The 55,634-nt window shown below is 71.2% G+C and carries 58 protein-coding genes (2 of these 58 only partly in view); 24 read left to right on the forward strand and 34 right to left on the reverse strand.

Features of this window, described 5'->3' with window-relative positions; genetic code table 11:
* The 3 genes from IO36_RS22465 to IO36_RS22475 all read right to left on the reverse strand — a co-directional run.
* Positions 1-949, reverse strand: partial view of a phosphotransferase gene (locus IO36_RS22465; RefSeq protein ID WP_245173416.1) — the 5' portion only. Its footprint begins 101 nt before the window's first position; only the first 949 of its 1,050 coding nucleotides appear in the window; the start codon lies at positions 947-949; its stop codon lies beyond the left edge, outside the window.
* Between the two features lie 207 nt (positions 950-1,156).
* A complete protein-coding gene (locus IO36_RS22470) occupies positions 1,157-1,945 on the reverse strand; it encodes an HAD family hydrolase (RefSeq protein WP_078943367.1) in 789 nt (262 codons plus the stop codon).
* Entirely contained in the window at positions 1,894-2,784 is an 891-nt protein-coding gene (locus tag IO36_RS22475; RefSeq protein ID WP_037622362.1) for a GntR family transcriptional regulator, read from the reverse strand. Before IO36_RS22475 ends, IO36_RS22470 begins: the two co-directional genes overlap by 52 nt.
* A 189-nt stretch (positions 2,785-2,973) precedes the next feature.
* On the opposite strand from IO36_RS22475, the gene IO36_RS22480 reads away from it, so the two are divergent.
* Positions 2,974-3,168: a hypothetical protein gene (locus tag IO36_RS22480; protein WP_037622364.1), complete on the forward strand. Its 195-nt coding sequence runs from the start codon at positions 2,974-2,976 to the stop codon at positions 3,166-3,168.
* Here the strand turns inward: IO36_RS22480 and IO36_RS22485 are convergent.
* A complete protein-coding gene (locus IO36_RS22485) occupies positions 3,158-4,087 on the reverse strand; it encodes a GntR family transcriptional regulator (protein ID WP_078943368.1) in 930 nt (309 codons plus the stop codon). The two genes, IO36_RS22480 and IO36_RS22485, sit on opposite strands and share 11 nt — an antisense overlap.
* Before the next feature lie 196 nt (positions 4,088-4,283).
* Here IO36_RS22485 and IO36_RS22490 point away from each other — a divergent pair, with 196 nt between their 5' ends.
* The gene (locus IO36_RS22490) at positions 4,284-4,469 is read left to right on the forward strand and encodes a hypothetical protein (RefSeq protein WP_037622368.1); all 186 of its coding nucleotides are present in this window, start codon (positions 4,284-4,286) and stop codon (positions 4,467-4,469) included.
* A 192-nt stretch (positions 4,470-4,661) separates the two neighbouring features.
* On the opposite strand, the gene IO36_RS22495 is transcribed toward IO36_RS22490, so the two are convergent.
* The 3 genes from IO36_RS22495 to IO36_RS22505 form a co-directional block, all read right to left on the reverse strand.
* A complete protein-coding gene (locus tag IO36_RS22495; RefSeq protein ID WP_051900821.1) occupies positions 4,662-5,957 on the reverse strand; it encodes a GNAT family N-acetyltransferase in 1,296 nt (431 codons plus the stop codon).
* Positions 5,958-6,344: 387 nt separating this feature from the next.
* Positions 6,345-7,373 carry an asparaginase gene (locus tag IO36_RS22500; protein WP_051900822.1) on the reverse strand — a complete coding sequence of 343 codons (1,029 nt, stop codon included), beginning with the start codon at positions 7,371-7,373 and terminating at the stop codon, positions 6,345-6,347.
* 131 nt (positions 7,374-7,504) lie between these two features.
* Positions 7,505-8,161: an RsiG family protein gene (locus tag IO36_RS22505; RefSeq protein WP_037622370.1), complete on the reverse strand. Its 657-nt coding sequence runs from the start codon at positions 8,159-8,161 to the stop codon at positions 7,505-7,507.
* Between the two features lie 194 nt (positions 8,162-8,355).
* Between IO36_RS22505 and dtd the strand changes: the two genes are divergently transcribed.
* Positions 8,356-8,781 (forward strand): D-aminoacyl-tRNA deacylase, encoded by a 426-nt coding sequence (gene dtd, locus IO36_RS22510; RefSeq protein ID WP_037622491.1) that lies wholly within the window; start codon positions 8,356-8,358, stop codon positions 8,779-8,781.
* A gap of 83 nt (positions 8,782-8,864) precedes the next feature.
* On the opposite strand, the gene IO36_RS22515 is transcribed toward dtd, so the two are convergent.
* From IO36_RS22515 to IO36_RS22545, 6 genes are all read right to left on the reverse strand, one after another.
* Positions 8,865-9,830, reverse strand: a complete 966-nt coding sequence (locus tag IO36_RS22515) for a CAF17-like 4Fe-4S cluster assembly/insertion protein YgfZ (protein ID WP_037622493.1) — start codon at positions 9,828-9,830, stop codon at positions 8,865-8,867.
* A 43-nt stretch (positions 9,831-9,873) separates the two neighbouring features.
* Positions 9,874-10,299: a Fur family transcriptional regulator gene (locus IO36_RS22520; protein WP_037622372.1), complete on the reverse strand. Its 426-nt coding sequence runs from the start codon at positions 10,297-10,299 to the stop codon at positions 9,874-9,876.
* 76 nt (positions 10,300-10,375) lie between these two features.
* Entirely contained in the window at positions 10,376-10,951 is a 576-nt protein-coding gene (locus tag IO36_RS22525) for a heme-binding beta-barrel domain-containing protein (RefSeq protein ID WP_037622373.1), read from the reverse strand.
* Between the two features lie 263 nt (positions 10,952-11,214).
* Positions 11,215-12,210 (reverse strand): hypothetical protein, encoded by a 996-nt coding sequence (locus IO36_RS22535; RefSeq protein WP_245173418.1) that lies wholly within the window; start codon positions 12,208-12,210, stop codon positions 11,215-11,217.
* A complete protein-coding gene (locus tag IO36_RS48965) occupies positions 12,207-13,340 on the reverse strand; it encodes a hypothetical protein (protein ID WP_280923744.1) in 1,134 nt (377 codons plus the stop codon). The genes IO36_RS22535 and IO36_RS48965 overlap by 4 nt, the downstream gene beginning before the upstream one ends.
* Entirely contained in the window at positions 13,337-14,104 is a 768-nt protein-coding gene (locus IO36_RS22545) for a hypothetical protein (RefSeq protein ID WP_078943369.1), read from the reverse strand. The genes IO36_RS48965 and IO36_RS22545 overlap by 4 nt, the downstream gene beginning before the upstream one ends.
* A 155-nt stretch (positions 14,105-14,259) precedes the next feature.
* Between IO36_RS22545 and IO36_RS22550 the strand changes: the two genes are divergently transcribed.
* Positions 14,260-14,622: a DsrE family protein gene (locus tag IO36_RS22550; protein ID WP_037622498.1), complete on the forward strand. Its 363-nt coding sequence runs from the start codon at positions 14,260-14,262 to the stop codon at positions 14,620-14,622.
* A gap of 27 nt (positions 14,623-14,649) precedes the next feature.
* On the opposite strand, the gene IO36_RS22555 is transcribed toward IO36_RS22550, so the two are convergent.
* The 9 genes from IO36_RS22555 to IO36_RS22590 form a co-directional block, all read right to left on the reverse strand.
* Positions 14,650-15,045 (reverse strand): VOC family protein, encoded by a 396-nt coding sequence (locus IO36_RS22555; protein ID WP_037622375.1) that lies wholly within the window; start codon positions 15,043-15,045, stop codon positions 14,650-14,652.
* Between the two features lie 16 nt (positions 15,046-15,061).
* Positions 15,062-15,325 carry a DUF3099 domain-containing protein gene (locus IO36_RS22560; protein WP_037622376.1) on the reverse strand — a complete coding sequence of 88 codons (264 nt, stop codon included), beginning with the start codon at positions 15,323-15,325 and terminating at the stop codon, positions 15,062-15,064.
* 165 nt (positions 15,326-15,490) lie between these two features.
* Positions 15,491-15,778: a DUF1416 domain-containing protein gene (locus tag IO36_RS22565; RefSeq protein WP_018527919.1), complete on the reverse strand. Its 288-nt coding sequence runs from the start codon at positions 15,776-15,778 to the stop codon at positions 15,491-15,493.
* Between the two features lie 29 nt (positions 15,779-15,807).
* Positions 15,808-16,653, reverse strand: a complete 846-nt coding sequence (locus IO36_RS22570) for a sulfurtransferase (RefSeq protein ID WP_037622377.1) — start codon at positions 16,651-16,653, stop codon at positions 15,808-15,810.
* A 151-nt stretch (positions 16,654-16,804) separates the two neighbouring features.
* Entirely contained in the window at positions 16,805-16,885 is an 81-nt protein-coding gene (locus IO36_RS49365; protein WP_350310325.1) for a putative leader peptide, read from the reverse strand.
* A 230-nt stretch (positions 16,886-17,115) separates the two neighbouring features.
* A complete protein-coding gene (locus IO36_RS22575) occupies positions 17,116-17,859 on the reverse strand; it encodes an LmeA family phospholipid-binding protein (RefSeq protein WP_037622379.1) in 744 nt (247 codons plus the stop codon).
* Positions 17,860-18,027: 168 nt separating this feature from the next.
* Positions 18,028-19,155: a hypothetical protein gene (locus IO36_RS22580; RefSeq protein WP_037622380.1), complete on the reverse strand. Its 1,128-nt coding sequence runs from the start codon at positions 19,153-19,155 to the stop codon at positions 18,028-18,030.
* A gap of 8 nt (positions 19,156-19,163) precedes the next feature.
* Positions 19,164-19,418: a MoaD/ThiS family protein gene (locus IO36_RS22585; protein ID WP_037622382.1), complete on the reverse strand. Its 255-nt coding sequence runs from the start codon at positions 19,416-19,418 to the stop codon at positions 19,164-19,166.
* Between the two features lie 76 nt (positions 19,419-19,494).
* Positions 19,495-20,379, reverse strand: a complete 885-nt coding sequence (locus IO36_RS22590) for an alpha/beta hydrolase (RefSeq protein WP_078943370.1) — start codon at positions 20,377-20,379, stop codon at positions 19,495-19,497.
* Positions 20,380-20,633: 254 nt separating this feature from the next.
* Here IO36_RS22590 and IO36_RS22595 point away from each other — a divergent pair, with 254 nt between their 5' ends.
* A complete protein-coding gene (locus IO36_RS22595) occupies positions 20,634-21,452 on the forward strand; it encodes a winged helix-turn-helix transcriptional regulator (RefSeq protein WP_037622383.1) in 819 nt (272 codons plus the stop codon).
* A 23-nt stretch (positions 21,453-21,475) separates the two neighbouring features.
* Positions 21,476-22,498, forward strand: coding sequence for a LacI family DNA-binding transcriptional regulator (locus tag IO36_RS22600; RefSeq protein WP_078943371.1), 1,023 nt, complete (start codon positions 21,476-21,478; stop codon positions 22,496-22,498).
* A gap of 167 nt (positions 22,499-22,665) precedes the next feature.
* Here the strand turns inward: IO36_RS22600 and IO36_RS22605 are convergent, their stop codons facing one another.
* Positions 22,666-24,426 (reverse strand): trypsin-like serine protease, encoded by a 1,761-nt coding sequence (locus IO36_RS22605; RefSeq protein WP_037622386.1) that lies wholly within the window; start codon positions 24,424-24,426, stop codon positions 22,666-22,668.
* A gap of 528 nt (positions 24,427-24,954) precedes the next feature.
* On the opposite strand from IO36_RS22605, the gene IO36_RS22610 reads away from it, so the two are divergent.
* The 4 genes from IO36_RS22610 (at position 24,955) to IO36_RS22625 (ending at position 28,685) form a co-directional block, all read left to right on the forward strand.
* A complete protein-coding gene (locus IO36_RS22610) occupies positions 24,955-26,211 on the forward strand; it encodes a S1C family serine protease (protein WP_037622388.1) in 1,257 nt (418 codons plus the stop codon).
* A gap of 15 nt (positions 26,212-26,226) precedes the next feature.
* Positions 26,227-26,406 carry a hypothetical protein gene (locus IO36_RS22615; RefSeq protein WP_037622390.1) on the forward strand — a complete coding sequence of 60 codons (180 nt, stop codon included), beginning with the start codon at positions 26,227-26,229 and terminating at the stop codon, positions 26,404-26,406.
* A 78-nt stretch (positions 26,407-26,484) separates the two neighbouring features.
* Positions 26,485-27,216: a response regulator transcription factor gene (locus tag IO36_RS22620; RefSeq protein WP_037622391.1), complete on the forward strand. Its 732-nt coding sequence runs from the start codon at positions 26,485-26,487 to the stop codon at positions 27,214-27,216.
* Positions 27,216-28,685: a HAMP domain-containing sensor histidine kinase gene (locus tag IO36_RS22625; RefSeq protein ID WP_037622392.1), complete on the forward strand. Its 1,470-nt coding sequence runs from the start codon at positions 27,216-27,218 to the stop codon at positions 28,683-28,685. Before IO36_RS22620 ends, IO36_RS22625 begins: the two co-directional genes overlap by 1 nt.
* A gap of 80 nt (positions 28,686-28,765) precedes the next feature.
* Here the strand turns inward: IO36_RS22625 and IO36_RS22630 are convergent, their stop codons facing one another.
* Positions 28,766-30,562, reverse strand: coding sequence for a bifunctional metallophosphatase/5'-nucleotidase (locus IO36_RS22630; RefSeq protein ID WP_037622393.1), 1,797 nt, complete (start codon positions 30,560-30,562; stop codon positions 28,766-28,768).
* A gap of 368 nt (positions 30,563-30,930) precedes the next feature.
* On the opposite strand from IO36_RS22630, the gene mshD reads away from it, so the two are divergent.
* Positions 30,931-31,857, forward strand: a complete 927-nt coding sequence (gene mshD / locus IO36_RS22635; protein WP_037622395.1) for a mycothiol synthase — start codon at positions 30,931-30,933, stop codon at positions 31,855-31,857.
* Between the two features lie 36 nt (positions 31,858-31,893).
* Here the strand turns inward: mshD and IO36_RS22640 are convergent, their stop codons facing one another.
* Genes IO36_RS22640 through IO36_RS22660 form a run of 5 tightly spaced genes read right to left on the reverse strand, consistent with a single transcriptional unit; the run spans position 31,894 to position 36,473 of the window.
* A complete protein-coding gene (locus IO36_RS22640) occupies positions 31,894-32,598 on the reverse strand; it encodes an ABC transporter (RefSeq protein WP_245173421.1) in 705 nt (234 codons plus the stop codon).
* Positions 32,599-32,600: 2 nt separating this feature from the next.
* Complete coding sequence (locus IO36_RS22645; protein ID WP_051900824.1) at positions 32,601-34,172, reverse strand: hypothetical protein; 1,572 nt, start codon at positions 34,170-34,172, stop codon at positions 32,601-32,603.
* Positions 34,169-35,026 carry an ABC transporter ATP-binding protein gene (locus tag IO36_RS22650; RefSeq protein ID WP_037622396.1) on the reverse strand — a complete coding sequence of 286 codons (858 nt, stop codon included), beginning with the start codon at positions 35,024-35,026 and terminating at the stop codon, positions 34,169-34,171. Before IO36_RS22650 ends, IO36_RS22645 begins: the two co-directional genes overlap by 4 nt.
* A complete protein-coding gene (locus tag IO36_RS22655; protein ID WP_107065777.1) occupies positions 35,023-35,880 on the reverse strand; it encodes a hypothetical protein in 858 nt (285 codons plus the stop codon). The genes IO36_RS22650 and IO36_RS22655 overlap by 4 nt, the downstream gene beginning before the upstream one ends.
* 50 nt (positions 35,881-35,930) lie before the next feature.
* On the reverse strand, positions 35,931-36,473 hold the full coding sequence (locus tag IO36_RS22660) for an RNA polymerase sigma factor (protein ID WP_037622398.1): 543 nt from the start codon (positions 36,471-36,473) through the stop codon (positions 35,931-35,933).
* Between the two features lie 305 nt (positions 36,474-36,778).
* Between IO36_RS22660 and IO36_RS22665 the strand changes: the two genes are divergently transcribed.
* The 11 genes from IO36_RS22665 (at position 36,779) to pstB (ending at position 48,645) form a co-directional block, all read left to right on the forward strand.
* Positions 36,779-37,165 carry a GntR family transcriptional regulator gene (locus IO36_RS22665; RefSeq protein WP_037622400.1) on the forward strand — a complete coding sequence of 129 codons (387 nt, stop codon included), beginning with the start codon at positions 36,779-36,781 and terminating at the stop codon, positions 37,163-37,165.
* Complete coding sequence (locus tag IO36_RS22670; RefSeq protein ID WP_037622401.1) at positions 37,162-38,085, forward strand: ABC transporter ATP-binding protein; 924 nt, start codon at positions 37,162-37,164, stop codon at positions 38,083-38,085. Before IO36_RS22665 ends, IO36_RS22670 begins: the two co-directional genes overlap by 4 nt.
* A complete protein-coding gene (locus IO36_RS22675; RefSeq protein WP_037622403.1) occupies positions 38,082-39,032 on the forward strand; it encodes an ABC transporter permease in 951 nt (316 codons plus the stop codon). The genes IO36_RS22670 and IO36_RS22675 overlap by 4 nt, the downstream gene beginning before the upstream one ends.
* Entirely contained in the window at positions 39,029-40,027 is a 999-nt protein-coding gene (locus IO36_RS46905; RefSeq protein ID WP_037622404.1) for a hypothetical protein, read from the forward strand. The genes IO36_RS22675 and IO36_RS46905 overlap by 4 nt, the downstream gene beginning before the upstream one ends.
* 319 nt (positions 40,028-40,346) lie before the next feature.
* Positions 40,347-42,578, forward strand: coding sequence for an RNA degradosome polyphosphate kinase (locus tag IO36_RS22685; RefSeq protein ID WP_037622405.1), 2,232 nt, complete (start codon positions 40,347-40,349; stop codon positions 42,576-42,578).
* Entirely contained in the window at positions 42,559-43,617 is a 1,059-nt protein-coding gene (locus tag IO36_RS22690; protein WP_037622406.1) for a CHAD domain-containing protein, read from the forward strand. The genes IO36_RS22685 and IO36_RS22690 overlap by 20 nt, the downstream gene beginning before the upstream one ends.
* Before the next feature lie 11 nt (positions 43,618-43,628).
* On the forward strand, positions 43,629-44,042 hold the full coding sequence (locus IO36_RS22695) for an NUDIX hydrolase (RefSeq protein WP_037622407.1): 414 nt from the start codon (positions 43,629-43,631) through the stop codon (positions 44,040-44,042).
* Between the two features lie 485 nt (positions 44,043-44,527).
* A complete protein-coding gene (gene pstS / locus IO36_RS22700) occupies positions 44,528-45,658 on the forward strand; it encodes a phosphate ABC transporter substrate-binding protein PstS (RefSeq protein WP_209441249.1) in 1,131 nt (376 codons plus the stop codon).
* Positions 45,659-45,758: 100 nt separating this feature from the next.
* The gene (gene pstC / locus IO36_RS22705) at positions 45,759-46,766 is read left to right on the forward strand and encodes a phosphate ABC transporter permease subunit PstC (RefSeq protein WP_037622508.1); all 1,008 of its coding nucleotides are present in this window, start codon (positions 45,759-45,761) and stop codon (positions 46,764-46,766) included.
* A complete protein-coding gene (pstA, locus tag IO36_RS22710) occupies positions 46,763-47,821 on the forward strand; it encodes a phosphate ABC transporter permease PstA (protein ID WP_037622410.1) in 1,059 nt (352 codons plus the stop codon). Before pstC ends, pstA begins: the two co-directional genes overlap by 4 nt.
* Positions 47,822-47,868: 47 nt before the next feature.
* Positions 47,869-48,645 (forward strand): phosphate ABC transporter ATP-binding protein PstB, encoded by a 777-nt coding sequence (gene pstB / locus IO36_RS22715; RefSeq protein WP_037622412.1) that lies wholly within the window; start codon positions 47,869-47,871, stop codon positions 48,643-48,645.
* 353 nt (positions 48,646-48,998) lie between these two features.
* Here pstB and IO36_RS22720 read toward each other — a convergent pair whose 3' ends face one another.
* Entirely contained in the window at positions 48,999-49,997 is a 999-nt protein-coding gene (locus tag IO36_RS22720; protein WP_037622413.1) for an inorganic phosphate transporter, read from the reverse strand.
* Between the two features lie 7 nt (positions 49,998-50,004).
* On the reverse strand, positions 50,005-50,625 hold the full coding sequence (locus tag IO36_RS22725) for a DUF47 domain-containing protein (protein ID WP_037622416.1): 621 nt from the start codon (positions 50,623-50,625) through the stop codon (positions 50,005-50,007).
* 237 nt (positions 50,626-50,862) lie between these two features.
* Between IO36_RS22725 and IO36_RS22730 the strand changes: the two genes are divergently transcribed.
* On the forward strand, positions 50,863-51,219 hold the full coding sequence (locus IO36_RS22730; protein WP_037622417.1) for a metal-sensitive transcriptional regulator: 357 nt from the start codon (positions 50,863-50,865) through the stop codon (positions 51,217-51,219).
* A 111-nt stretch (positions 51,220-51,330) separates the two neighbouring features.
* Here the strand turns inward: IO36_RS22730 and IO36_RS22735 are convergent, their stop codons facing one another.
* Positions 51,331-51,519: a hypothetical protein gene (locus tag IO36_RS22735; protein ID WP_037622419.1), complete on the reverse strand. Its 189-nt coding sequence runs from the start codon at positions 51,517-51,519 to the stop codon at positions 51,331-51,333.
* A 133-nt stretch (positions 51,520-51,652) separates the two neighbouring features.
* A complete protein-coding gene (locus tag IO36_RS22740; RefSeq protein WP_037622420.1) occupies positions 51,653-52,486 on the reverse strand; it encodes an SCO4651 family lipoprotein in 834 nt (277 codons plus the stop codon).
* A 936-nt stretch (positions 52,487-53,422) separates the two neighbouring features.
* Here IO36_RS22740 and IO36_RS22745 point away from each other — a divergent pair.
* Positions 53,423-55,009 (forward strand): FAD-binding oxidoreductase, encoded by a 1,587-nt coding sequence (locus IO36_RS22745; protein ID WP_037622423.1) that lies wholly within the window; start codon positions 53,423-53,425, stop codon positions 55,007-55,009.
* A gap of 158 nt (positions 55,010-55,167) precedes the next feature.
* Here the strand turns inward: IO36_RS22745 and IO36_RS22750 are convergent, their stop codons facing one another.
* Positions 55,168-55,634: the 3' portion of a phosphatase PAP2 family protein gene (locus IO36_RS22750; protein WP_037622426.1), read on the reverse strand. Its footprint extends 235 nt past the window's final position; only the last 467 of its 702 coding nucleotides appear in the window; its start codon lies beyond the right edge, outside the window; the stop codon is at positions 55,168-55,170.

Raw genomic sequence — 55,634 nt, forward strand, 5'->3', positions numbered from 1 at the left:
CGGCGGCCAGCACCGTCAGGATCCTGTCACCCGCCGCATCGAGGAGATCTCCATCGACCGCCCCGCCCACCTCCTCCAGCGACAGCGCCGTCCTGATGACGTCGGTGAAGACGGACTGAGCCTGCTTGAAAGCGAGCAGCTTCGGCAGGTCCGCCTTCCAGCCGGCCGAGCTGCCGGGGGCGACCCTTTCGACGGCCTCGCACCAGTGCTTGGTCATCCAGCGCTCCTGGTCCGCCGGATACCGCATCAGGTACAGATGGGTGGCCAGGTCGTAGAGCGGGTCGCCGAACATCGCCAGCTCCCAGTCGATCGTCCAGAGCCGGCGCTCCGCGTCGACCACGAAATTCTCGCGGTGCAGATCAGCGTGCAGGAGACAAAAAGGGCGTGCGGTCAGTCCTGAGACGCGTTCGCGAAGGATCCCGAAAGGATCGCCGTCCAGACCGAGGCCGCGAAAAAGGACCTCGTCCTGCATATTCCTTCGGTATACCCCGTCTTCCGTGAACACGATGAGCCGCTCCATAAACCCGGCGGTATTGCCGTCGGCGGGCCGATCCTCGGGCACGCACGTCCGTTCCACGTCGAGCGAACCGATTTTGACGCCGGCCAACTGCCGGAAAAGGGCGACGATTTGCTCGAAGAGGGCGAATGGGATCTCAGTGCCGGATCCATGCAATGCGCCCAGCGTCGTTCCCTCGATGAACCGCTGGAGACTGGCGGAACCGGCCTGGATGAGGCCGGGAACACCCTCGATCCGCCCGTCCAGCGCGCGGAGCACCTGCTCTTCGGACGCGAAACAGCGTCGGTCGAACCACAGGGGGTCGGGTCGCGGCTCGCGGCATTTCCAGCGGCCCTGTTCGGCTCCCTTTACCTCGGCCGGCAGCGGGATGACATACGTCTCATGGTGGTAGCCCTGGAGCGGCCCTTCGACCAAGCTCTCGTCGCCACTCAACTCAACGGCTCGCTCACGAGCCAGGGAAGTCGTTCCGGGGGCCATTACCGTTCTCTCACGCTGCCGCAGATCAAAGAGAAAAGAGGGGAGAACGGTACTCCGTCGCCACTCGCGCATGGGCATGATTCCAGAAGAGCGGCCGCCGACGCGCGAGTCGGCCCGTCATTCACCCCCTCGGGGCAGCGCACGCCCTTCAGGTCCGCTCCCTCAACTCCGCCCCCTCAAAACCCGGAGCACCGTCTCCAGCGAGTCCACCACGTGCTCGGCCCCGGCCTTGCGGAGCTGCTCCTCCCTCTCCTTGTTACGCGCGTAGCCGAGGAACGGGACCCCCGCCCCCTCGGCCGCGTGCAGGTCCGAGGTGGTGTCGCCGATCATGAGTGCCTGCGAGGGGGCCGCGCCGAGGGCGCTCAGGGCCCGGTTGAGGCAGTTCGGATCGGGCTTGAGGTGGCGCAGGTCCTGGGTGCGGCCGTAGATGTGGGGCGTGAAGCAGTCGGCCAGGCCGCGGCCGTCCAGGTAACGGGCCGCGGTCAGGGGCGAGTTGTTGGTGGTGATGGCCAGCCTGACGCCGACGGCCGTCCAGGTCCGTATCAGCGCGTCGGCGTACTCGGTGGGCCAGGCCTTGTCCACCGCCTTCAGCTCCTGCTGGGTGAACCTCGCCTCCAGTTCGGCCACCAGGTCGCTGCGCGGTCGGCGCCGGTCGACCGCGTGCAGCACCGCCAGCGGATCGGGGTGGTCCCGCTCCTCCCGGGTCAGCAGGCCGCGCATCCCCTGCCGTTCGAGCCACTCGACCAGATCCCTGGCCACCCTCTCGGCGGCGTGCCCCGCGTACAGCCGGCAGACCGGCCCGTCGAAGTCGAAGAGCACGAAGCGTGCCCGGTCGATCGCCTTCCGCAGGTTCTCCGTCTGAGTCGCCACCACATCAGTCTGCGTCGTATCAGAAGTCACTAGGAGAGTTTCAGGTCCGTGGTGATGGTTTCCCAGAGGGCGTCGAACCACCTCTGAGACTCCTTCACAAACGCGGCGTCCCGGCCTCCGGCCTCTTCGTCGAAGGAGAAGAGCAGGGACTCGGCACCGAGGGTGTCGTACATGTCCAGCGTCTCCTCGTCCGAGATCTCCTCCTCGCGCCTGGCGATCATGTAGTAGGCCATCAGCGCCTCCGTCCCGTTCAGCAGGTACAGCTTCACCGGCGGGGTGAACGGCAGTGCCCGGAAGGTCACATGGACCTTGATGCCGTGGGAGGAGCGCAGCGCCTGGAGGTTGTGCCGCAGGACGTGGCCCTGGGCGTTGCGCTGCTCCAGCCAGCGCTTGTGGACGGGGTCCTCGTCGCCGTCGCCGTCGACATCGACGGAGATGGGGAACGCCAGGTTGATGTCCCTGCTGGGCAGGAGGATCCGGACGTCGATGCGCTCCGGGCGGATCTTTCCGTCGTGGATCTGGCGGACCAGCTCACCGAGCGCCAGCGTCAACGTCTCCGCGGTGAGGCAGGCCGCGTCGATGCGCACATGGGGAACGGAGAACGCCGCGGCGAGACGCGGGGCGAGGCCCACCATGGTCGGCTGCGGCCCGTTGCGCTGGGGAGTGACGTCCGCGATCCGGGGCGGGCTGCCCTTGCTGACGTTGCTGAGCAGTCCCGCCTGCTGGAGCTCGCGCAGGGCGAGGCGGACCGTGCCGCGCTCGACGCCGAACTCCTCGGCCAGTCCCGCCTGGGTGGGCAGCCGGTCGCCCGCCTTCAGCTCGCCGGAGCGGATGCGCTCCCGCAGGACGTCGGCGATTTCCTGGGGCGAACGCCTTCTGTCGCTGTCACTCACCACAACGTTCTCCTGAGTCACGACCAAACGGTACAACTCTGCCCCATCTTTGGGGAGTTACTCGAAAGTTGTTTATGGATACTTACCAAGTGGGGACAACCTAACCAGAGTTGGTTGCCAACTTGGCCAAGATGGCGGAAGTTTTGCCTCCCCCTCGTCCATCGACGGCATCGATCACCCCGAGCACGTCACCGAAGAGAAGCAGGAGGTACCACCATGCCCGCCGTCACCCTCCTCTCCGCCGTCTTCGTCGTCGGCTTCGAGCAGCTCGTCCACTGGCAGTACGGGCCGACCGGCATCGTCGGTCTGCTGCTGCTCAGCGTCGGGATCAAGGCGAAGAACGCCACATGCAGCTCCATCGGAGCCGCGGTCCTGGCGCTGCTGGTCGCGGGGCCCGCCCTCAGTTCGTGATCAGCAGTTCGGAGCTGATGGTCCGCCACAGCGCGTCGAACCAGAGGTGGGACTGCTCCACGAACGTGGTGTCCCGCAGTCCCGCCTCCTGACCGAAGGGGAACAGCATCGACTGCGTGCCCTGGGCGTCGTACAGCTCCAGGTACTCGTGGTCGATCTCCTCGCCCCGCCGCGCGAGCGTGTAGTACGCGAACAGCGCCTCCGCCCCGTTGAGCAGGTACAGCTTCACGGGCGGGGTGAAGGGCAGCGCGCGGAACGAGACCCGCACGTCGATGCCGTGCGTGGCCCGCAGCGCGAGCAGATTGTGCCGCAGCACCCGCACCTGGGCGTTGCGGTGGGCCAGCCAGCGGCGCCGCGGACGGTCGTCCGCCATGTCGTCGACCAGGGCCGGGAACGCGAGGTCGATGTCCCGGCTGGGAAGCAGCACCCGGACGTCGACCCTGGCCGGTTTTATGCGTCCCGCGTGAATCTCGCGCAACGGCTCGCCGATGGCGAGGGTGAGCGAGACCGCGGTCAGACACAGCGCGTCGATCCGCACGTGCGGGGCCGCGAAGGCCGCGGTGATCCGCGGGGCGAGCGCCACCATGGTGGACTGCGGCAGCGCCTGCGGCCCGGTCAGGGCCTGCTCGGGATGGTCCGCGACCGTCGCCGGGCTCCCCTTGGACACGTTGACGAGCAGGTGCTCCGACTGGAGGACGCGCAGCGCCTGGCGCACCGTGCCGCGCTCGACGCCGAACTCCACGGCCAGTTCCGCCTGGGTCGGCATGCGCTGGCCGGCCCGCAGCTGACCGGACCTGATCCGGCTGCGCAGCTCGTCGGCCACCTCGCGGTGAGACCTCGGCGGCCGTGGTGACCTGTTCCGTCCGTTGACGACGGCATGCTTCGGCTCCACAACCAGAACCCTACAACTTCCCGCCATCTTTGGGCAGTTGCTCGATAGGTGGTTATGAGTCGTCCCAACACGGAGATAACTAGGAGTGAGTTGGTCGCCAACTTGCACAACATGGTCAAACTTCAGGAGGGTTGGCCGCCGAAGGGTCGCCTGGTCACCAGGTGGCGGGGCGGACGGTCCTCACCGCGGGGGTCCGCCTCCCCGTCCCCGAGGAGGGACCGTCATGCCGCTCGTCGCCCTCGCCGTGGCCGCCCTGGCCATCGGATTCGAGCAACTCATCCAGTGGGAGTACGGGCCGATGGGCATCATCGCGTTCGTCGCGCTGTCCGTCGGGCTCAAGGCCCGGAACACCACCGTCAGCGGCATCGGGGCCGTGATCCTCGTGATGCTGCTCGCCCAGTCCGGCTGACCGGACGTCACCGTCCGGCCGGTCCGGCTGACCGTGCTCCCTTCCGGAGGGGAGCCGGGAGCCCGGTCAGTCAGCACCACCGCAGGAAACCGCACCACCACAACCGAATCGCTACGGATCAGCCGTCGCAGTCGTCGTCACCCGCACCCCGCACGGAAGGAGAACCTCCCTACAGGCAGCAGCGGTTCAGCATCAGAAGATGTCCGGGCACCACGGTCGCCTGGACGTGCGCAGCAGGGCGTCGGCCAGCGCGGCGGCGCCCTCTCGCCGTTCCCGGACCCGGCCCAGCGCGGCCAGCCGCACCGCGGACTCGTCCCCGAGCCACAGCGTCGCCAGATCGGCGATGGACAGCGACAGGTCCGCTTCCTCGGTGACCCGCTCGCAGGTCGCCGTACCGTCCGGCGCGGCCCGGAGACGGTAGCGGCCGCCGTCCGGTCCGCTCTCGTCCGTCACGTCCAGCACGAGCGTCCCGACGGCCCCGTACGTACGCGCCTCCAGGGCCCGTACGACGTCCAGGATCCGCACCCAGAGCCAGTCCGACTGGCCGGTGATCCGGGCGGCGCGCGGGTCGGGCAGGAAGTGCGGCAGCAGATCGTCGGGGGCGCGCCGGCCGGTCTTGACCCGGGTGATCCAGTCGATCGAGCAGAGGTAGCCCCACAGGGCGCGCTCGGCCGCCGGCGTCACCGCGAGCAGCCACCTGACCTCCGCCGTGTTGTGGGGCTGGTTGGAGTCTCCCCAGTCGTCGTCGGCCGTGTAGGAGACGAGGCCCTCGACCTCGCCGGACGCCGAACGGTACGCGGCGTAGAACGGCTCCTTCCAGGGGCCGTGGCCGATGTTCAGCAGGCCGGTGTTGATCTGCCACCACCGCTCGTCGCGGTCGATCACGCCCGGCCGGCCGTGCCGGAGCCGTTCGTGCAGTTCGGGACCCGTCTTGCGCACGTCCTCGGCGTCCAGGAGGTCGATCCGCCCGCCGTCGTCCGGGCCGGCCCGGCGGGGGTCGAGTCCGGTGCGGGGTACCTCGATCGTCCACTCGGTGACGGTGGTGGCGGGGCCGAAGCCGTAGCGGCCGTAGATGGGGTACTCGGCGGCGATGAGTGTCGCGACGACGTCGCCGCGCTCCCTGGCCGCCGCGAGGTCGGCCTTCATCATGCGGGTCAGCAGGCCGCGACGGCGGTGCGTGGGCGAGACGGTCACCCCGGAGATCGCGTCGGCGGGCACGGCGGCCCCGCCGACCGCGGTGAGCTCCTGCGAGAACGACCGGAACGTCGCCACACAGCGGGAGCCGTCGAACGCGCCCCGGGTTCTCTCCGGGACGACCACCGGCAGCCGGTTCTCGAGCTCCTCGTCGGAGACGACCGGCTGCTGCAGGAAACCCGTCTTCACGGCGCGCAGCCAGTCGGGGAACTCGGAGAGGGTGATCGGCCGTACGTCGATCGGATCGGCGGCGGCGACCGTGCCGGCCGCGTCGATGGCATCGTGCGGGGTCATGGCCCCACGCTAGGCGGCCCCTGGCCGAGGTGTCGCCCCTATTTCCACCTGGGCCCGGGACGCGGTCGCCTCCGGCTCGCACCCCGGCAGCACCCTGGCCTAGCGGGGCCACCCGGCGCCACCCGACCGACCTGGCCTACCTGGCCTCACCCGGACCCGGACCGGCCACCGCGGTCGACCGGGGCTGGGCGCGCGGTTCCTCGCGTCCCTTGCCCGCGCCGCTCGCGCCTACGGCTTCGCCGCCGGGGTCCCGGGCCTGGAGGTCCCGTCCGGTTCGGCCCCGGCCCCGGCCCAGCCATGGACCTACCCGGGTCGGCCCGGTCCCGGCTGGTCCCGCCTGCGGCCGACCCCGGCGCCCGAACCGGCACCACCCAGCTGGTCAGCCGTTCAGAAAGCCGCTCGGATCTCTCCCACCTCTCGGCCGCCACCCAGCAGAGGGGCGCTGCCTATCCGGTCCAGGACCGGGGACTCCACGCCCAGCAGGGTCAGGCCGCGGGCCAGGACGGGGCCCAGGGCCCGGCCACCGCCGTCGTCGATCTTGAACGCGAGCGCGCGGCCGTCGGGGAGCGCGACCGCCTGGACGGCCTCGGCGCCCATCTTCGACAGGGCGCCCGGGACCTCGCGCATCAGCCAGGTGTCGGGGCGCCGGGTGCCGGCGACGTACTCGGGGTGGGCGCGCATCGCGTCGGCCACGCGGCGCTCGGCGGTGCCCGGGGCCGCGAGGACGAAGGAACGGAAGGCGCGGGCGAGACCCGTGAGGGTGATCGCCATCAGGGGCGCCCCGCAGCCGTCCGTGCCGACCGCCGCGACGGGCTCCCCCGCGGCCTCCTCCACCACGGTGTGGATCAGCTGCTGGAGCGGGTGCCCGGGGTCGAGGTAGGACTCGGTGGGCCAGCCGCGCTGCGCGCACACCGCCAGCATCGCCGCGTGCTTCCCGGAGCAGTTCATGGTGACCCGGTCGCGGACGGCACCGGAGGCGAGGTAGGTCTCGGCCTCGACGGGGTCCAGCGGGAGGTCCGGCGGGCACTGGAGCTGCCCGGCGTCCAGCCCGTGCTCGACGAGCATCTTCTGGACCAGGTCGCGGTGGAAGATCTCGCCGGAGTGGCTCGCGGCGGCGAGGGCGAGGCGCTCCCCGGCCAGGTCCAGACCGGCGCGCAGGACGCCCGCCGCCTGCATGGGCTTGTTCGACGAGCGCGGGAAGACCGGCGCCGCCGCATCGCCGAGGGCCAGCTCGACCGAGCCGTCCGCGGCCAGCACCACCAGGCTGCCGCGATGGTGGCCCTCGACGAATCCGGACCGTACGACCTCGGCGAGCACCGGGAGCACCCCGGAGCCGGCCGGGACGCCGGAGACGGCCCCCGGAGCCGCCGCGTCGGGTATGGAGGAGCCTTCGGACGTGCGGGGAGCTGCGGACATCGGCGGTGGCCTTCCGGAACGGGACCCGCTCGGAAGGCGGCGGCCGGGTCGTGCCCCCGCCTGCGCGGAGCGGAGCGCGCCTCGCTGGTGCCGGCGCGCCCCTCGCCCCCGGGATCGCCGGGGCCGCCACGTCAGATGAGCAGGTCGTCTACTTGTGCTTCCCCTTCACGGTACCTGCGGGCGATCTCGGCGCTGCAATCGTCCGCCGTGCGCTGGAGCTGCTGGCGCTGCCGGGAGACCTGCTGCTCGTAGCGGACGAGCCGCCCGAGCCCGGCGCGCAGCTCGTCGTCCGTCCGGGCGTTCAGGTCCGACAGCTCCACCTCGGCGAGCATGTCGGCCGCCAGCGCCCGGTACTCCTCGCCGTGCGGGGTGCCCACGGTCACATGGCGGGCCGAGGAGCGGTACCGGGCCGGCGCGTCCGTGAGGATCTCCGAGAGCCGCTCGACGACGGAGTGCCTGCCCCGGTCCACGGACGGGAGGTGCCCGGAGGCCGTGTGGGGCGCCCGGCGCTCCCCGCGGCGCGCGAGTTCCGCGCGCAGGATGTCGATGCGTCCCTGGAGCAGCCGGCGGACGTAGCTGAGGTCGGCCTCGTCCCGCTGGGCGTCCCGGCGCAGCGTCCGCAGTTCGGGCAGCCGCAGGACGGCGATGCCGGCCGGGACCGGATCCGCCGCCAGCGGGCCGCTGTCGGTGCGCTGCACCGGCGGCCGGGCCGTCATCGCGTCCGCCCGGACGCTCGCGCGGGTCAATGACACGGCCGCGGTCTGCTGCCCGGTCCTCGATGTGCTCATGTACCTCTACCGTCCCCTCGACCGGCGCGGTCCGCCCAACGGCCGGACCGCAACACCCCGCATGGTGCCACCCCAGATGGCCGCTATGTGACCGAGTGACCCGATCGGCCCCAGATGGCGGGTTGGTTACCCCGGAAAATCACGCGAAGGGCCCGCACGGCGCGACGGAGCCATGACACGGCATCATGGTCGGCATGCGTGCGGTGGTGCAGAGGGTGGACGGCGCGAGCGTCGTCGTGGACGGCGAGACGGTCGGCGAGATCAGCGGTGAGGGCCTGTGCGTCCTCGTCGGGGTCACGCACGAGGACACCAAGGAGAAGGCGGCCCAGCTCGCCCGCAAACTCTGGTCCGTCCGGATGCTGGCCGACGAGCGGTCCTGCTCCGACATCGACGCGCCGCTGCTGGTCATCAGCCAGTTCACGCTGTACGGCGACGCCCGCAAGGGACGCCGCCCCACCTGGAACGCGGCCGCCCCAGGCGATGTGGCCGAGCCCCTCGTCGATGAGGTCGTCGCCCAGCTCCGCGCTCTGGGCGCCACGGTGGCCACGGGCCGGTTCGGCGCCCAGATGCGGGTGTCCCTGACGAACGACGGCCCGTTCACCGTCCTCCTGGAGATATGACCCCGGAGGCGGTCGGCCCCACAGCCACCATCCCCCGGGAGAAGCGGGCCTTCTGGCCACCGTCCCCCCGGGAGCGGTGAGCCCTACGGCTCGACCACGACCTCCTGCGCCGCCGCCGTGGAGTCCGCCATCAGCGGGGCGTCCACCGGCACGTTGCGCTTCACCAGGGCCAGGGCGATCGGGCCGAGTTCGTGGTGGCGTACGGAGGTGGTGATGAAGCCGATCTTGCGGCCGGCCGGGTCCTCGTCCGCGAGGCGCAGTTCGGTGCCGTGCGGGGGCAGCACGACCTCGCTGCCGTCGAGGTGGAGGAAGACCAGGCGGCGCGGGGGCTTGCCCAGGTTCTGGACGCGGGCCACCGTCTCCTGCCCGCGGTAGCAGCCCTTCTGGAGGTGGACCGCGGTACCGATCCAGCCCAGCTCGTGCGGGATCGTACGGTGGTCGGTCTCGAAGCCGAGGCGCGGCCGGTGCTGTTCGACGCGCAGGGCCTCGTGGGCGAGGAGTCCGGCCGGCGGTCCCGCCGTCTCGGCGAAGGACTCCAGGTCGGCGCGCGGCAGGAAGAGGTCACGGCCGTACGGCGTCTCGCGGACGACGACCCCCGCGGGGACCTCGGCGATCGAACCGGCCGGAAGCTCCACGACCGCGAAGTCGGCGGTGCGGTCGGCGACTTCGACCCGGTAGAAGAACTTCATGGACTCCAGGTAGGCGACCAGCGCGTCCTGGGTGTCGGGTTCCGTGTGCATCCACACCGTCGTGCCGTCGTCGACGAGGTAGAGCGCGTGCTCGATGTGGCCGTTGGCGGAGAGGATCAGCGCCTCGGTGGCACGGCCCGCCGGGAGGTCGGTGACGTGCTGGGTGAGCAGCAGGTGCAGCCAGGCCAGCCGGTCGTCGCCGGTGACGGTGACGACACCGCGGTGCGAGAGGTCCACGAAGCCGACGCCGTCGGCGAGGGCGCGCTGCTCACGGAACAGGTCGCCGTAGTGGGCGGCGACGCCTTCGTCCACGCCCTCGGCGGGAACGGCGCCGGGCAGGGACAGGAGGGGGCTCTTCATGGACATACACACTACGACCGAGTGGTCGCCGTTCTTATTCCGGTCACTGCTGCCGGGCCTGGCAGTCCTTGCACCGGCCGAAGATCGCGAAGTGCTTCATCTCCGTCTCGAAGCCGAAGGACTCCTGGAGCTTGGCGGTGAACTCGGCGGCGACGGAGACGTCGGCCTCGATGACGTTCGAGCAGTCGCGGCACACGAGGTGGAGGTGGTGGTGCCGGTCCGCCAGGTGGTAGGTCGGGGCACCGTGTCCCAGATGGGCGTGGCTGACGAGCCCGAGCTCCTCCAGGAGCTCCAGGGTCCGGTAGACCGTGGAAATGTTGACCCCCGACGCCGTCTTCCTCACTTCGCCGAGGATGTCGTCGGGGGTCGCGTGTTCCAGGGTGTCCACTGCTTCGAGGACAAGCTGGCGCTGAGGCGTCAGCCGGTAGCCGCGCTGCCTGAGGTCGCTCTTCCAGTCGGTGCTCACCACACTGGAAGTCTAGGACCATTCCCTTGCGTGCCGCCCTGAGGAACGGCAGGGCGGCACGGGGGCACGCGGTGGAGTCCTACTTGAAGAAGGCGATGCCGTCGTCCGGCATGTCGTCGGGCAGGGCCTTGGCCCAGCGCTCGACGTCCTCCGGGGTGACGACCTTCTTCAGGTGCCCGGACATGTAGGGGCGCAGCTCGACCTCGGGGGTCTGCTTCTCGCCGACCCACATGAGGTCGCTGTTCACGTAGCCGTACAGGCGCTTGCCGCCGCTGTAGGGGCCGGAGGCGGCCGTACGGGCCACGGCGTCGGTGACCAGGTCGATCTGCGGCTTCTTGTCGGCGATCTCGCCGTACCAGATCTCGACGACGCCGTCGTCGCGGGTCATCACGACCTCGACCTTGCGGTCGGCGTCGACGCGCCAGAAGCCGGTCTCCGTCTCCAGCGGCCGGACTTTCTCGCCGTTCTCGTCGAGCACCCAGCTGTGCGAGCGGTACTCCAGGAAGTCCCGCCCGTCGTGCGTGAAGCTGACCTCCTGCCCGAAGTTGCACTTCTCGGAACCGGGGAAGTCGTGGACACCGACTCCGGCCCAGTCGCCGAGCAGGAAGACAAGGGGGACCAGGTCCTTGTGGAGGTCCGACGGGATCTCGATCATGAGCTGAACAGTTCCTTGATGGGGGTCAGCGCTGGCCCTGGTACAGCTTCTTCACGGTCAGTGCCGCGAAGGCGAGCACGCCGACGCAGACCAGGACCAGCAGGGTTTCGAAGAAGATCTCCACGGGGTGTGCTCCTCGGTGAGCGGAACGGGTCCCCGTCCGGGCTCGGCCGGAACTGGGGAGGTACACAAAGGCCGGGCCCCAGCTTACGCGGCTGGGACCCGGCCCTCTCTTCCAGGTGGCCCTTGCCGGGCCGGTCGTCTCAGCCGAGGAGCTGGCTCTGCAGCACGACGGTCTGCTGGAAGGGGATCTTCGCCGCACCGCCCTTGCGGGACTGCACGACCAGGGCGAGGGTGTCCCCGGCCACCAGGTACGCCTGCCTGACCTGCTCGGCGCCGTAGGGCTTGGCCTCCGTGTACGCGTAGCGCGGGATGTTGTCGACCTGGCTGGCCTCCGGGAATCCTCCGTCGCTGTGCACGTCGGCCGCCCCGCGCAGCGCGAACTGCGGGCTGTCCCAGTTCGTGAGCTCGTCCTGCTGGAGCGCGTCGACGATCGTGGCGGTGTCGAACCGGAGCAGATAGATCCGGGTGCGGGTGCCGTCCGGGGTGGTCCAGCCGCGGGCCGCGATGTGCCGCAGGGCGTAGTCCGTCAGCAGCCCGCCGAGGCGGTCGCGGTCGTCCTTCGAGGCGTACGCGTCGAGGAAGTCCGCCTTCGGCAGCCAGCCGTCCGTGCCGCGCAGGTCCTTGTCGGCCTTCGCGCCCTCGGGAACGGGCAGCAGCAGCTTGCGCAGATCGGCGTAGTGGACGCCGGCCTTGTTGGCCTCGGCGAAGGGGCGCGGGCTGCCCGAGGGCAACGGGGGCAGCTCGATCTCGGGGTAGTCCCACCGTCCGTCGGACGCGGTCGCCAGGCCCGGGACGTCGGTGCGCCGCATCTGCGTGATGCCGTACGCGGCACCGGCGCCGACCGTCGCGAACGCCACGGTGGCCGCGGTCCAGCGCAGCACGGCACGAAGGACACGGCGGTCCTTCTTCACCCGGGGTGCCGCCGGAGGCGCCTCGGCCGGAATGTCGGGCACGGGTGCCGGCGCCTGCGCCGGAACGTCGGGGACCGGTGCCGGCGCCTGCGCACCGGCCGCCGTCCCGCCGGCCGCCTCCGGCCCGGTCCCTGGCGTCTCGTCCACGACCGTTTCCGGCCCGGTCCCGGGTGTGTCGTCCACGACCGCCTCCGGTGCTACCGGGTTGGCAAGGTTCTCGGTCATACGGCCTCCCCCGGGTCCGTGATCCGGTCGAGCTGGGCGGTCAGGAAGCGGGCGACGGTCGGGCCGTCGAGCGGCTTGATGCCGGAGACGGTGGCGGTCACCAGCACATCGCCCTCGTACGCGGAGCAGAACATCATGTCGAGCTTCTCGGCACTGTTCTTGGGCGGCAGGAAGCAGCCGGCGTTCTTGTGGCCGTCGATCTTCGGGCCCTTGCGGAAGATTCCGAGCGATGCGAGCAGCTCGTTCTGGGCCTTCGAGATGTTCCGCACGGTCCGCTGGTTCTCCATCTGGGACAGCGTGACGCGCGCGGTGAAGGCCTGCTTCTTGTAGACGGCGTAGGCATCCGCGCTCGCGTAACTGCGCATCACCACACCCTTGATGTGCTCTTCGTCGATCTCCTTCTCCAACCGCCGCCGCTGGGTGCGGGGCATGTCCCGGAGCGACTCCTTGCGCAGCGCGGTGGCCTGACGGCCGTTCAGCCGTGCGTCGGCGCCGAACTCTCCGAGGTCGGGGCCCCGCGTGTAGGCGTCGTCGTAGGGCAGGAGCATGCCGGCGAGGCCCGTGGCGGCCTTCGCCTTCCCGCTCTTGTCCTTGTCCTTCGCGGCCTTCGGAAGACGCCAGGTGGGCTTCCCCGGCGCGCGGTCGGCGGCGTCCACGGTGCTGGCGGTCCAGCCGACACCGCCGATCACGGCGGCGACGAGCAGGACGGCGCCGGAGACGGCGGCCACACGGCCGCGGCGCAGCCGCTTCCTGGGCGGAGCGCCGGTCTCTCCCGCGGACTCACCGGCGGAAGCGACGGGCTCCTCGGCTTCAACCGGACCCTGCGCACCGACCTCGCCGACGCCCTCGCCGGAGGCGACCACCGGGGGCTCGGCGACGGCTTCGACGGGAGTCTCGGCACGATCCTCGGCGGAGGCCTCGCCAGGGGTCTCGGCAGGGCTCTCGGTGGAGGCCTCGGTACGAGTCTCCATGCGGTCCCCGGCGGGGGCCTCGATGCCGGCCTCGGCAGATGCCTCGACGCGGGCCTCGGCGAGGGTCTCGGCAGGGGTCTTGGCGGAGGCCGTGGTGAGGTCCTCGGCGGAGGTCTCGGTGCGGTCCTCGGCGGAGGTCTCGGTCGGGTTCTCGCTCACAGTCGTCCCACCTGCCGCTTCGCCAGATCCATGATCTTGTCCTTGGAGATCTGCTTGGTCCCGTAGACCCATATCTCCATGGCGATGTCACCGCGCCAGGCGTGCGCCTCCGCCGAGTACATCGGGTAGTAGCCCGGCTTCGTCTCTGGCCGGGTGTGGACGTATGCCATGCCGTCCTCGGTGCCGGGGACGGACCAGCTGCGCGTGCCGCCCTCCTTCTCGGCCCAGTAGTACCCGCTGTCCGCGTACTCGCCGGCCTTGAGGGTCTCCTCCTGGTGGAACTGCACCAGGCGGATCTCCACCGTGTACGTGCTGCCCTCGTCCCAGCCGACGACGGCCGCGCGGCGGAACTCGTCGGAGATGAGGTCGGGGAAGACCTTGGCCGGCTTCTCGTAGTTGTCGGCGTACTCCGGCAGGTCCATCCAGCCGTCGTTGCCCGCCCAGTGGCCTTCCTTCGTGCCCTTCGGCCGGGTGAGGAGCAGCTTGCGCAGGTCGCCGTTCGTCTTCACCCGGTGGTCCTGGGCGGCGGACAGCGGCTCGGGGCCGGGGCCCTTGGCCTGGGTCAGCACCGGCTGCGACAGCGACGGCAGCCTGGTGGGCGCACGGTGGGCCTGCACCAGGAATCCGGCGCAGGTTCCGGCGACGAGGCCGAGCACGGCGGCTGTGGCGACGATCAGCGTCGTACGGCCGCGGCGGCGCGGCCTGGGTTCCGACGGCGCGTCCGCCGTCGTTTCGGGAACGACATTCGGCGTGCCCTCGGGCACGCCCGGTCTTTCCGGATTTTCGGGTCCTTCGGGTACTACCAACACGTCCCCCCACAGAAGGTGAATCGCGGATTCCGTATCCGCGCACAGGAGACCCATGGCCCCCACACGGGGTTGCACCGGCGTTGATCACGATTCGGACTACGATGGCGGCCATGGCGAACAAGCTCGTGATCAAGGTGACGGCGGGGGCCGACGCCCCGGAACGCTGCTCCCAGGCGTTCACCGTCGCCGCGGTGGCCGTGGCCAGCGGGGTGGAGGTCTCCCTCTGGCTGACCGGCCAGTCCTCCTGGTTCGCGCTGCCCGGCCGCGCCGCCGAGTTCGAGCTGCCGCACGCGGCACCGCTGCCCGATCTGATCGACTCGATCCTGGCGGCCGGGCGGATCACGCTGTGCACGCAGTGCGCGGCCCGGCGCGACATCACGGAGAAGGACGTCCTCGAGGGCGTACGGATCGCGGGCGCGCAGGTGTTCGTGCAGGAGGCGATGACGGACGGCACGCAGGCCCTGGTCTACTGACCACCGCCGCCCGCGTTCCCCGCGCCCTCACGGACTCCGGCGGCGCCTGGAGCGTGTGTCCACCCAGAGGCAGAAGGGGTGGCCCGCCGGGTCGAACAGCACGCGTACGTCGTCCTGCGGCTGATGGTCGGCCAGCCGGGCACCCTGCTCCACGGCGCGGGCGGTCTCCTCGGCCAGGTCGTCGACCTCGATGTCGAGATGGAGCATCATCCGCTGGTCACCGGGGCCCGCGGGCCACACCGGCGGGGTGTAGAGCGGCTCGGTCTCGAAGGCGAGGGCGACCTCGCCGAACGGGGGGCCGATCAGGACCCAGTCGGACTCCTCGGCCCGCACCTCGTAGCCGAGCAGCCGCCGGTAGAAGCCGGCGAGTTCATGGGCGTCGGGCGCGTCGAGCACCACGGTGGACAACCTCGTTCGCGACATAGACGCCTATCCGCTCCTACTGCTGCCGCCGCTTCTTGCCGTCCAGTTCGTCCCACCACTCGTCGGACGTCGGGTCGCCGGACGGGTCGTCCCACCACCGGTCCTCGGGCCCCCGCCGGTTGGCCGTCATCGCGGCGACCGGCGGGATCAGCATGGCCACCACGCACATGGCGACGGCCGCGGGAACCGACCACAGCCGCACGACCGCCCAGGCGAGGACGAACAGCACGATGCACGTCCCCATCATGGCGAAATACACCCGACGCCTGCGTGCGTACATACCACCAGCGTAGGCCCGGACAACCCGTCCGGCGCAGTGCCGGAGCGGTACGGGCCCGCGCGGACGCGCCGAAGGGCCGCACCCCGATCCGGTAAGCGTCCAACCCCCGGGGGTGCGGCCCTTCGGCCGTTCGGTCGACTGCCGTCAGCGACGGCGGTCCACTGTTCAGACGGCGATCGCGACCTCGGCGAGGCCGCCCGTCCGGGCGACGACCGTGCGGTCGGCGGTGCCACCGGGGACCAGCGCGCGGACGGTCCAGGTGCCCTCGGCCGCGTAGAAGCGGAACTGTCCCGTCGCGGAGGTGGGGACCTCCGCCGTGAACTCGCCGGTCGAGTCCAGCAGACGGACGTAGCCCGTCACCGGCTCGCCGTCGCGGGTCACCTGGCCCTGGATGGTGGTCTCACCGGGCTTGATCGTCGAGGCGTCGGGGCCGCCGGCCTTCGCTCCACACATATTTCGATTCCGTCCTTCAGCCTTGGGGGTTACTTGTTGGCGCCGAGCTCGATCGGCACGCCGACGAGGGAGCCGTACTCGGTCCACGAACCGTCGTAGTTCTTGACGTTCTGCACACCGAGGAGCTCGTGCAGCACGAACCAGGTGAGCGCGGAACGCTCACCGATGCGGCAGTAGGCGATCGTGTCCTTGGCGAGGTCGACCTGCTCGGCGGCGTAGAGCTCCTTGAGCTCGTCGTCCGACTTGAAGGTGCCGTCGTCGTTGGCGTTCTTCGACCACGGGATGTTGCGGGCGCTCGGGACGTGGCCCGGACGCTGCGACTGCTCCTGCGGCAGGTGCGCCGGGGCGAGCAGCTTGCCGCTGAACTCGTCGGGCGACCGGACGTCGACCAGGTTCTGCGAGCCGATCGCGGCGACGACGTCGTCGCGGAAGGCGCGGATGGAGGTGTCCTGGGCCTTGGCCTTGTAGGCGGTGGCGGCGCGCTCGGGGATCTGCGAGCCGTCGACCAGGTCGCGGGAGTCGAGCTCCCACTTCTTGCGGCCGCCGTCGAGGAGCTTGACGTTCTCGTGGCCGTAGAGCTTGAAGTACCAGTAGGCGTAGGACGCGAACCAGTTGTTGTTGCCGCCGTAGAGGACGACCAGCGTGTCGTTGCCGATGCCCTTGGCCGACAGGAGCTTCTCGAAGCCCTCCTGGTCGATGAAGTCACGGCGGACCGGGTCCTGGAGGTCCTTCGTCCAGTCGATCCGGATGGCGTTCTTGATGTGGTTCTTCTCGTACGCCGACGTGTCCTCGTCGACCTCGACGATCGCCACGCTCGGGTCGTCCAGGTGGTCCTGGACCCAGTCGGCGTCTACCAGGACGTCGCTGCGGCTCATGCTCGTTCTCCTCCGGGGCAGGTGCGGCGGGGTGGTGCGATGGAGAGGGTGCGCGGTGCGGTGCGTGCCGGTGAGGGCGTGCGCGGCGCAATCGTGGCCCGGACAAGAGAGGTCCAGGGGCCCGGCTCGCGGAAGGCGGGAGCGCTTCCGCTCAGAAGGTGCGACAGAGCATGGCGGCGACGCGGCACAGGTCTACTGCCCGCCGCTTCGTGAGATCCGCCTGTCGCTTCATGGGTCCGATCGTAGGGACGGACAGGCGGGCATGTCACCGGTGTGTCGCATGCTGAGACGCGATCGTCCGCACTGTGGGACCCGAGGGTCGTCGAAGCCCGGCCCGTACGGATTCGGGGGTCCCGCTCCGGGCTCCGTCGCGACAGCGCATCTGCGGTACGGACAGGCCCGTCTCGCCTTTCGGACAGGCCCTCCCCGAAGGGCCGCCCCGGGGCCCCTCGGTGGTGCCTTCTACCCGACGAGCCTGACGTCCGAACCCTTCACCGAGATCTCCACCCCGTCCGGGGCGGCCTCGACCTTGTCGAGCTTGACCCCGCCCGGCAGCTGCTCGATCTTCTGCTGGAAGTCGGTGATCGAGCGGATCCGGCCCTCGGCGAGCTTGACGGCGAGCGTGGGCAGGGAGTCCGCGTGCACCTTCACCGTGTCGCCGGAGACGGCGACGGAGCTGAGCACCGAGATCGTCTGGGACGACTTGGTACCGGGGGGCGTCACCGCGACGGCGACCTTGATCTTGCCGTTGCCGCCGTCCGAGAGGCCGGTGACCCGGGCGGAGAAACCGAACCCGATCTCCTTGGGCTCGGAGTTGGCGGCCTTGAGCAGCTCGGCGTACGAGATCGACGCGGTGCCGGTGGCGCTGCCGGCGGTGGCGGAGCTGTAGTCGCCGCTGAAGGAGACACCGTGCATCTCGGCGTCGAGGTCGTCGATACGGATGGTGCCCGCCGCGGAGCCCGTGCCGCCGGTCGGCGCCTCGTAGTCCTTGATGCCGATCTTCACGTCGTCGAGTTCGCCGGCGACGACCTGGGTGAGGAACGGGAAGCCGCCGATGGAGACGTCGGGGGTGTCCGCGAGGCCCTCGGTGCTCTTGATCCGGCCCGCCGCCTCGTCCTCCGCGAACCCGACCGCCACCCGGTCGGCGAGCACGAAAAGACCGCCGAGAACGATGAACAGAACCAGGGATATTCGCAGTGCGCGCATGCTCGTTGTTCCCCCACCTGGGACGGCCCCGTCTGGACGGCCGAGTGGCCACCGAACGCGAGCCTAACCCCGAAGGGCCCCCGGATCGGGGGCCCTTCGGAGTGGTTGTCGATCACCTGTGACGATTCGTCATCACCGGCGGCCGGTCGCGGCCGCCCGGTCGCCGGCTCAGCCGAGCACGCGGCCCAGCAGGTAGACGGCCGGCGCGGCGGCGGCCAGCGGCAGCGCCACGCCCGCGGTGAAGTGGACGAAGCGGGACGGGTAGTCGTAGCTCGCGACCCGGTGTCCGATCAGCGCGCAGACGCCCGCGCCGAGCCCGAGGAGGGCGCCCTGCGAGCCCAGGTCCGTCATCCCGCCGACCGCGTAACCGGCGCCCGCGGCGGCCGGCAGCGCCACGGCCACGGAGGCCGCGGTGGGCATCGGCAGCGCGCGGACCAGGATCGCGACCGCCACCGCGGCCGCGCCCACCGTCACGGCGTCCGGCTCGGCGGCCAGATGCCCGGCCGCGACGATCGCCAGTGCGGCGGAGACGACGGTCGCCATCAGGCCGTACATCCGGGTGTCCGGGTCGGCGTGGCTGCGCAGCTGGAGCACCAGGGTCAGCAGGACCCATACGCCGAGGGTGCCGAGGATCGCGGCGGGCGCGTTCTCCCGGCCGGCCACGAGCAGCGCCACGTCGGCGGCGACCGCGCCGAGGAACGCCAGCGCGATGCCCTGCCGGGCGGGCCACATCCCGTTCAGCCGGAACCAGCCGGCCGCGGTGACGGCCTGGAGCAGGACGAGCGGGACGACGAGGGCGTACTGGCCGATCGCCGCCGCGCCGGAGAGCAGCACCGCGAGCAGCGCCGTCAGCGCGGCCGGCTGGATCCCGGGCTCGATGATCGGCGAGCGTCCCTCGGCGCGGGCGCGCTGCGCGTCGGTGACCCGGCTCTGGCCGGTGACCGTCGCGGGGCCGTAGGCGGCCTCCTCCCCGCCCGCGCCCTCGGGCAGGGTCCCGCCGTCGCCCACGGGCGCGCCCGCCGGGTTCCAGGGGTCCGCCGGGGCCTCGGGGGGCAGGGCCGCTCCCGCGCCGCCGCCGTATCCCTGGGACTCGCCGTAGGTCTGGTAGCCCTGCGGAGGCAGATAGGCGGGGTCGGCCTCCTGGACCGGCGCGTGCGCCTGCGTCTCCCAGGTCTGCCCCTCCCACTGCTGGGTGTGCTGCGGCCAGTCGGCCCCCTGCTGGGGCTCCTGGTGCGCCCCGGGCTGCTGGTACGGGTCGTACGCCTCGCGGCGTCCCTCGTACGGCTGGTTGCTCATCGTCTCGCTCACCCTCCTGCGAACGGCGGGAGCACCTCGACCGTGCCGCCCTCGGCCAGCCGTACCGTCTCATGCCCGCGGGTCCCCACGGGATCACCGTCGATCAGGAACGAGCATCGCCGCAGGACGCGCACGAATTCACCGGGGTGTCGTTCGCGGGCCGCGTCGAGTGCCTCGGCGAGCGTGCCCGCGTCGTACGGCTCGTCGCCGACGCCGGCCGCGGCCTTGGCGGCGGCCCAGTAACGCACCGTGCCCTTTGCCATCTCGTTCCTCAATCAGCGGGTCTGGAGTGTGCTGGTGTGTGGTGTCCGCGCACCTGTTTGCGTGAACCCCGTCAGGCTAGCCCGCGTGGGCGGCGCCCCAGTCCCCGATACGGGTGAGCAGGCCCTCGGCCGCGGCGTTCTCGGCGTGCCCCATGCCGTGCTCGAGCCACAGCTCAGCGTGCCCTCCGGAGGCCTCGGCCAGCATCCGCGGGTGGTCGAGCGGGAAGTAGCCGTCGCGGTCGCCGTGGACGACCAGGAGCGGGGTCGGGGCGATGAGCGGAACGCACTCGACCGGGGACGCCGGCACCGGGTCCCACTCGCGGTGGTGGATCCGGGTGCGCAGACCGACGCGGCCCACGATCCGGCCCTCCGGACGGGTCACCAGCCAGTGCAGCCGTCGCATGGGCGCCGTACCCCGGTAGTACCAGCGGGCCGGCGCGCTCACCGAGACCACCGCGTCCGTGCGCGCCCGCTCGCGCCCCTCGCGCTCCCCGGCGGACTCCGGTTCACCCGAAACGGGCCCCGGCGCCTTCGCCCCGTAGAGCGCCGCGTGCCGCAGCACCACCGAGCCGCCCATCGAGAAGCCGACGGTCACGATCCGGGTGTAACCGAGTTCACGTGCCCAGGCGACCGCGGCGGCCAGGTCGAGGACCTCGCGGTCGCCGACGGTCGAGCGGCCGCCGGAGGCGCCGTGACCACGGAAGGAGAAGGTCACGACCGCCCCGCGGCGGGCGAGGGCGGCGGCCGCGCGGCGGACGTGCGGACGGTCCAGGTCACCCGTGAATCCGTGCGCGACGATGAACGCGAGGTCACCGGACGAATCCGCTCCGGGGTCGTGTGCCGCGTCGATCGTCACCCCGTCGGCGGTACGCAGCGACCTCCGCAGAGGGGCGCCGGGCTCCGTCTCAAGGCGTGGACTTTTGGGCGAACGTGTCACGTGACCTGCCGGACCTGGGCTCATGTGGGCTATTCTGCTGGGCATGAGGACTCGGGCAGAGTAGCCCCCGGGTCCTTTTGTGCTTTCAAAAGCGTTGTATACGAAGCGGGAAACCGCAGGTGTACGGGGCTTCGGAGGCGCTGCGGATCCCTTGGATCGCGGGAGCCGCACGTACAGAGCAGTGCCGCAAACGTCCTCGCAGGGACCGAGGAGGAACCAGACGTTATGGGCGAGCGAACCGTGCACGAAGGCAGGACGACCCGAGCGGGTGAGACGCGATGAGCTCTCTTCTGCTCCTGACCAACGCCCTTCAGCCGTCGACGGAGGTGCTTCCCGCTCTCGGCCTGCTGCTGCACAACGTGCGCGTGGCTCCGGCGGAGGGCCCCGCCCTCGTCGACACCCCCGGTGCCGACGTCATCCTGATCGACGGACGGCGTGACCTCCCGCAGGTCCGCAGCCTGTGCCAGCTACTGCGCTCCACGGGACCCGGCTGTCCGCTCGTCCTGGTCGTGACCGAGGGCGGCCTCGCGGCCGTCACCGCCGACTGGGGCATCGACGACGTCCTCCTGGACACGGCGGGCCCCGCCGAGGTCGAGGCGCGTCTGCGGCTCGCGATGGGCCGCCAGCAGATCGTCAACGACGACTCCCCGATGGAGATCCGCAACGGCGACCTCTCCGTCGACGAGGCGACCTACAGCGCCAAGCTCAAGGGCCGGGTGCTCGACCTCACCTTCAAGGAGTTCGAGCTCCTGAAGTACCTCGCGCAGCACCCGGGCCGCGTCTTCACCCGCGCCCAGCTGCTGCAGGAGGTCTGGGGCTACGACTACTTCGGCGGCACCCGCACGGTAGACGTCCACGTACGACGCCTGCGCGCGAAGCTCGGACCCGAGCACGAGTCGCTGATCGGAACCGTCCGGAACGTCGGTTACCGATTCGTTACCCCCGAGAAGGTGGAGCGCGGCGCGGACGAGGCGAAGGCCAAGGCGGCCCAGCCAAAGCCGGATGATGCGGACGAGACGGCGCGCGCGGAAGGGACCGCTCCCACGCGGGCCGCCGCGCAGCCTCAGGAAGCTGCCGTACGCCCTGCCCAGAGGTAGGTCCATCCGCGTAGACTCCGCGCGTGGCCAAGGTGACTAGGGATGATGTGGCACGGCTGGCGGGTACCTCCACCGCCGTCGTCAGTTATGTCATCAACAACGGACCCCGGCCGGTCGCCCCGGCCACGCGCGAGCGCGTTCTCGCTGCGATCAAGGAGCTGGGGTACCGGCCCGACCGGGTCGCCCAGGCCATGGCCTCGCGGCGGACGGAGCTCATAGGCCTGATCGTGCCGGACGCGCGCCAGCCCTTCTTCGGGGAGATGGCGCACGCCGTCGAACAGGCCGCCGCCGAGCGCGGGAAGATGGTCCTGGTCGGCAACTCCGACTACATCGCCGAGCGCGAGGTCCACTATCTGCGGGCCTTCCTCGGCATGCGGGTCTCCGGACTGATCCTCGTCAGCCACGCGCTGAACGACCACGCGGCCGCCGAGATCGACGCCTGGGACGCCCGGGTGGTCCTCCTGCACGAGCGCCCCGAGGCGATCGACGACGTCGCCGTCGTCACCGACGACATAGGGGGCGCCCAGCTCGCCACCCGGCACCTGCTGGAGCACGGCTACGAGTACGTGGCCTGTCTCGGCGGCACGGCCGAGACCCCCGCGGTCGGCGACCCCGTCTCCGACCACGTCGAGGGCTGGCGGCGCGCCATGCAGGAGGCCGGCAAGCCGACCGAGGGACGCCTCTTCGAGGCCCCGTACAACCGCTACGACGCCTACCGCGTCGCCCTGGAACTGCTCGCCGGACCGCACCGGCCGCCGGCCATCTTCTGCTCCACCGACGACCAGGCGATCGGCGTCCTGCGCGCGGCGCGCGAACTGCGCATCGACGTGCCGGGGCAGCTGGCGGTCGCCGGGTTCGACGACGTCAAGGAAGCGGCCCTGACCGACCCGCCGCTGACGACGATCGCGTCGGACCGCTCGGCGATGGCCCGCGCGGCCGTGGACCTCGTCCTGGACGACGGACTGCGGGTCCCCGGCTCCCGCCGCGAACGCCTGAAGCTGTTCCCCTCGCGCCTGGTCGTGCGCCAGTCCTGCGGCTGCGAGTAGATCCCGGAGTCCTGCGGCTGCGAGTAGATCCCGGAGTCCTGCGGCTGCGAGTAGCCCCGGCCGCCGCTGCCCCGGCGGCCCGCCCCGCTCCCCCGGCGAAGGCGCGGATCCCCGCGCCCCTGAGGGGACGCGGGGATCCATGGATGCCGTACCGGGCCTGGCGGGGCCTAGAACAGCAGGTTGTACTGGTTGAAGCCGGTGCCGAGGCTCTTGCGGGTGCCGAAGAGGCTGCTGGAGGCGTGGTTCGTGCCCGGGTAGAGCCAGAGCGTGCCGCCCGAGTCACGGGCGATCACGTCGGCGATGCCGTCACCGGTGACATCGCCGTTGGCCACGTACGAGGTGAAGTTCCAGCCCGTACGCGCCTGGACGCGCGCGGCGAACGGGGTCTTCTCGACCTGCGTCCCCCGGTACAGGTACAGGACGCCCGAGCTGTTGCGGACCAGCAGGTCGGCGCGGCCGTCGCCGGACAGGTCGCCGTGACCGAAGATCCTGACGTTCTTCCACGCCCTGTCGACGATCTTGACGCGGCCGTAGAACTGGCCGGTGCCCTTGCCGGGGTAGAGGTAGACCGAACCGTCGGCGTCCACCGCGACCAGGTCGGGACGGGCGTCACCGGTCAGGTCGCCGGGGACCGCGTACGACTTGTAGCCGCCCCACACAGAGCTGATCTGCATCCACTCGTACTCGCCCGAGCCGTGGTTCATGTAGCTGCGGTAGAGCTTGCCGTCGCCCTTGTCCCGCATGATCAGGTCCTGGTAGAAGTCCCGGTCCAGATCGGCCTGGAGGACCCAGCTCGCGTTCTGCCAGCCGTTGCCCTGGTAGGCCCGCGCGGTGAGCGAGGTGCCCTTGCTGTCCTGCTCGAACAGCCCGCCCGAGGGCGTGCGCTCCAGCAGGTCGGCGCGGCCGTCGTACGTCAGGTCGGCGTCGTCGATCCGCGGCTGGGCCGCCCAGGTGTACGAGGACACCTTGGTGAACACCGGGTAGGCGCCCTTGGCGGTGCATCCGGAGACGCCCCACGAGACGATGCCGATGATCCTGCCGCCGAACATCACCGGGCCGCCGGAGTCACCGTTGCACGGGCTCTTGGTGCCCTCGTCGACGCCGGTCGCCGGGGTGCCGGCGCAGAACATGGAGCCCTCGACGAAGTCGTCCTCGCCGAGGACGGTGTTCATCGCGCTGTTGCAGGTCGCGTCCTTCACCAGCGGCAGGGTGACCTTGCGCAGGTTCGCCGACAGGTCGGCGTCCGAGGCGCCCGAGGTCAGGCCCCAGCCGTAGACGGTGGCGGAGTTGCCGGCCGTGTACGAGGCACTGTCGCCCGCGGCGACGAGCTTCGACCACTGCTGCTCCAGCGGACGGTCCAGGGTGAGGACCGCGACGTCGTTCTGGAGGGTCGAGCTGTTGAAGTGCGGGTGGTTCCACTGCCGGAAGACGCCCGCGACGGTGCCGTTGGTGCTGTCCAGCAGACCGGTGGCGCCGGCGACGACCGCGCCGTTGTCCGCCCAGTCCAGACCGGCCACGCAGTGGGCGGCCGTGAGGACCTTGTTCGGGGCGACGAGGGTGCCGCCGCAGAAGTAGCCGGTCCCCGCCGCGCTGTCGTAGTAGGAGAGCTGCACCATCCACGGCGCCGAGGAGATCGTCGTCTCGCTGCCGCCGATGATGAACGGCGTCTTCTTCGGGGCCGTGTCCGGGGTCGCCCGGGTCTTGGCGGCCTCGACGACGCGGTGGCGCAGCTCCTTGTCGGAGGCGGTCGGCGCGGGCGCCGCCGCCGTGGCCCGGGCGACGCTCGCGCCGGGCAGGGTGGCCGGGTCACCGGCCGCGGAGGCGGGCTGTGCCGCGAGGGCGCCGGCGCAGGTCAGCGCCAGCGCGAGAGCGGCCGCCGGCAACGCCGTGGCGGGGCGTCTCCAGCGGTCGCGCAGGGCAGGTATCACTCAGGACTCCTGATGGGTGTGCGGTGCCGTCGTCTCGTGAAAGGCCCGAGAAGGGCGTACGACGCACCGGCCCGTCCGTCGACGGCGAGCGCGCGTCGACATCGGGCGTAACCGCGGAGCCCCCCTCCGGCCCGGGAATCGTAGGCCTCACCGATCTCCCGGGACACGGCCTTCACGGCGGTCGCAGCAGTGTTCGTCCCGGCCGTTCCGGGACATCACCGGGGCGCAACCCGCTGTTTGCCGGACCGCGGCGGCACCACACCGGGTGCACGCCCGGACACGGCCCGACACCACGGGCCGACGGGTCGGCGCGGCAGGTCGGCGGGTCGGCGGGTCGGCGGGTCGGCGGGTCGCACGGTGACGCGGCGCACGGTGAGGCGGCGGACACGCACAGTCCGCTCTCAGGCCGTCCGCAGGAGTCTCCCGGTCGGCTCACAGGAAGCGTCTTTATATCGGGCATACGAGGTTCTGTCGGGCTTCTCAGGGGCCACTCAGGGAGCTCTCATGATCGGGGGACAGTCTTTTTTCATGACCGAGAGCTTCCGCCGCAGCGGCGAGTACCCCCAGGGCGACCACCACGGGTCCGCGTACCCCGAGCAGCAGTCGCACCCCTCCACCCCCGTGAACCCCGAGTGGCCCCCGCCGCCGGCGTACGACCCGGCCGGTCCGGTCCACGTCGAGCCGGGCACCACCGTGTGGCCGGGGTCCGGTCAGGGCGGCAACGGCGGGGGCGGCCACGCCGCCGGCCCGTACGCCGGCTACCCCGAGCCCGACCCCGTCGGCTCCACCGCGGCCTTCGCCACCGTCGCCCCCGGCGGCCCCGGCGGCCCCGGCGGCCCCGGCGGCCCCGGCGGCCCCGGCCACACCGCACCCCCGGCTGCGTCGGCCGGCAAGCGCCGCGCCAAGGGTCCGTTCGCCCTGCTCGCCGCCGTGGCGATCGTCGCGGCGACGATCGGCGGCGGCACCGCGTACGCCTTCCAGGAGCTGACCGGCAACGACACCGTCGCCTCCAGCAGCAGCACGAGCACCAACGTGGTGCCCACCAGCCAGCGCGGCACGGTCTCCGGCGTCGCCAAGGCGGTCAGCCCCAGCATCGTCGAGATCGGCGCGACCTCGAACGCGGGCTCGTCCACCGGCTCGGGCGTGATCATCACGACCGGCGGGGAGATCATCACCAACAACCACGTCGTCTCGGGTGCCTCCGACATCAAGGTCCAGCTGAGCGACGGCAAGTCCTACAGCGCCAAGGTCGTCGGCACCGACAGCAAGAAGGACCTCGCGCTGATCAAGCTGGACAGCGCTCCGTCCGGTCTGAAGCCGGCGACGCTCGGCGACTCCGACGGCGTCCAGGTCGGTGACCAGGTCGTCGCGATCGGCTCCCCCGAGGGTCTGACCGGCACCGTCACCAGCGGCATCGTCTCCGCCCTGAACCGTGACGTGACCGTCTCCACCGACGAGAGCCAGGGCCAGCAGCAGAACGGCGGCGGCAGCGGCCAGTGGCCGTTCGAGTTCGGCGGCCGTCAGTTCAACGGCGACACCGGCTCCTCCACGACGACGTACAAGGCGCTGCAGACCGACGCCTCGCTCAACCCGGGCAACTCCGGCGGCGCCCTCATCGACATGAACGGCAACATCGTCGGCATCAACTCCGCGATGTACTCCGCCGCCTCGGACTCCTCGTCCTCCTCGTCGAGCGCCGGCAGCGTCGGCCTCGGCTTCGCCATCCCGATCAACACCGTCAAGTCCGACCTCGCCACGCTGCGGGCCGGCGGTTCCGACAGCTAGGGCCCGGAGGCCGCCATGAAGATCAAGAGTGTCCAGCACACCGCCGCCGCGGGGGACGCGTCCGCACTCGGCCTCGCCCTGGCGGTCGCCCGGGAACTGCACCCGCCCGTCCGGCGCGCCCCGGAACTGGCCCCAGCCGTCTCCCGGCCCAAGCCCCGGGGGGCCGCCGGCCGCCGCCGCTCCGTACGAACCTGATCCATTCCGGGACAGCCAGGAACATGCGAGGCTGAAAGCACCCGGTCACACCCATCCCACCCGAGGAACCCGACACCCATGAGCTCCGCCGAAGGCGACCGTGACACCCAGCGCATCCTGATCGTCGACGACGAGCCGGCCGTACGCGACGCGCTCAAGCGCAGCCTCGCCTTCGAGGGATACGACACCGAGGTCGCGGTCGACGGCGCGGACGCCCTGGAGAAGGCGACGGCCTACCAGCCCGACCTGGTCGTCCTCGACATCCAGATGCCCCGGATGGACGGACTGACCGCGGCCCGCCGGATGCGCGGTGCGGGCACCACCACACCGATCCTCATGCTGACGGCCCGGGACACGGTCGGCGACCGGGTCACCGGGCTGGACGCCGGGGCGGACGACTACCTCGTCAAGCCCTTCGAGCTCGACGAACTCTTCGCCCGCATCCGGGCGTTGCTGCGGCGCAGCTCCTACGCGGCGTCCGCGGGCGCGGTCGTCGAGGACGACGCGCTGACCTTCGGCGACCTGCGCATGGACCTGTCGACGCGCGAGGTCACCCGGGCCGGACGCCCGGTGGAGCTCACCCGCACCGAGTTCACCCTGCTGGAGATGTTCCTGGCCCACCCGCGCCAGGTCCTCACCCGCGAGCAGATCCTGAAGGCCGTCTGGGGCTTCGACTTCGAGCCGTCGTCCAACTCCCTCGACGTCTACGTCATGTACCTGCGCCGCAAGACGGAGGCGGGCGGCGAGCCCCGCCTGGTGCACACCGTGCGGGGCGTGGGGTACGTCCTGCGGTCCGGTGGCGCGGAGTGATGCGCGGTTTCAAGTCCCTGCCCCTGCGCTCCCGACTGGCCCTGCTGGTCGCGGCAGCGGTGGCGTTCGCGGTGGCAGCGGTGTCGGTGACGTGCTGGTTCATCGTCCAGGGGAAGCTGTACGGCGAGCTGAACAACGAGTTGCAGTCATCGGCGACCCGCCCTCAGGGCAGGAACCTCGCCAGCACTATCCAGAACTGCGGCAACAACGCGAGCGACCCGTCCGGCCAGACTCCGCCCGACTCCGGAGGGTTCCGGGCCCAGTTCGAGACCTACCTCCAGGTGGTCACGACGGACGGCCAGTCCTGTGTCGCACCCGTATCGCCGGGCAAGATCAAGATCACGGACAGCGACACCGACCTCGCCAAGCACCCGGTCACGGGCCACGGCACCTTCCGCGACGGCACCGACACCAAGGGCAATCCGGTCCGGGTGCTCACCGTGCCCCTGACCATCGGCAACCCGGACGGCACGACAACGCTCATCAAGGACGCGGCGACCATGTACGCCGTCCCCCTCAAGGGCACCAACTCCACCCTCAACGAACTGGCCCTGGTGCTCCTGCTGGTGGGCGGCATCGGAGTGGTCGGTGCCGGGGCCGCCGGCCTCTGGGTCGCACGGGCCGGGCTGCGCCCGGTCGACAAGCTCACGGACGCCGTGGAACACGTCGCCCGCACCGAGGACCTCACCATCCGCATCCCCGTCACCGAGGACAGCGACGACGAGATCGCCCGGCTCTCCCGTTCCTTCAACTCGATGACCGCCTCCCTCGCCAGCTCCCGCGAGCTCCAGCAGCAGCTCATCGCCGACGCCGGCCACGAGCTGCGGACCCCGCTCACCTCCCTGCGGACGAACATCGAGCTCCTCACCCGGAGCGAGGAGACCGGCCGCCCGATCCCCCCGGCGGACCGCAAGGCGCTGCTCGCCTCGGTGAAGGCGCAGATGACCGAGCTGGCGGCGCTGATCGGCGACCTGCAGACGCTGTCGCGCTCGGACGCGGGGACCACCGCCGACCGGGTGGAGGTCGTGGACCTGCGGGACCCCGTGGAAGCGGCCCTGCGCAGGGCCCGGCTGCGCGGCCCGGAGCTGACGATCACCGCGGATCTGGAGCCCTGGTTCGTCCGGGCGGAGCCCTCCGCCCTGGAGCGGGCGATCGTGAACATCCTCGACAACGCGGTGAAGTTCAGCCCCGCGGGCGGCACGGTCGACGTGCGGCTCCACGGCGGCGAGCTGACCGTGCGCGACCACGGCCCCGGCATCCCCGTCGACGAACTCCCGCACGTCTTCGACCGCTTCTGGCGTTCCCCGGACGCGCGCGCCCTGCCCGGTTCGGGCCTCGGCCTGTCCATCGTGGCCCGCACGGTCCAGCAGTGCGGAGGATCAGTGGAGCTGAACCGGGCGGAGGGCGGCGGCACGATCGCCTCCGTACGCCTCCCGGGCGCTCCGACGGCCCCGCCCGGGATGCCCTGACCTGCCCTTCCCGGCATGAGCGAGCCCCCACCCGAGGTCGAGTGGGGGCTCGCTCTGCTTCGTTCTGTGACCGATGCCGGTTACTGGACGATCGTGATCCGGTTCGCCGCCGGGACCGGGTACGGGGTCGCGGCCGAGGAGTTGGCCGTCAGATAGGCGCCCAGGGCCGCGAGGTCGTCGCCGCCGACCCGGACGTTGCCGCCCTTGCCGAGCTCGGCGAAGCCGTCGCCGCCGCCCGCGAGGAAGGAGTTCATCGCGACACGGTAGGTGGCGGCGGGGTCGATCGCGGTGCCGTCGAGCTTGACCGAGTCGGCGACGACCCGAGCCGCGCCCGTCTTGCTCAGGTCGAGCGTGTACGTCAGGCCCTTGGAGATCTGGAGGATCTTCGGGGAGGCCTCGTTGGCCCCGCTGACCTGCTGCTGCAGCGCGGTGATCACCTGCGCGCCGGTGAGGTCCACCAGGTTGACGGTGTTGGCGAACGGCTGGACCGTGTACGCCTCCCCGTAGGTCACGACCCCGTCGCCCTCACCGTTGCCCGCCGCGTAGGTGAGGCCGGCGCGGATGCCGCCCGGGTTCATCAGCGCGAGGTCGGCCTCCGGGTCGACGGACTTGGCGTACGCGAGCTGGGCGTCGGCGATCAGGTCGCCGGCCGGGGACTCGGTCCCGGTGTTGCCGATGTCGCCCGCGATGTAGCCGAGGGGACGCGAGGCGATCGGCGCGGACAGGGCCTTCCACTTGGTGATCAGGGCCGTCATGTCGGCCGCCTTCGCGACATCGCGCGTGACCACGTGGTTCGCGGACTTCACCGCCGTACGGGCGATGTCACCGGTCCAGCGGTCGTACGTCAGCGTCGTGTCCGTGTACAGCCGCCCGAAGGAGGAGGCCGAGGTGACCATGCGGGGCCGGCCCGCCGGGTCGGGGATGGTGCACGCGTACGCCTGGTGGGTGTGGCCGGTGATCAGCGCGTCCACGGCCGGCGTCACGTTCTTGGCGATGTCCACGATCGGCCCGGAGATGCCGTCACCGGCGCCGGGGCTGTCGCAGTCGTAGTTGTACGCGGTCGACGCGGGCGCGCCGCCCTCGTGGATCAGCGCGACGATCGACTTCACGCCCTGGCGCTGGAGCTCCTTGGCGTACTTGTTGATCGTCTCGACCTCGTCGCCGAACTTGAGGCCCTTGACGCCCTCGGCGGACACGATGTTCGGCGTGCCCTCCAGCGTGACCCCGATGAAGCCGACCTTGACGCCGTTCTTCCTCCACACCCAGTAGGGCTTGAGGATCGGCTTCCCGGTCTTCTCGTCGGTCACGTTCGCCGCGAGGTAGGGGAAGTCGGCGCCCTTGAACTTCTTGCCGTCGTAGCAGCCGTCCGTCGGGTGGCAGCCGCCCTTCTGGAGCCGGCCCAGTTCCTTGGCGCCCTCGTCGAACTCGTGGTTGCCGACCGAAGTGACGTCGAGGTCGAGGCCGTTGAGCGCGTTGATCGTCGGCTCGTCGTGGAAGAGTCCGGAGATCAGCGGGGAGGCGCCGACCATGTCACCGGCGGCCGCCGTGATCGAGTACTTGTTGCCCTTGCGGGCGTCGCGCAGATGCGTCGCCAGGTACTCGACACCGCCCGCGTCGACGGACTTCGTCGTGCCGTCCGCCTGGAGCTCCGTGACCCGCCCCGAGGAACCGGTCGGCGGCTCCAGGTTGCCGTGCAGGTCGTTGAAGGACAGCAACTGGACGTCCTGGTAACGGCCGCTGCCGTGGTGGTGCGACGGCGTCCCCCCGTCCTGGTGCGCGCTCGCCGGGATCGCGGCGGCCAGCGCCCCGACGGTGGCGAGACCGGCGGCGGCCGCGAGGAGGCGATGGGTGCGTCTGGACCGGATCGTGGGCGGCATGGTTCCCCCTGGAGAACGGTGAGAGGCCGAAACGGTGTGCCCTGCGTGAGCCGAGCGGGTGGTGCGTTCGTTGTGCGCCGCGCGAACCCTGTGCGAGCTGATGCACCACCGCGGCTTTGCACGCACTTTAGAATCAACGCGCGTAGCGCGGAAGGGGGTTGGCGGTTACGGGCTGATTGCCATCACCACACCGGGAAACGACGATCACCCCACCACCCCCCCACCGAACCCGCCCCAGCGCCCTTTAGGGCACCTGCCCGATCCGCGGAGCACACCCCGGCCTCCCGGGAACCTCCCGTCCCGCCACGACCCGTGTCCGTATCGCCCAACTCCTTGTCCCTCCTTCGCCGAGCCGTACCCTCGTATGCATGACCAGCGACGACGTGGCACCCTTCGCCCTCTCCCGCTCCATCGAGGCCCACTCCGCGCTCTCCCCGGACCAGGCCGAGGACGTTCTCCGGCTGCTCGCCGAAGCCGCTCGGGCCGACGGGCAGCAAGCCGTGTCCGAGCAGGGCCGGCTCCAGCTGAAGGGCGGAAGCCGCGAGGGCGTCCGGCATCTGCTGCTGACCATCGGCGACGAACTGGTCGGCTACGCACAACTGGAGGACACCGACCCCGTCGAGGCCCCGGCCGCCGAACTGGTCATTCATCCGGCGCACCGGGGACACGGTCACGGCCGCGCCCTCGGCTCGGCGATGCTCGGCGAGTCCGGCAAGCGGCTGCGGGTGTGGGCACACGGCGGTCACTCCGCCGCCCGGCATCTCGCCCAGGTCCTCGGCCTCACCCTCTTCCGCGAACTGCGTCAGATGCGCCGTCCGTTGGAGAACCTCGACCTGCCCGAGCCGAAGCTGCCGGAGGGAGTGACCGTCCGGACCTTCGTCCCGGGCCAGGACGACGCCGCCTGGCTCGCGGTGAACGCCGCCGCCTTCGCCCACCACCCCGAGCAGGGCTCCCTCACCCAGCGCGACCTGGACGACCGGATCGCACAGCCCTGGTTCGACCCGGCCGGCTTCTTCCTCGCCTTCCGCGGCGACGAACTCGTCGGCTTCCACTGGACCAAGGTGCACGCCGAGGAGGGACTGGGCGAGGTGTACGTCCTCGGGGTGCGCCCCGGCGCCCAGGGCGGCGGGCTCGGCAAGGCGCTGACGACGATCGGGCTGCGCCACCTCGCCGCACAGGCCCTGCCCACCGCGATGCTCTACGTCGACGCCGACAACAAGGCGGCCGTCTCCGTCTACGAGCGTCTCGGCTTCGTCACCCACGAGACGGACCTGATGTACCGAACGGAGTCCTGACCTCTCCGCGCGCGAACACCGCTCCGGTATCCGAACTCAGCGGTGGGCCAGGACGGTTGTCCTGCGCCGCCGCAGGGGCTCGGCCAGGGAGAGGGCTCCGGCCAGCACCGCCACGACCAGGACACCCGCCCAGCGCCGGTGCGCGTCGTCCCAGCGCTGGTCGGTCGTTCCGACGAAGAGCTCCCAGCGAGAGGGGAGCATCACAGCCGAGGCGAAGAACGCGCCCACGAGTCCGGCGGATATCCCGATCCCCGGTTCGACGGCCTCCGAGTACCGCACGGCGAGGAGGGCCGAGGCCAGCGCCACGGCCATGATGGCGGCCGCCTCCACGGTGATCGCGCCCATCGGGGGCCGGCCCTTGGCGGGCACGAGGAACAGCGCGGCCGTCCAGCATGCCGCCATGATCGGCACAACGAGCGCCAGCCGCAGCCCGGTCCGCACCGGGCGTCTGGTCGGCACCGTGGCCGTGGTGTGCCGGGCCGGGTCGTCGAGCAGGAACGCCAGTCCGAGGCCGAAGGCGAGGGCGGCTGCCCGGAGCAGGGTGAGGCACAGAAACGGGTCGGGTTCCTCGGCGACCGTCAGGGAGGAACCGGCCAGCAGCAATCCGACGCCTGCGCCCGTCAGCACGGCCCCGCGGGGCAGTGCCCGCCACACCGGGCGGACCAGGGCGCGGACCACGACGTGCGGGGGAGGGGGCGGAGCCGCTCCGGCGGGGCCGTGGTCGGCGGACGTCGTCGTCATCGTCAGTCCTCGCACTTGCCGCTCCCCGAGTCCGCCGAGGTTCCCTTGCCCGAGAGCGGTACGCCGAGCAGTTCGGCGGCCCGTGCCGTGGGCGTCTTGGAGGACGTCAGCTCCGTCCAGTGCGCCTTCATCTTCGCGGCGACGCTGTAGTGCGGCTTCTGGAGCAGCTCGCGCACCACGGTGGTCTGCTGGGCGGACATGGAGACGGGGCTCGCGGGGGCCAGTGCGGTGGCGAGGCCCTCGATGCTGTCGTCGATCCGGACGTCGCGCAGGGACTGCATCGGGTCCGGCTGGGTGCTCAGCGCGAGCCACATGATGGGCACCACACGGGCGTCGCACATCCGGCCGGCCGCTTGCTCGTTGCCGGCGACCAGGACCGAGGCGACACCGACCGCGAACTCGGGCAGGCGGTTGCCGCCCCAGCGGGTGCCGACGGTGACGTGTCCCGGCGTGGCGGACGGCGGCAGCGCCGCGTCGCTCTCCAGACCGCCACGGGCGTCGATCCGCTGGCGCACGGTCAGCCGCTCGCCCCCGGCGGAGCCGCCCGCGCGGGACTGGATGCGGTCGACCGCGGCGGCCCAGTCGGCGGTGCGACCCGTCCACTCGGGAAAGGCGCAGTACGTGGACCGTCCGTGCCGTACACAGGTCTGTTCCTGCTGCGGGCTCACGGACGCCTTGGTGCGGGCCGCGATCACCGAGCCGGAGACGTCCGGGGACTGTCCGGCGACGCCGGCGGCCGTCGCGGCGAGGGCGAGGGCGGTCGCCGAGGTGACCAGCCTGGTCCGGCCGCCGCTGACCAGCACGGCGGCGCAGAGCCCCAGGACGACGAGGCCCGTCAGATAGAGGGCGTGCCAGGCGGCCGGGCGGCCCAGCAGCTCGGAGGGGAAGGGGTCGGCGCCCTCTTCCGTGACGACCGGCCCCAGCCAGCGCACCCAGTGGCTTCCATTGGTGAACGCGGAGACGAGGGAGGTGAGGACGAACACGCCGATCACGAACGGCGGGGCGATGAACCCGACCGGTATCACCCGGGCGAGCAGGACGCCCAGGACACCGGCCAGCAGGACCGTCAGCGGCCCCGCCGCCAGTTCGGCGGCTGATCCGTGACCGACGGCGCCGGGCTTCAGCGCCGCCCAGGTGAACTGGAAGCCGACGACGAGCGCGGTGATCGCGGCGAGGGGCAGGACGGACAGCGCGTGCGCCACCGTACGCCGCCAGTGCTCCATGGGCAGGATGTCGAACTGCTGGTCGGTGGACTGCCGGCGGGACCTCAGCACGGCACGGTTGGCACAGATGAAGACGACGACGGCCGGCAGCAGGGAGGTCGACTGGGTGGCCCGGTCGACCTCCTGGAGGATGGGGAAGTCGTCCATGCCGTCGCCCCCGATGAACAGCCTCCACCCGACATAGCCGATGTACAGCGCGAGGAAGGCCAGGACCGGGATCTGCAGCAGCAGTTCGCGGGCCTCGAAGCGGGCGAGGGCCAGGACCGCGGCGGACCGGGATTCCCGGCCCCGGGCAGAGGGCTCCACCCCCGTGGGAGCCTTCTGCGTGATCGTGTCCGTGGAGCCGCTCATGCCGCCACCTCCGTCCGGGCGTCGAGGGTGAGCAAGTAGCCGTCTTCAAGGGTCGGCTCGAGAAGGTGGGCGCCCGCGGGCGGATCGCCGACGTTGCGGAAGGCACCCGTACCGGTGCGCCATCCCGCCCGGGCGGACGGATCACGTTCCGCGCTGCTCCACACCCGGCCGGCCGCCCGCTCGGTCAGCTCGGCGGGTGTGCCCTCGAAGCGGATGCGGCCGGCGTCCATCACGATCACCCGGTGGCACAGCATCGCCACGTCCTCGGTCTGGTGGGTGGAGAGCAGGACCGTGCGGCCCTCTCCCGCCTGGGCGATCAGTTCCCTGAAGCGCATGCGCTGCTCCGGGTCGAGGCCGACGGTGGGCTCGTCGAGGACGAGGAAGCCGGGGTCGCCGACGAGCGCGGCGGCCAGCGCGACCCGCTGGCGCATACCGCCGGACAGCCGCTTGATGCGCTTGCCCCGTACATCGGACAGGCCGACCGCCTCCAGCACCCGGCGCGCCTCGCGGTGCCGGGCGGTGCGGTCGGTCAGCTCCTTGAGGATCGCCACGTAGTCGACGAACTCGAAGGCCGAGAAGTCCTGGTGGAAGCCGGGCGTCTGGGGGAGGTAGCCCAGCGCGCGCCGCACGTCCAGGCGTCCGGCGGTGGTGCCCGGGTCGTGGCCGAGGACGCTGAAGGAGCCCCGGTCGGCGGGCACGGCGGTGGCGAGCACCCGCAACAGGGTGGTCTTTCCGGCGCCGTTGGGCCCGAGGAGTCCGGTGACTCCTTCTCCGAGCCGCAGGGAGACCTCGTCGAGCGCGAGCGTCCCGCCGTAGCGGAGGCTCAGGCCGGAGGCGGTGACGGTGGCAATCATGCTGCGTTCCTGTCGGTGAAGTCGGAAAACGGGAGGCCCGACGCGTCGAACCGGTCCCGCGCGAGATAGAGGAGTACGGCGGCCAGGACCGCGACGGCCCCGGAGACGCCCTGGCCCGCCGCGGTGAACGGGGCGAGCGTGGTGTGGGGCTCGGTGTTCATCCGGGCCACGAGGAGCAGGCCGGCCCAGCCGCCGCCGACCAGCGAGGGGGCGAGGACGGGTCCGAGCCGGGAGCTGAGCGCCAGCCCGGTCGCGGTGAGGGCGAGGGCGGGCAGCAGCCACGCCAGGGCGTGCAGCCCGTAGGCGGGGAGGGCGAGAGTGGCCAGGCCGTTGAGCCCCAGGCACACGGACAGGACCGCGACCGTGCGGATCATCAGCAGCCGGAAGCCGTGCATCGGCGAGACCACGGACATCTCGTAGGTCGGGTCGATCCCCGGGCCGTAGGACACCGCGACCCCGGCGAGCGGGAGGAGCGGCGCGAGGGCGAGGAAGAGGGTGGGCGTGGCCCCGGCCCGCACCGCGTCGGCCGCGACCACGGTCATGACCAGGAGGGCGCAGATCGCGCCCAGCCAGGAGCGGCGCAGTGCGGGTGAGGCGGTCAGCAGCCGTGCCGTGTGGTCGGCGACGCCGAGCCGGACGAGCAGCCACTCGACCGGGCCGGGCCGCGGGGCGTCGAGCTCGGCGTCGAGCCGCTCCCAGCCGGCGTCCAGGGCGACCGGGTCGCCGATGTCCGCCAGCGTCTGCCGGCACCGCCCGCACGCGGCGAGGTGGGTGTCGGCGGACCACAGGAGAGGCGCAGCCAACTCGCCCCGCACATAGGCCCGGATGTCCTCCTCCGGCACGTGCCAGGTCATACGGCTCTCACCGCTCGTCGTGCCTCCGTCGCTTCCGTGACGGTCGTCGCTCATGCCAACGCCTCCCGCAACTGCTTGCGCGCACGCAGTGCCCGCGTCTTGACCGTGCCCGGCGGGATACCGAGCAGGACGGCCGCTTCCCTGGTGGTGAGTCCGTCGATCACCGTGGCCTGGAGAACCGCCCGGAGTTCGGGCGAGAGTCTGGTCAGCGCGCCCGCCAGGTCGCCGTGTTCGACGCCCGCCAGCACGCGCTCCTCGGCCGAGACCTCGTCCCGGTGCCGGAGCCGGGCCAGCGCGTTGCGGAGCCGGCCGCGCGCGCCGGCGCCGCGCATCGTGTCGACGAGGCGCCGGGAGCCGATGCGCCACAGCCAGCCGGCCGGGTCGCCCTCCTCGCGGTAGCGGGCGGTGCCGCGCCACACGGCGACGAAGGTGTCCTGGACGACGTCGTCGACGATCCCGGCGTCGGCGCACCGGCCGCGCAGCCGCGCGGTCAGCCATGGCGCGTACCGCCGGTACAGCTCCTCGAAGGCGCGACGGTCCCCGTCCGCTGCGATGGCCCGCAGCAGCTCTCCGTCGCTTCTCGTTTCCCTCACATCCCCTCATCGGACGAGCCCCGCCGATCGGTTCACGCTTCGGCCCACGAAATTTCCGAACGGCCCGGGAGCCCGCTCCGGACGGCTCGGGCGCCCTCCCGCCAGGCCGTTCCGCCACAGCATCCGTCACGGCGATGACCAGCGATTTCACCCCGGATCCGGCGAGAGGGCCACCACCTGATCCACCACCTCGGCGGCACCGGAACCCGGCCGGAGCAACACCCCCCGCCCGCCTCCGACTTGACCGCGGGCACCACCTTGCACCACCCTTTCACTACTCAATTAGTGAAAGGGTGGTTGTCCGAGTGGTCGCGTACCGCATCGACCGGCGCAGTGGCGTCGCCACCTACGTCCAGATCGTCCAGCAGACGAAGCAGGCGCTCCGGCTCGGCCTGCTCGAACCGGGCGACCGTCTCCCCACGGCCCGCGAGGTCGTGGAAGCCACCGCCATCAACCCGAACACCGTCCTGAAGGCCTACCGCGAGCTGGAACGCGAGGGACTGGTCGAGGCCAGACGCGGACTCGGCACCTTCGTCCGCCGGACCCTGGGCGCCACCCCCGTCGACTCGCCCCTGCGCGAGGAACTCGACACCTGGGCCGGCAGCGCCCGCGCCGCGGGCCTCGACCGCGAGGACGTGGCGGCGCTCTTCGCCTCCGTACTGGACGCACATTTCCCGAAGGGGGACCAGTGAGCTCCACCAGCACCACCCGATCCACCGTCGCCGTCGAGGCGCGCGGTCTGACCGTGCGCCACGGCCGGCGCGCCGCGGCCGCCCTGGACGACTGCTCCTTCCGCCTCCCGGCCGGGCGCGTCAGCGCCCTCGTCGGCCCCAACGGCGCGGGCAAGTCGACGCTCCTGGCGACCCTGGCCGGGCTGCTGCGGCCCTCCGCCGGCACCCTCACCGTGCTCGGCGCCGGCCCCGCCGAGACCCGCGAGCGCATCGCCTACCTGGCCCAGGACAAGCCCCTGCACCCCCAGCTCACCATCGCCGAGACCCTGCGCATGGGCGCCGAACTCAACCCGGCCCGCTGGGACGCCGCGTACGCCCGGGCGATCATCGAACAGGGGAAGCTCGCCCCCGGGACCAAGGTCCGGAAGCTCTCCGGCGGCCAGCGCACCCGCGTCGCGCTCGCCCTCGCGCTCGGCAAGCGGCCCGACCTGATGCTGCTGGACGAACCGATGGCCGACCTGGACCCGCTGGCCCGCCACGAACTGCTCGGCACCCTGATGGCCGACGCCGCCGAACGCGGCACCACGGTGCTGATGTCCTCGCACATCGTCACCGAACTCGCCGACGCCTGCGATCACCTGCTCCTCCTCGGCGACGGACGCATCCGGCTCGGCGGCGGCCTGGACGACCTGCTCCTCGCGCACACCGTGGTGACCGGCCGCGGCACGCCCGCCGAGCTCGCCCCCCACCTCGTGGTCGAGTCCCGCGCCGCCGGACGCGGGCTCACCGCCCTGATACGCAACGACGGACCGGTGGACGAGCGCTGGCAGGCCGAGCCCCCCTCGCTGGAGGAGCTGCTCCTCGCCCATCTGCGCTCCCCGGGGACCCCGGCGCTGATCACCCCCGGCACGACCGCGGCCCCCGCGGCGGTGACCCGATGAGCGCCGCCGCCACGACGGCCCCCGTACGCCGTGCCCTGCCCGCACCGCGCGGCCTGGTCTGGACGGTCCTGCGGCTGCACCGCACCGCGCTGTGGATCTGGACCGGCTTCGTCGTGCTCACCGCCGGACTGCTGCTGTGGCTGTACGGCCCCGGCGCCGCCCACACGCAGCACCTGCTCGACACGCTCGGCTACGCGGGCGTGCAGCAGGACGCCTGGGCCGCCGGGGTCACGGGCACCTTCACGGGCACGTACAACGACCTCTTCCAGGACCCGGCCTCCCTGCTGAACATCTCCTCCTTCGCCGTCGCCCTCTTCGCCGCCGGCACGCTGACCTCCCGCGAGCTGGAGAACGGCACCGCGCGCCTGGCCTGGACCCAGTCCGTCACCCCGGCCCGCTGGCTCGCCGCCAAACTGGCGGTGCCCGCACTGCTGGTCACCGCCGGAACGAGCCTGCTGGTCCTGCTGTACCGGATGCTGTGGAACGCCCACGGCAACCTCCTGCTGGCCGGCATCGGACCGCGCGCCCTGTACTTCGCCATCGGCCCGGCCACCGTCGCCGCCCCGCTCCTGGGCCTCGCCGTCGGCGCCGTCGCCGGACTCGCCCTGCGCCGCACCCTGCCCGCCCTGGCCGTCGCGGGCCTCGCGCAGTACGCCGTCAACGCGTTCCGCGCCAACTCCTGGCCCTTCCAGGGCCGTTACCAGCAGCCCGAGCTGTCCGTCCGGAGCCGGGCGATCACCTCCACGGGCAAGGAGATCCCCGACCCGGGCTGCTACGACAGCCACGCCTGCCTCGCCCGGCACGACGTCGTCGGCTTCACCCGCAGGTACCTGCCCTCCCCCGACTACTGGCCCCGCCAGCTCCTGGAGACCGGCGTCCTGCTGGCCGCCACCGCGATCCTGGTCGCCGTCGCCTTCGGCGTCCTGAGGAAAAGGTCGACCTCATGAGCACCCTGACCGCCGGCCCGCGCCCCTCCGGCCCGTCCCGCCGCCTCACGTCCGGCCTGACCTGGACCATGCTGCGCCTGCACCGCACGGCCCTGTTCGTCTGGGGCGGGGGCCTGCTCACCGTCCTGACCGCGCTGGTCTGGATACACGAGGCCGGCCCCGGCATCCGCTCGGCCGTCGGCGACTGCACCGCGGCCGACCCCTTCCCGATGCGCTGCGGCTTCACCCACGAGAGCGCGGCGGAGCAGGTCCACACCTACGGCCTGGCCCTGGTGTCCGGCTGCGTCACCTATCTGATCTACGCGATCGCCGTCTGGGCGGGTGCCGCGCTGACCGGCCGCGAGCTGGAGAGCGGCACAGCGCACCTGGCGTGGACCCAGTCCGTCACCCCGGCCCGCTGGCTCGCCGCCAAGCTGGCCGTCCCGGCGGTCCTGCTCACGGCCGGCACCACACTGGCGGTTCTGCTCTGCGGCTGGACCCGCCGCGCAGGTGACGGAGAACTGGCCGGCGGCTGGTTCATCACGAACGTGTTCATCTCCTCCGGGCCCGTGGCCGTCGCGTACGCCCTCGCGGGCCTCGCCCTCGGCGCGCTCGCGGGCCTGGTCCTGCGCAGGGCCCTGCCCGCCGCCGCGGCCGCCCTCGCCGCGGCCTACGTCCTGCACGAGGTGCTGGACCGGTTCCGGATGAGCCTGTGGCCCGCCGTGACGACCACCGGACGGGCCGCGCTGCATGTCCCGTACGGCTCCATGCTCCTCGAACACGGTTCCGTCACCGCCGACGGCGAGCGGGTGAACACCAGCCTGGCCTGCGTCGGGACCGACGGTTCCGCCCTCGAGGCGTGCATCAGGCGGGGTCCGTGGACCGACTTCTGGAGCACCTACCAGCCTCAGTCCCACTACTGGCCCCTCCAGCTCGTGGAGAGCGGCCTGCTCCTGGCCGTCGCGGGCCTCGCGACCGCCGTGGCCTTCGCGCTGCTGCGCCGCCGCCATGGGTGACCGCCGGTAGCACCGGCGGGCGCGCCGCTCCCCGCGGGTGCTGCTGTGGACACGGTTCCCGGACGTGCGGACGTCCGGGAGCCTCCCCCCGATATCCCGCACGTCATGTGGCCGTAACCATCGATTCAGGTGACCTTGCGACGCTCGGGAAATGCAGCCCGCCGTACCCGAGCCTTCTCCCCCGCCGGAGAACGAGTCCGCGCCGTCCCCGCGGAGGCAGCGTACGCCAGCCGAGCGGAACGGGAACTTCCGCATCAACGCCCTGGTACCCGCCCTCTCCGACGCGCCGGTCTCGCCTTCGGCACGGAAGAATGGGTCCATGAACCAGCGAAGCGCCCAGGCACCCGTGCAGCACCCGCAGCCCTCCGTCGGCTCCATCGCCGCCCACCGTCCGCACACGGTCGCGGCGAACGTCTCCGATCTGGAGCCCGACCTCGACGCCGACCTCGACGAATACGAGGACGCAGGGCAGGACGGGGTCATGCTGCCGCAGGGCCGCTTCCTGGACCGCGAGCGCAGCTGGCTGGCGTTCAACGAGCGCGTTCTGGAACTCGCCGAGGACCCGAACACGCCCCTCCTGGAGCGCGCCAACTTCCTGGCGATCTTCGCCAGCAACCTGGACGAGTTCTTCATGGTCCGGGTGGCCGGCCTCAAGCGCCGCATCGCCACCGGCGTGGCCACCAAGTCCGCCTCGGGCCTCCAGCCCCGCGAGGTCCTGGAGATGATCTGGGCCCGCTCCCGGGAGCTCATGGCCCGGCACGCGGCCTGCTACCAGGAGGACGTCGCCCCCGCGCTCGCGGAGGAGGGCGTCCACCTGGTCCGCTGGAGCGAACTGACCGAGAAGGAGCAGGCCCGCCTGTTCACCCTCTTCCGGCACCAGATCTTCCCGGTCCTGACCCCGCTGGCGGTCGACCCCGCGCACCCCTTCCCGTACATCTCGGGCCTGTCCCTGAACCTGGCCGTCGTCGTCCGCAACCCGGTCAGCGGCCACCGCCACTTCGCGCGCGTCAAGGTCCCGCCGCTGCTCTCCCGCTTCCTTGAGGCCTCCCCGAACCGCTACGTCCCCATCGAGGACGTCATAGCGGCCCACCTGGAGGAACTCTTCCCCGGCATGGAGGTGCTCGAGCACCACACCTTCCGGCTCACCCGCAACGAGGACCTGGAGGTCGAGGAGGACGACGCCGAGAACCTCCTGCAGGCCCTGGAGAAGGAGCTCATGCGGCGCCGCTTCGGCCCGCCGGTGCGCCTGGAGGTCGAGGAGTCCATCGACCGCTACGTCCTCGACCTGCTCGTGCGCGAGCTGAAGATCTCCGAGGCCGAGGTGTACCCGCTGCCCGGCCCCCTGGACCTCACGGGCCTCTTCGGCATCGGCTCCCTCGACCGGCCCGAGCTGAAGTACCCCAAGTTCATCGCCGGCACCCACCGCGACCTCGCGGAGGTCGAGTCGGCGTCCCCGCCGGACATCTTCGCCGCCCTGCGCGAGCGCGACGTCCTGCTGCACCACCCCTACGACTCGTTCTCCACCTCGGTGCAGGCCTTCCTCGAGCAGGCCGCCGCCGACCCGGACGTCCTCGCCATCAAGCAGACGCTCTACCGCACCTCCGGCGACTCCCCGATCGTGGACGCCCTGATAGACGCCGCCGAGTCCGGCAAGCAGGTCCTCGTCCTGGTCGAGATCAAGGCCCGCTTCGACGAGCAGGCGAACATCAAGTGGGCCCGCAAGCTGGAGGAGGCCGGCTGCCACGTCGTGTACGGCCTCGTCGGGCTCAAGACCCACTGCAAGCTGTCGCTCGTGGTCCGGCAGGAGGGCGACACCCTGCGCCGCTACTCCCACGTCGGCACCGGCAACTACCACCCGAAGACCGCCCGGCTGTACGAGGACCTCGGACTGCTCACCGCCGACCCCCAGGTCGGCGCGGACCTCTCCGACCTCTTCAACCGGCTCTCCGGGTACTCGCGCCGCGAGACCTACCGCCGTCTGCTCGTCGCGCCCAAGTCCCTGCGCGACGGACTCATCGCACGCATCAACAAGGAAGTCCAGCACCACAAGGCCGGGCGCCCCGCCTTCGTCCGCATCAAGGTCAACTCGATGGTGGACGAGGCGCTCATCGACTCGCTGTACCGCGCCTCCCAGGCCGGTGTGCCGGTCGACGTGTGGGTGCGCGGGATATGCGCCGTCCGCCCCGGCGTCACGGGCCTGTCCGAGAACATACGGGTCCGCTCCGTCCTCGGCCGCTTCCTGGAGCACTCCCGGGTCTTCACCTTCGGCAACGGAGGCGAGCCCGAGGTGTGGATCGGCAGCGCCGACATGATGCACCGCAACCTCGACCGGCGGATCGAGGCCCTGGTCAGGGTCACCGACCCGGCTCACCGCGCAGCCCTCAACCGGCTGCTGGAGACCGGCATGTCCGACACCACGGCCTCCTGGCACCTCGGCCCCGACGGCGAGTGGATCCGCCACGCGACCGACGCGGAGGGACAACCCCTGCGGAACGTCCAGGAGATGCTCATAGACGCCCGGAGGCGCCGGCGTGGCACAGCAGCACCTTGATCCCCCCACCGGTTCCGTGGCCGCGACGGCCCCCTTCGACAAGGGAGATGCCCCGACCGGTGACGCCCTCGCGGTCTATCTGCGGGCCCAGGCCACGGAATTCCTCCGTTCGCTGCGCCAGCACCGGGAAACCGGTGGCGCGGCGAACGGGGCAGGGGAGTCCGGCGACGCGGCGCGCTCGCTGCGCCACTCCGCCCGCCGCATCAGCGGCAGCCTGCACACCTTCCGGCCGCTCCTGGACGCGGAGTGGTCGGAGGGGATGCGCCCCGAACTGGCCTGGCTCTCGGGCACCCTGGCCCGCGAACACGCCTACGCCGCCCGCCTGGAACGGCTGATCGGCGCGCTGAACCGGCTGTCGGGCACGGCCGCCCTGCCCGGCCAGACCGGGCGGACCCCGGCGCCCGCATCCAAGACCGGCAGCCTCACCGTCGGCGCCGCGAAGGCGGGCGCGCTCCTCGACCGCCAGCTGACGCTCGCCCGCACCCGCGCCCACTCGGCGGCCCTCCAGGCACTCGGCTCCTCCCGCTTCCACGCGGTCGCCGACAGCGTCGCCGTCCTGGCCAGCGAGGTTCCGCTGGCCCCGGCCGCGGACAGCACCGATCTGCGTCCGCTGGCCGCCGCCGCCCAGGACCGGCTGGCCGACGCCGTCACCGCGCTGCCGCTGGTCGTCGCCGGCCGGCCCTACAACGCGGAAGCCCTCGTGCACGGCCTCTCCGCCGACACCGCCCCCCAGCCGCAGGACGCGCCCTGGCACCAGGTCCGGCTGCTGCTGCGGCTGCACCGCTACGCCCACGAGGTGCTGAACCGGGGCGAGTGCCCGGTCGACCCGCGGCTGCTCGGCGCGGGCACGGCGCTCAACCGGCACCGGGACGCGGCGGAGGCGGCCTCCGCGGCCGCGGCCGCGGCCCGCACCCCGCGCATCGCGCCGGCGACGGCGTACGCGCTCGGGGTACTGCACGCCGACCAGCGCCACGAGGTGGAGGCGGCCCGGTTCGCCTTCCAGCAGTCCTGGCAGAAGGAAGCCGTACCCACCCCCTGAGGGAGGCCCCCATGGCCGACGACACCATCCAAGCGGCGGGCTGTGTCCTGTGGCGCCGCTCCCCGGTCGACTCCGCGCTGGAGATCTGTCTCGTGCACCGGCCCAAGTACGACGACTGGTCGCACCCGAAGGGCAAGCTCAAACGCGGCGAGGAGTTCCTGACCGGCGCGCTGCGCGAGGTCGAGGAGGAGACGGGGTACGACGCGGTGCCGGGTGCCGTCCTCCCCACGCTCCGCTATGCCGTCGGCGGACGCCCCAAGGAGGTCCGCTACTGGGCCGCCGAGGCGTCCGACGGCCGCTTCGCCCCGAACGACGAGGTCGACCGCGTGCTCTGGCTCTCCCCCACCGCCGCGCGCCACCGTCTGACCCAGCCCCGCGACCGCGATCTGGTCGACGCGCTGCTGGACGCGCTGCGTCTGGCCTGACGTGTTCCCCTGGAGTGAAGGGCGTCGCTCCCGGCATCCGGCGCGACGCCCCGGCATGCGCGAGAACGCGCCCGGACGGCCGGGGCGGGCAATCGCGCCCGGGCAGCCGACGGCGGCCACGCACCGTAGTCGGCGGGCCCTTCGCTGTTGCTCATGAGGAAATCGGGGCGAATGAGCTATGACGGGAAGATGGGCAGCCCGCGCCGCCGCCACACCCGTTCGATTACCTGGAGTTTCCCTTCCGGCCCCCTCGGCCGGGACATTTCCGTGTCCTCGACGTGAGCGTTCCGTGACCTCACCGCACCGCCGTCAGGGGTTCACCCTCCGTTCACTTACGGCCTTCGGCGCCTTCACTTGATCTGCTTAATTTCGGCCTTACGCGGTGCGAAGGACGCCTCCGGGCGAACCCTTCACCTCGCTACGGACCGCAGTACACAGACACGCACGCCGCCACCTGACGGCGGCTCCTGGAAGGAACTCCCGAAGTGAAGCTTCAGCGCATGAACCGGCGGGCCCTTACCCTCGGTGCTCTCGCCGTCTCCGGCGCCCTGGCCCTCACGGCGTGCGGTTCTGACGACACCGGCAACAGCAGCGGTGGCGGCAGCTCGGCCTCGGCCAGCAACAACAGCGCCATCAAGTGTGACAACGCCAAGGGCCAGCTGCAGGCCTCCGGCTCCTCCGCGCAGAAGAACGCCATCGACGCCTGGGTCAAGGCCTTCACGGCCGCCTGCAAGGACGTCCAGATCAACTACAACCCGACCGGTTCGGGCGCCGGCGTCACCGCGTTCACCCAGGGCCAGACCGCGTTCGCCGGTTCGGACTCGCCGCTCAAGCCCGAAGAGGCCACGGCCGCCAAGAAGGTCTGCGGCGGCAACAACGCGATCGACCTGCCCATGGTCGGCGGCCCCATCGCGATCGGCTACAACCTCGACGGTGTCGACAACCTCGTCCTGGACGCCTCCACGCTGGCCAAGATCTTCGACGGCAAGATCACGAAGTGGGACGACAAGGCCATCACGGCCCTGAACCCCGACGCGAAGCTCCCGTCCACCAAGATCCAGGCGTTCCACCGCTCGGACGAGTCCGGCACGACGGACAACTTCACCAAGTACCTGAAGGCCGTCGCCCCGTCCGACTGGAACTACTCCGGCGGCAAGGCCTGGCAGGCCAAGGGCGGCCAGTCCGCCCAGGGTTCCGCCGGTCTCGCCCAGCAGGTGAACCAGACCCCCGGCGCGATCTCGTACTTCGAGCTCTCCTACGCCAGCGGCAGCATCAAGGCCGCCTCCCTCAAGACGGGCGCCGCCACCCCGGCCGCCGCCACCGTCGAGAACGCCACCAAGGCCATCTCCGCCGCGAAGGTCGTCGGCACGGGCAACGACCTGGCCCTGGAGATGAACTACAAGCCGACCGCCGAGGGCGCGTACCCGCTCACCCTCGTCACCTACGAGATCCTCTGCGAGAAGGGCAACAAGGCCGACACCCTGGCCGCCACCAAGTCCTTCCTCACCTACATCGCGAGCGAGGACGGCCAGGCGCAGCTCACCGCCGCCAAGTACGCGCCGATCCCCGCCGAGATCATCACCAAGGTTCGTTCCACCATCTCGAACCTGAGCTGACCCGAGTGTGCGGCCCGCCTCGCCGAGGCGGGCCGCACCGTCCGGTGCACCGCCGCCTGGAGCCGCCACTCGATCCGGCTCCGCAGACCGGAGACTCATGATGGACATATCGACACAGAGCACGCAAGCTCCGCCGCCCACCCCACGATCTTCGAGCGCCTCGCGCAAGCGGGCCGCCCGTGGAGCCACCCGCCCCGGAGACCGCGTCTTCCTCGCGCTCTCCCGCGGTTCCGGCATCCTCCTCCTGGTGATCATGGCCGCCATCGCGGTCTTCCTCACCTACCGCGCCTCCCTCGCGCTCAGCAAGAACGAGGGCAACTTCCTCACCACCTTCGAGTGGAACACCGGCCTCGTACCGCCGGTCTTCGGCATCGCGGTGCTGGCCTTCGGCACGGTGGTCTCCGCGATCATCGCCATGGCCCTCGCGGTCCCGGTCGCGGTCGGCATCGCCCTGTTCATCACGCACTACGCGCCGCGCAAGCTCGGCGGACCCATCGCGTACGTGATCGACCTGCTCGCCGCCGTCCCCTCCATCGTGTACGGCCTCTGGGGCGCCATCGTCCTCGTGCCGCACCTGAACGGACTGTTCGGCTGGCTCGACACCTACCTCGGCTGGACCGGCATCTTCAGCTGGCAGGGCGGCGCGCCCCGCTCCATGCTCACCGTCGGCATCCTGCTCGCGATCATGATCCTGCCGATCATCACCAACGTGAGCCGCGAGGTCTTCCGCCAGGCCCCCCAGATGCACCAGGAAGCAGCCCTGGCCCTCGGCGCCACGCGCTGGGAGGTCATCCGCATGTCGGTGCTGCCCTTCGGCCGCTCCGGCGTGATCTCCGCCTCGATGCTCGGCCTCGGCCGCGCGCTGGGCGAGACGATGGCCGTCGCCACCGTGCTCTCCCCGACCTTCGACATCCAGGCCAGCCTGCTCGACCCGGGCGGCGGCACCTTCGCGCAGAACATCGCGGCCAAGTTCAACGAGGCCACCGTGTTCGGCCAGGACGCCCTGATCGCCTCGGGTCTCGTCCTGTTCGTGATCACCCTGCTGGTGAACGGCGCGGCGCGCTTCATCATCAACCGCCGCAAGGAGTACTCGGGGGCCAACGCATGAGCAACGCACCCGTCACCCGCAAGCACGCCAGCACCCTGCGCGGCGGCAGCCTCCCGAAGTGGTCCCCCTGGGCCATCGCGGCGGGATCCGTCGTGGCCGGCCTGGGCATCTCCCTCGCCGCCGGCCTGGACAGCAAGGTCCAGTGGGGCCTGATCGCCGCGATCGTCTTCGTCCTCGGTACGTACGGGTTCGCCGCCCGCGTCGAGGGCCGCCGCCAGGCCAAGGACCGCGTCGCCACCAGCATGGTCTGGGTCTGCTTCATCGTCGCCGTCGTCCCGCTGGTCTCCCTGATCTGGGAGACCCTCAAGCGCGGTGCGAAGGTCTTCGACGTCTACTTCCTGAGCCACTCCATGGGCGTGGTCGCCGACACCGAGACCGGTGGCGGCATCTACCACGCGCTCATCGGCACCCTGGAGCAGGTCGGCATCGCCTCGCTCATCGCCGTGCCGGTCGGTGTGCTGACCGCGATCTACCTCGTCGAGTACGGCCGGGGCAAGCTCGCCCGGGCGGTCACCTTCTTCGTCGACGTCATGACGGGCATCCCGTCGATCGTCGCCGGTCTGTTCGTCCTCAGCTTCTGGATCCTGATCATGGGCATGGGCTACTCCGGCTTCGCCGGCGCGATGGCCCTGGCGATCCTGATGATGCCCGTGGTGGTCCGCTCCACCGAGGAGATGCTCAAGCTCGTCCCGAACGAGCTGCGCGAGGCCTCCCTGGCCCTCGGCATCCCGAAGTGGCGCACCATTCTCAAGGTGGTCCTGCCGACGTCCATCGGCGGCATCACCACGGGTGTGATGCTCGCGGTCGCGCGCATCACCGGTGAGACCGCTCCCGTGCTGCTGTTGGTGTGGGGTACGAACTTCATCAACAACAACCCGTTCAGCGGCCCGCAGGCCTCGCTGCCGCTCTACATCTACCGGCAGTACGCGGCGGGAACCCCGGCGTCCACCGACAGGGCCTGGGCCGCCGCGCTCGCCCTCATCCTGTTCGTCATGATCCTCAACATGGGTGCCCGCGCCATCGCGCGCTGGAAGGCGCCCAAGACGGGCCGCTGACGCGGCCGATCAGCGACCCGATCCTTCCGAAAGAAGCAGTGACTGACATGGCCAAGCGAATCGACGTAAGCGGTCTGACCGCCTACTACGGCGCCCACAAGGCGATCGAAGACATCTCCATGACGGTGGAGCCCCGCTCCGTGACGGCGTTCATCGGCCCGTCCGGCTGCGGCAAGTCGACCTTCCTGCGCACCCTGAACCGGATGCACGAGGTCACCCCCGGCGGCCGCGTCGAGGGCAAGGTGCTCCTCGACGACGAGGACCTGTACGGCAACGGCATAGACCCCGTGGCCGTGCGCCGCACCATCGGCATGGTCTTCCAGCGCCCCAACCCGTTCCCCACCATGTCGATCTTCGACAACGTGGCGGCGGGCCTGAAGCTGAACGGCAACTACAAGAAGTCCGAGCTCGGCGACATCGTGGAGCGCTCCCTCAAGGGCGCGAACCTCTGGAACGAGGTCAAGGACCGGCTGAACAAGCCCGGCTCGGGCCTGTCCGGCGGTCAGCAGCAGCGTCTGTGCATCGCGCGGGCCATCGCGGTCGAGCCGCAGGTCCTGCTCATGGACGAGCCCTGCTCGGCCCTGGACCCGATCTCCACCCTCGCCATCGAGGACCTGATCGGTGAGCTGAAGGAGCGCTTCACGATCGTCATCGTGACGCACAACATGCAGCAGGCGGCCCGCGTCTCCGACCGCACCGCGTTCTTCAACCTCTCCGCGGTGGGCCAGCCCGGCCGCCTGATCGAGATCGACGACACGGAGCGGATCTTCTCCAACCCGTCCGTCCAGGCCACGGAGGACTACATCTCGGGCCGCTTCGGCTGACCGGACCGCCTCCGAAAACCCCTCGCGGTGCTGCATGGCGGTGCCACCGCGAGGACGAGAAGGGCCCGCCCCTGGCTCCCGGGGGCGGGCCCGTTCGCGTTCCCTGCGGCGCGTTCCCCGCGGTGCCTTCTCAGCGGACCGAGACGGGTGGGCGGGCGGGAAACCGGGGGTCTGGGGGCGGAGCCCCCAGGGGCTGGTGGAACCCCGGGGGCCGGGCCGGTCCCCGGGCACAGATGGCGACGGCGCACGGATGGCCGCCGGCCATGTCACCCGGGACGGCAAACGAAGGGGGCCGGCCCCGAAGGACCGGCCCCGCACACCGCCGGACACCGGCAGCGCTCGTACTCGTACTCCTACAGGAACGCCAGGTTCACGACCCAGAAGCTGGCGGCAGCCACGATCGCCGCCGCCGGCATGGTGATGAACCAGCCGAGGACGATGTTCTTGGCGACACCCCACCGCACGGCGTTCACCCGCTTCGTGGCCCCGACACCCATGATCGCCGAGGTGATGACATGGGTCGTGGAGATGGGCGCCTTGAAGAGGTAGGCGGTGGCGAACATGATCGACGCACCGGTCGTCTCCGCCGCGAACCCCTGCGGCGGATCGAGCTCGATGATCTTCCGTCCGAGCGTGCGCATGATGCGCCAGCCACCCGCGTACGTACCCAGCGACAGCATCGTCGCGCAGACGATCTTCACCCAGACCGGGATCGGGTCGTTCGCGCTCTGCTCGCCGGCGATGACCAGCGCCATCACCACGACACCCATCGTCTTCTGGGCGTCCTGGAGACCGTGACCGAGCGCCATGCCGGCCGCCGACACCGTCTGCGCGATACGGAAACCGCGCTTGGTCTTGTGCGGGTTGGACCGCCGGAACAGCCACATGATCAGGGCCATCACGAGATAGCCGACGAGCAGACCGACGACCGGCGACAGGAACATCGGGATGATGACCTTGTCGACCAGACCGCTCCAGTAGACCGTCGTACCGCCGGCCAGCGCCGCTCCGACCATGCCGCCGAACAGGGCGTGCGAGGAAGAGGAGGGCAGTCCGAAGTACCAGGTGATCAGGTTCCAGGTGATCGCGCCGACGAGTGCCGCGAAGAGGATGCCCATCCCCTTCGAGCCCTCGGGCGTCTGGATCAGCCCCTCACTGACGGTCTTGGCGACCCCGCTGCCGAGGAACGCGCCGGCGAGGTTCATCACCGCGGCCATGGCGAGCGCCGCGCGAGGCGTCAGGGCACGCGTGGACACGGAGGTGGCGATGGCGTTCGCCGAGTCGTGGAAGCCGTTCGTGTACGTGAATCCGAGCGCGACCCCGATGGTCACGATCAAAGCAAAGGTGTCCATGAACGGGTCAGGACTCCTTGACGGCGATGGTCTCCACCGTGTTCGCCACGTGCTCGAACGCGTCGGCCGCTTCCTCCAGCACGTCCACGATCTGCTTGAGCTTCAGCACCTCGATGGCGTCGTACTTGCCGTTGAAGAGGTGGGCCAGCAGCTTGCGGTGGATCTGGTCGGCCTGGTTCTCCAGACGGTTGACCTCGATCCAGTACTCCGTGAGGTTGTCCATCGTCCGCAGGTTGGGCATGGCCTCGGCGGTGAGCTCCGCCGCCCGCGCCAGGACCTCGATCTGCTGCTCGACGCCCTTGGGGAGTTCCTCGACGTTGTAGAGGACGACGAGATCGACGGCCTCCTCCATGAAGTCCATGATGTCGTCGAGGGACGAGGCGAGGTTGTAGATGTCCTCGCGGTCGAAGGGCGTGATGAAGGAGGAGTTCAGCTGATGGAAGATCGCGTGTGTCGCGTCGTCACCGGCGTGTTCCGCGGCCCGCATACGCTCTGCGATCTCGGCCCGAGCGGAAGCGTCCGCCCCGAGCAGTTCCATCAGGAGCTTCGAGCCCGTGACGATGTTGTCCGCGGACGCGGAGAACATGTCGTAGAAGCTCGTCTCCCTGGGGGTCAGACGAAAGCGCACGTTGGGGTCCTCGGGGTGCTTCGGTTCGGTCAGGCTGATGCTAGGCGCATCATCCGGCCACGGCTAACGGGCCGCCACCCAGTGTCGCCCATCAAGCACAGTGATCGGCACGGGGTCCGGAACCGGCGCCGGGCAAGGACTCCTTACCCAGCAAAGTTCGGTACGATATACCCACCAGGGGTATATGTAAGTGGCGTTTCAGACAGGATCGCCGATCGGATCCAGCAGGAGGACGCGATGACGACCACCGAGGCCGGCGAGACGGCGCCCTCCGGCGACGCACACGAGGTCGTCACCGACCACGACCGCGGCATCCACGGCTACCACCAGCAGAAGGACGAGCACCTGAAGCGGCTGCGCCGCATCGAGGGCCAGGTCCGCGGCCTGCAGCGGATGGTCGACGAGGACGTCTACTGCATCGACATACTCACCCAGGTGTCCGCCTCCACCAAGGCCCTCCAGTCCTTCGCCCTCCAGCTCCTGGAGGAGCACCTGCGCCACTGCGTGGCCGACGCGGCGCTCAAGGGCGGCGACGAGATCGACGCCAAGGTCGAGGAAGCCACGAAGGCGATCGGCCGCCTGCTGCGCACCTGAGCCGCCCGCCGGCCCGCGGACGCCGCACGAAGTGCGCGAACCGTGAGAGATACGACGCATGTGACATCCGCGACGCGCGCGCCCCGGCCATCGGGACGGGGCCGAAAAGGACTAGTCCTCCGCGCGCCGCTGCTCAGGAGCGCGTTCTTCGGCCACTTTCAGCACCGCGTCGATGCTCTCCAGACTGAGGCGGTCCTCATGCGCCGCCGAGGCCGCGATGATCAGCTCGCCGCACAGGTCGATCTCGGCGAGGGCCACGTGGTCCTGAACTGCCGTACCGCCGAGCGGAGCCACGCGCATCACCTCTTCCTGCCGTCACCGACTTCCTAGAGTAGGGAGCGGCCTACACACCGCGCATGGCACGGAAGGGCCATTTCCGGCCCTCCTCTGAAGCTACGGCTCCGGATGCTCTTGCCCATCCCGTCGGAACCCACTACTCCGCGATCTTCCCGGCGTAGATGTCCGAGGACTTCGGCAGCCGTACGACGGCGGGGCTGCCGAAGTCGTACAGCAGGAGCGTCGAGGCGACGTCGACGGTCCCCTTGCGCTGTCCGTTGACGAAGCTGAACCGGTGCCGGACCTTGCGCAGCCGCCCCTGGTCGTCGAGATAGGCGTCGAAGGGCACCTCTGCGGTGGCGAACCCCTTCGCCGCCGCCGCCAGCGCCGGCCGCTGCCCCGCCGAGGCGCCCCGCGCGGCGGCGCCGAGATCGGCGGTCCCGCGGTAGTGCCGGACCGGGATCCCGGCGACCTCGGTCCTGCCCACATAGGTCACCGACCGGGCGCCGCGCAGCAGTTCGGCGGCGGCGTACGGGTCGGTGGCGCCGCCGGTGACCAGATTGCCGTCGGTGAGCCCGGCCGTCGCCACCCGCACCCATTTGTCGGCGGGCACCCCGGCGCCCCGGTTCTTCATGAACAGGGCGCCCGGAGCGAGCAGTTCGGTGATCGGACGGTGCTCGGCCGCGCCGGCCGGGTCCTGCGGCAGCACCACCTTCAGCCGCCCCGTCTGCTTCCTGAAGTCGTACACGCCCTGCCCGCGGATGGTGACCCGGGTCCCGCCGGTGGCCATCTCCATGGACGTACTGGCCTTCGCGCTGCCGGCCCGCTCCAGCTCGGACACCGCCCGGCGCAGCGTCTCGACGGTGCCGGGCCCCTTGCCGACGGCCTCCGCGGCCGCACCGCTGCCCGAGCACCCGGTGCAGCAGACCATGAGCCCCGCCGCCACGAACGCGACCAGGACCGCCGCCCGTTCCTGCTGCTGCGCCACCATCGTCCACCGACCCCCAGCCGGTCCGTCCCGGGCCTTCCCGTCGTTCCGTTAACGACAGGTGCGGACGGCCGTCACGCGGCAGGAATCCGTTCACCGGGCTTGGGTAACGTTGTGGGTGTGGAGCACCTGGACGAGTCCGACCCTCTCACCGGTCACCGGACGACCACGGTCGAGCAAGGCCGCTTCTGCCTGGCCCGTTGCAGCTGCGGCTGGCGGGGCCCGGCGCGCCGCGCCAGAAGCCAGGCCCGAACAGACGCCACAACCCACGCCCTGACGGTCCCCACCTAACCCGTCCCCCGGCCAACCGACCCCTGCCACCCAAGCCTCAGCCGCGGCATGCGCCACCCGGCACGAGCCCACCCGAGCCGAGCCCCCTCCCCCTCCCTGAGGCCCAAGCCTTCTCTCGCCCCCTCCGCCCCTACCCATCCCTGACCTGGGGCTCCGCCCCAGACCCCGCTCCTCAAACGCCGGAGGGCTGAAAGGGGCCCCGCGCCCGAGAAGCGGGCCGGAGGGAACCGGCCCTACCCAAGAGGCCGGCCGGGGGAAGGCCACCCCTGGGGCTCCGCCCCCGGGCCTGGGATGGGTCTCACCCAATCCACCACGCGCCCGAAAGGTGGGCCGGCGGGGTTGAAAGTTTCCTCGGCCTGGGCTTAGCCGCCGGGCCCCACGACCGCACCCGCAGCCGGGATCCGGCGTGCGGGGCTGACCCTCAGCCCCGATTCATCGGCACCCGGGATTCGGCGCGGGGACCGGAACTCAGCCACGATCCACCGGCACCCGGGATCCGGCGCGAGGGGCCGTGCCGGTACATCGATGCCCGTCGCCACTAACGTCCACATCTCCGTCCAACGGCGACGGGCTGATGCACCGGCACGGCCCCGACCCACCCAGGGCCATGGGGCCCGTCTCGTTCCACGGAACCCACGGGAGGCACACATGCAACGGCGTTCGTTCATCGGCGGAGCCACCGCCGTCCTCGCGACGGCGGCCACGTCCGCCTGCACCGGCGGCAAGACCGACGGAAAGGCCACCGGCACGAACGCCGCGAGCACCGCGTCCAGCACAGGCACCACCACCGGCACCGGCATCCGCACAGCCACCACCGCCGACCGCGCAGCCGCCAACTGGATCGCCCTAGGCCACCAGCTCGACGGCGCCCTCATCCGCCCCGGCGACCACAGCTGGCCCGCCGCCCACCAGCTCTACAACACCCGCTTCGACAACCTGAAGCCCGCCGCCGTCGCCTACGTAGCCCACGCCGACGACATCCGCACGACCATGGACTACGCCCGCGCCCACGGCGTGAAGGTCTCGATCCGCAACGGCGGCCACTCCTACGCCGGCTGGTCCTCCGGCGACGGCCGTCTGATCATCGACGTCTCCAAGCTGAACAAGATCCGCGCCTCGGCGAACGAGGCGGTCGTCGGCGCCGGCTCCAAGCTGATCGACGTCTACCGCGCACTGGCCGCCAAGGGCGTCACCATCCCCGCCGGTTCCTGCCCCACCGTGGGCGTCTCGGGACTGACCCTGGGCGGCGGCCACGGCGTCGTGTCCCGCGCGTACGGACTGACCTGCGACAGCCTCACGCAGGCGACGCTGATCACCGCCGACGGCAAGCAGCTGACCGCGAACGCCTCGGAGAACAAGGACCTGTTCTGGGCCCTGCGAGGCGCCGGCAACGGCAACTTCGGCGTCGTCACGGAGCTCCGCTTCAAGACCCACCCCGCACCGCAGGGCGTCTCGGCGTACATGACGTGGCCGTGGGCCAAGGCCGCCGCGGTGGTGAAGGCCTGGCAGGAGTGGGGCCCGACCCAGCCGGACGAGATCTGGTCGTCCTGCCACCTGGCCGGCGCGGCCGGCGGCACCCCCACGGTCTCCATAGCCGCGTTCTCCCTCGGCACCTACGGCGAGCTGCAGAACGCGGTGGACCGGCTGGCGGACCGGATCGGCTCGCCCGCGCGCAGCGTCTCCCTCAAGCGGCGCTCGTACGAGGACGCGATGGAGGTGTACGCGGGCTGCTCGTCGTTCTCGGCGGACGCCCAGTGCCATCTGCCGGGCTCGACGCCGGGCCGCAGCCCGCAGGGCGCCCTCGGCCGGGAGACGTACGCGGCCCGCTCGGACTTCTTCGACCGCTCGATATCGGCGGCCGGGATCCAGACGCTGCTGAGCCAGATCTCCGCGGTCCGCGGCGGCGCGGGCAGCATCGCGCTGACGGCGCTGGGCGGCGCGGTCAACCGGGTCGCGCCGACGTCCACCGCGTTCGTGCACCGCCGCTCACGGATGCTGGCCCAGTACATCGTGTCCTGGCGGGCGGGCACCTCGGGCACGACCGCCCAGTCCTGGCTGACGGGCGCCCACAACGCGATGACCCGGTACGCCTCGGGCGCGGCCTACCAGAACTACACCGACGCGACGCTGACGAACTGGCGCAAGGCGTACTACGGCGACGCGGCCACGCGTCTGACGACGCTGAAGCACCAGTACGACCCGAACCGCTTCTTCTCGTTCCCCCAGGCACTCTGACGGCGGGCCCAAAGCCGAACGAACCGCCCACCCGTCGACAACCCGAAGCCGAACGAACCAACGCACCCCGCGACAACGCAAAGCCCGAGCAGCCCGCACCCCGCGACAACGCAAAACCCGACCGACCCGCCCCCGCCACAACGCGAACGGCCGGAGGCCTACGCCGCGAGGTCCCGTTCCTCCGTGTGCTCGGCCCGCGCCCCCGGGATCAGGCTCTGCCTCCCGGCGGGCGAGGCGCCGCGCGCCCGGATCAGCCGGCCCGCGCGCGGCGCCGTCTCCACGGCCTTCATGACGGGAGTCAGCAGGGCCATGGCGAGCGGGGACAGCAGCAGGACGACGGCCGTGCCGAGCGCGAACCCGCCGACGACGTCCGTCGGGTAGTGCACGCCCATGAAGACCCGGCAGAACCCTTCGAGCAGCGCGAGGGCGATCCCGGCGAGCCCGAACTTCCGGTTGGCGACGAACAGTCCGACGCCCATGGCCATCGTGATGGTGGCGTGGTCGCTGACGAAGGAGAAGTCGGTCTTGCCGCCCACGAGGACGTCGAGGCCCTGGTGGTCCACGAAGGGGCGCGGGCGCTGCACGAAGCCCCTTATCGGGACGTTCACGAGGAGCGCGATGCCGG

This window comes from Streptomyces aureus (genome assembly GCF_000725495.1).
GTDB lineage: Bacteria > Actinomycetota > Actinomycetes > Streptomycetales > Streptomycetaceae > Streptomyces > Streptomyces aureus_B.

Coding starts and splice junctions, on each gene's coding strand:
- IO36_RS22480 (WP_037622364.1), top strand. CDS start 2,974: ATGCCCGCCGTCACCCTCCTCTCCGCCGTCTTCGTCGTCGGCTTCGAG.
- IO36_RS22485 (WP_078943368.1), bottom strand. CDS start 4,087: ATGGCGGGAAGTTGTAGGGTTCTGGTTGTGGAGCCGAAGCATGCCGTC.
- IO36_RS22490 (WP_037622368.1), top strand. CDS start 4,284: ATGCCGCTCGTCGCCCTCGCCGTGGCCGCCCTGGCCATCGGATTCGAG.
- IO36_RS22495 (WP_051900821.1), bottom strand. CDS start 5,957: ATGACCCCGCACGATGCCATCGACGCGGCCGGCACGGTCGCCGCCGCC.
- IO36_RS22500 (WP_051900822.1), bottom strand. CDS start 7,373: ATGTCCGCAGCTCCCCGCACGTCCGAAGGCTCCTCCATACCCGACGCG.
- IO36_RS22505 (WP_037622370.1), bottom strand. CDS start 8,161: ATGAGCACATCGAGGACCGGGCAGCAGACCGCGGCCGTGTCATTGACC.
- dtd (WP_037622491.1), top strand. CDS start 8,356: ATGCGTGCGGTGGTGCAGAGGGTGGACGGCGCGAGCGTCGTCGTGGAC.
- IO36_RS22515 (WP_037622493.1), bottom strand. CDS start 9,830: ATGAAGAGCCCCCTCCTGTCCCTGCCCGGCGCCGTTCCCGCCGAGGGC.
- IO36_RS22525 (WP_037622373.1), bottom strand. CDS start 10,951: ATGATCGAGATCCCGTCGGACCTCCACAAGGACCTGGTCCCCCTTGTC.
- IO36_RS22535 (WP_245173418.1), bottom strand. CDS start 12,210: ATGACCGAGAACCTTGCCAACCCGGTAGCACCGGAGGCGGTCGTGGAC.
- IO36_RS22550 (WP_037622498.1), top strand. CDS start 14,260: ATGGCGAACAAGCTCGTGATCAAGGTGACGGCGGGGGCCGACGCCCCG.
- IO36_RS22555 (WP_037622375.1), bottom strand. CDS start 15,045: ATGTCGCGAACGAGGTTGTCCACCGTGGTGCTCGACGCGCCCGACGCC.
- IO36_RS22560 (WP_037622376.1), bottom strand. CDS start 15,325: ATGTACGCACGCAGGCGTCGGGTGTATTTCGCCATGATGGGGACGTGC.
- IO36_RS22565 (WP_018527919.1), bottom strand. CDS start 15,778: ATGTGTGGAGCGAAGGCCGGCGGCCCCGACGCCTCGACGATCAAGCCC.
- IO36_RS22570 (WP_037622377.1), bottom strand. CDS start 16,653: ATGAGCCGCAGCGACGTCCTGGTAGACGCCGACTGGGTCCAGGACCAC.
- IO36_RS49365 (WP_350310325.1), bottom strand. CDS start 16,885: ATGAAGCGACAGGCGGATCTCACGAAGCGGCGGGCAGTAGACCTGTGC.
- IO36_RS22575 (WP_037622379.1), bottom strand. CDS start 17,859: ATGCGCGCACTGCGAATATCCCTGGTTCTGTTCATCGTTCTCGGCGGT.
- IO36_RS22580 (WP_037622380.1), bottom strand. CDS start 19,155: ATGAGCAACCAGCCGTACGAGGGACGCCGCGAGGCGTACGACCCGTAC.
- IO36_RS22585 (WP_037622382.1), bottom strand. CDS start 19,418: ATGGCAAAGGGCACGGTGCGTTACTGGGCCGCCGCCAAGGCCGCGGCC.
- IO36_RS22590 (WP_078943370.1), bottom strand. CDS start 20,379: ATGAGCCCAGGTCCGGCAGGTCACGTGACACGTTCGCCCAAAAGTCCA.
- IO36_RS22595 (WP_037622383.1), top strand. CDS start 20,634: ATGAGCTCTCTTCTGCTCCTGACCAACGCCCTTCAGCCGTCGACGGAG.
- IO36_RS22610 (WP_037622388.1), top strand. CDS start 24,955: ATGACCGAGAGCTTCCGCCGCAGCGGCGAGTACCCCCAGGGCGACCAC.
- IO36_RS22615 (WP_037622390.1), top strand. CDS start 26,227: ATGAAGATCAAGAGTGTCCAGCACACCGCCGCCGCGGGGGACGCGTCC.
- IO36_RS22620 (WP_037622391.1), top strand. CDS start 26,485: ATGAGCTCCGCCGAAGGCGACCGTGACACCCAGCGCATCCTGATCGTC.
- IO36_RS22625 (WP_037622392.1), top strand. CDS start 27,216: ATGCGCGGTTTCAAGTCCCTGCCCCTGCGCTCCCGACTGGCCCTGCTG.
- IO36_RS22630 (WP_037622393.1), bottom strand. CDS start 30,562: ATGCCGCCCACGATCCGGTCCAGACGCACCCATCGCCTCCTCGCGGCC.
- mshD (WP_037622395.1), top strand. CDS start 30,931: ATGACCAGCGACGACGTGGCACCCTTCGCCCTCTCCCGCTCCATCGAG.
- IO36_RS22640 (WP_245173421.1), bottom strand. CDS start 32,598: ATGACGACGACGTCCGCCGACCACGGCCCCGCCGGAGCGGCTCCGCCC.
- IO36_RS22645 (WP_051900824.1), bottom strand. CDS start 34,172: ATGAGCGGCTCCACGGACACGATCACGCAGAAGGCTCCCACGGGGGTG.
- IO36_RS22650 (WP_037622396.1), bottom strand. CDS start 35,026: ATGATTGCCACCGTCACCGCCTCCGGCCTGAGCCTCCGCTACGGCGGG.
- IO36_RS22655 (WP_107065777.1), bottom strand. CDS start 35,880: ATGACCTGGCACGTGCCGGAGGAGGACATCCGGGCCTATGTGCGGGGC.
- IO36_RS22675 (WP_037622403.1), top strand. CDS start 38,082: ATGAGCGCCGCCGCCACGACGGCCCCCGTACGCCGTGCCCTGCCCGCA.
- IO36_RS46905 (WP_037622404.1), top strand. CDS start 39,029: ATGAGCACCCTGACCGCCGGCCCGCGCCCCTCCGGCCCGTCCCGCCGC.
- IO36_RS22685 (WP_037622405.1), top strand. CDS start 40,347: ATGAACCAGCGAAGCGCCCAGGCACCCGTGCAGCACCCGCAGCCCTCC.
- IO36_RS22695 (WP_037622407.1), top strand. CDS start 43,629: ATGGCCGACGACACCATCCAAGCGGCGGGCTGTGTCCTGTGGCGCCGC.
- pstC (WP_037622508.1), top strand. CDS start 45,759: ATGGACATATCGACACAGAGCACGCAAGCTCCGCCGCCCACCCCACGA.
- pstA (WP_037622410.1), top strand. CDS start 46,763: ATGAGCAACGCACCCGTCACCCGCAAGCACGCCAGCACCCTGCGCGGC.
- pstB (WP_037622412.1), top strand. CDS start 47,869: ATGGCCAAGCGAATCGACGTAAGCGGTCTGACCGCCTACTACGGCGCC.
- IO36_RS22720 (WP_037622413.1), bottom strand. CDS start 49,997: ATGGACACCTTTGCTTTGATCGTGACCATCGGGGTCGCGCTCGGATTC.
- IO36_RS22730 (WP_037622417.1), top strand. CDS start 50,863: ATGACGACCACCGAGGCCGGCGAGACGGCGCCCTCCGGCGACGCACAC.
- IO36_RS22735 (WP_037622419.1), bottom strand. CDS start 51,519: ATGCGCGTGGCTCCGCTCGGCGGTACGGCAGTTCAGGACCACGTGGCC.
- IO36_RS22740 (WP_037622420.1), bottom strand. CDS start 52,486: ATGGTGGCGCAGCAGCAGGAACGGGCGGCGGTCCTGGTCGCGTTCGTG.
- IO36_RS22745 (WP_037622423.1), top strand. CDS start 53,423: ATGCAACGGCGTTCGTTCATCGGCGGAGCCACCGCCGTCCTCGCGACG.